We start from the raw sequence: 57,671 nt of genomic DNA, 5'->3' as shown, positions 1-57,671 counted from the left end.
GCCCGGCTGCAGGGCTTCCAACTCAATTTCTCCCAGACCTGCCAAGGGGCCGGAGTTCATCCAGCGCAGGTCGTTGGCAATCTTCATAATGGTGACAGCCAGTGCTTTCAGCTGGCCGGACAAGGCCACGGCGGTGTCTTGAGAGCCAATCATGGCGAAGAAATTATCAGCGGGTTTGAAATCGAGGCCAGTGAGGATAGAGAGCTTTTCGTTGAACAGGCGGGCAAAATCAGGGTGGGCGTTAATGCCTGTTCCAACTGCTGTGCCACCCTGTCCCAGCTGAAGAACCTGATTCCTCATCGCCAGAAGCAGTTTCCGGCCTTGCTGTAGCTGGGCAACCCAGCCATCCAGAGACTGGCTCATTTTTACCGGCATGGCATCCATCAAGTGGGTTCGACCGGTTTTGACATAGGCATCAAGGTTTCCAGCCTTGGCGCTGGTCACTTTTATAAGGCGCTCCAGGGCTGGCAGCAGGTTTTCTGAAAGCTCAATTGCTGCACTGGTATGAATGGAGGAAGGAATCACATCATTGCTGCTCTGGCCGCAGTTGACGTGATCATTGGGGTTCACAGGTGCGCCAAGCTCCCTGCTTGCCAGCGTTGCAATAACTTCATTGGCATTCATATTAGAGCTGGTACCAGAACCCGTCTGGAAAATATCGACCGGAAAGTGCTGGATCAGGTTGTCTTGATTAAGGAGAATCTGACAGGCTTTGATAATTGCCAGAGCCATATCTTCAGGAATCTGTCCCAGCTCCGCATTGGCTTCAGCGGCAGCTGCCTTTATCTGGATCAGTGCCCGAATAAAACTGGCAGGAAGCCTCTTGCCGCTGACTGGGAAATTATTAACAGCCCGTTGTGTTTGTGCGCCATAAAGCGCATTTTGTGGGACTTCCAACTGTCCCATGCTGTCTGATTCGATACGGAATGCTTTCATGATCAGCTTTCCCTTATAAGCTCCACTATGCCATTTAGAATGACACAGCTTTTGCGTGATGGAAAAAAGATGATTTATAGATATGAATATTTGATCTATAAAAACCCAAGTATTTTAGTCAACAACTGACAAGAAATAGTGTCCAATGGAGTTGGCGCAGAAGCTGGTTCGGCCTGATAGCAAAACTGATAACAAAACAGCTAAAGATGCAGGGTGGGTTAATGAGTTCTTTAAGGACAGAAACTGTCACCAGTGTTCACCACTGGAACGATACTCTTTTCAGTTTTACCACAACCAGGGATCGCGGGTTTCGCTTCAAAAATGGCCATTTTGTCATGATTGGGCTGGAAGTGGATGGGCGACCTTTAATGAGAGCCTACAGTATTGTCAGTGCCAACTATGAAGAAGAGCTGGAGTTTTTCAGTATCAAGGTTTCCGATGGGCCTCTGACTTCACGCCTGCAGAATATCAAGGTGGGGGATTCGATTTATGTCAGCAGCAAGCCGACGGGTACCTTGGTTCTGGATAACCTTTTGCCTGGGCGAAATTTATGGCTGATCAGCACGGGTACAGGTTTGGCACCATTTCTGAGTATTATTAAAGACCCGGAAACCTATGAGCGGTTTGATAAGGTTATTCTGACCCATGGCGTTCGCTTTGTATCTGAGCTGGCTTATCAGGGAGTGATAGAAAATGAACTGCCAACCAATGAGTATTTTGGTGGTCTGATTCGCGATAAGCTGGTTTATTACCCCACGGTAACCCGTGAGTATTTCCCAACCCAGGGACGTCTGACGGATTTAATGGACAGTGGTAAGCTGGTGATGGATCTGGAACTGCCAAAGTTCAGCCTGGAACATGATCGCTTTATGGTCTGCGGCAGCCCGGCCATGCTCAAAGATACCTGCGATATTCTAAATGCTCAGGGCTTTGAGGAAGCACGACACGGAAATGCGGGACACTATGTGATTGAGAGAGCGTTTGTTGAAAAGTGACAAATGTAAGATGCTGCTTATAGAACCCTCGAAAAGGCTGAGTGCAATAATAAAACCTCAACAGGCCTTGGCAGGGCCAAAAATTGTCTGGCAGTCAAACTTGGGAATGTGAGATTGTAGTCACTTGTGTTAACTGGCAGAACATAAGAAAAATAAAATGAATGCAGCGACAGAGCACTTTGATGTACTGATTATTGGTGCAGGTTTATCCGGTATTGGTTTGGCCTGTCATCTTGTGCAAAAAAGCCCGGGAAAGAGCTTTGCAATATTGGAGGGCAGGGACAGTATCGGTGGAACCTGGGATTTATTTCGCTATCCCGGTATACGATCCGACTCCGATATGTTCACCCTCGGGTACAACTTCAAGCCTTGGGAAAACGCTGAGCCCATTGCTCAGGGTGGTGATATTCGTCGTTATATTGAGGATGCAGCCACTGAGCATGGAATAGATAAAAAAATCAGGTTTGGCCATCGGGTTATTTCTGCTGAGTGGTCTTCGGAACAAGTTGTCTGGCTTGTGAAAACGGAAGATGCCCAGGGACAGACGAAAGAGTTTTCCTGTCGTTATCTCGCAGGTTGCACAGGCTATTACAGTTATGAGTCCGGCTATGATCCAGCCTTCCCGGGACGGGAAGAATTCCAGGGGGATATTTTCCACCCTCAGAAATGGCCTGAGGGTTATGACTATTCAGGAAAAAAAGTTGTTGTAATCGGCAGTGGTGCAACGGCTGTCACCCTCGTGCCTGCAATGGCTGATGTGGCAGGGCATGTTACGATGTTGCAACGGTCCCCTTCCTATATTCTCACGCTCCCTATGGCCGATCCAATTGTTGATGGTCTGCGTCGTATTTTTCCTGAGGCGTGGGTCTATCGTTTGACTCGTTTCAGAAATATATCCGTGTCCTGGTTGATCTATAACTTCTGCAGGTTATTTCCTGGAACCTCCCGAAACCTGCTTCTACGTTCCGTCAGGAAGCAGTTGCCCGATGATTTTGATATGAAACACTTCTCGTCAGCCTATGCTCCATGGGATGAGCGGTTGTGTATTGTTCCGGATGGAGATCTGTTTAAAGCCATTTCGGCTGGTAAGGCATCAGTCGCGACTGATCATATTGAACGGTTTACCGAGAAGGGTATTCTGTTGAAATCCGGGGAAGAGCTTGAGGCCGATGTCATCATCACAGCGACAGGTTTGAATGTTCAGGCCTTTGGCAAAATGAAGCTGGCGGTTGATGGAAAGCCTTATGAACATACTCAAAAGATGTGTTACCGAGGTGTGCTTTATGAAGATCTGCCTAACTTTGCCATGATTTTTGGATATACCAATGCTTCCTGGACGCTTAAAGCTGATTTGGCAGCAAACTATATATGCCGACTTTTGAACTATATGGATCAAAAAGGATATACGGCGTGTATGCCCAGAAATGCTGAAAGCTTTTCCAAGGCTCCTTTTATGGATATGCAGTCGGGCTATATCCAAAGAGCGAAATCCCAAATGCCTTTGCAGGGCACGAAGAAACCCTGGAAGGTCTATCAGAATTACCTGTTGGATATTTTGAGCCTTCGCCTAACGGGTATTGAAGATAGGGCTCTGAAATTTACCCGGCTAATACCCTCTACCAAGTCGAGGGAAAAACAAAGGGAACGGCAGGCCAGCACGGTTTCTGAGTAGTTCTTATTGAAAATTATCTGGAGTTTTTGGTTTGCTAATATAGAAGGGTTGGGTTGCTATCAGGGATTGAGAAATGGAAAAATCTAAATATATCAAAGGCTTCACGCTAATAGAGTTGATGATAGTTGTCGCTATCATCAGCATACTTGCCGCTGTGGCCATTCCTGCTTATCAGGATTACACCTATCGCTCCAGAGTGGCTGAAGGGCTTCAGCTGGCCTCTGCGGCCAAGGGGGAAGTGACTGAGTACTACTCAACTCATGGGGAGTTTCCCACATCAGATGTTGAGTATATGTCTGACTATAGCCATGCCGGTTCATTCAGAGCAACAAGAGTTACCTGGTCAGCAGGTCGTGGCTTAGTAGAGATTTGGTTTGGATCCAGCAATTCAGATGCAAATACTGCTGAAGGAATTCTCTGGCTGACTCCGACTGTTTCAGGAGGGTCAATCGAGTGGACTTGTCACAATCATACGGATTCAAGATTTATGATCAATTCCCCGAATTATTTGCCTGCCAATTGTCGGTAGCTTGCTCTAGTTAACGTAACCTAATGAAAGAAGCCCTGATAGTTTTATCAGGGCTTCTTTCATCTAAGAGTTACTTTCCTTCAACGGGGAAACCAGCTCCCTGCCGGGCATAAATGCTACAGGGGTGACGGCGACACTCCACAGATGGTTTTGAACAGGCGGGGATTGCGGCTCGCTCGCTGCTTTATATTGCTGGCCCTTATTGCCCACTCCACCTCCGCATCAGTACAAGCTTTAAGCACGACACGGCAGGCTTACAGGTCTTGAAACATGTAATGCTGCTCTTTGCTATTGGGGCGCATTTTGATGACAGTAGAAAAAGTTTTGATAGCAGAAGCTGATCTGGCTGGGGCAGTCAAACAAAAGAAGGGAGTATTAGATTGAGCAAATCCCGGACACAAAAAAGCCCAGAAAAGTCGATTCTTCTCCAGGCCTTGATATATCTGGTACCGGTGGTCGGACTCGAACCGACACGCCCGTGAAGGCAACGGATTTTGAATCCGTCATGTCTACCAATTCCATCACACCGGCGCTTTTAAGCGAGGCGCAGTATAACATTTGCGAATAAGCATGCAAGAACCTTGAAGTGCTGCCGATAAAATAGCCACACGAACTACAGGGTATGGATACCAATTATGGATTCTGGAACACCAGGGGGAACCAATTCCACAACGAGAGGGAAGTATTCAGTTCCACCGCCACCGCCACCGCCACCGCTTCCACAAGCTCAAAGGGGTACCCGGAACACATACCCTGTCAACCCCAAGGCTCAGCTACAGCGCTTAAACACAAATGATTCTGGAGTAGGAGATGAAGTAGACACCCCCGATACCTCGCCTCCTTCAACAAGCTTGAGAGAGCGTAAATCTGAGGCTTTTGATCCTTCGTTAGAGTTTGTAGAGCCTAAACAGCCCCTTAATAACGAACAGATCGAGCAGTGTAATGAAATGCTGGCCACTCGAAATAAGACAATCACTATGTTGCGTGACCTTATGGCTCAGGAGTGGGTGAAAGTGAATGCACCTGAAATCATTCGTGCTCTTCAGGATGCTGATTATGCGATGGGAAATAATATTCGCATAGTCTTGGTCGTTGATGGTGTACCTGTTCATCTTGCACCTCCCAACCCAAATGATCCAGTTACAGCGGACGATCTGAAGATGTACCAGGAGTACGTCCAGCAGTCGCTGGCTCACTACTACAGCGCTCCTCCACCTCTGGACAGAATGAAGCGGGAGATAGAAGCGAACAATCGAAAACTCAAGCAGCTCGATGGGCAATTGAAGCCGCTTGGGGTGAATGCTCTTAAAGATGTCGAAGATGACATGCTGAAGAATAATACGGTCATTGTTGTTGATCTGTCCCGGAGGGATAGCCCAGATATATGGGGTGAAAATGGAGGTATCCCTGACAGTGCGATAGGTCGGTATAAAAGCTCAATTAATGGCGGGAATGTTCATTTCATCCATAACTCTGAAGAATATGACGATGAAGGGATTGATGAATTTACCAGGCAACAGCTGAAACAGGCAGACTCTTGGGAGCAGTTTGATGATGAGGATGATGAGCCGTTCAACCCAGATCCAGTGAGTATTCCTCTACCCCGTAGAGAGCCGCCACCATACCGATTTCCTCCAAGTTATGATCAGCATGCACAGCATCTTGGCGGTCCTTTTCCGCCTCCAAAGCCATCAGAGGGCACAGATGTTTGAAGTGAGTGGGTTATCAAGCCGGGATTTCAATCCCGGCTATCTGCTCTCCTGACCTGACATTTCCCACTGATTTCGGTATTCTTCCCGCCTTTTTCGTGCTGTAAGGTTGTGGCGGCAAATGCGCGTCAGTGATTTCCATTTCGAACTTCCCGATGAGCTGATTGCTCGTTATCCGATGCCGGAACGCAGTGCCAGCCGACTGTTGGTGCTGGACAGTGAAACGGGCAAGCCTGTTCACCGGACTTTCCGGGATATTATCGATTACCTGAAACCCGGAGACCTGCTGGTTCTGAACAATACCCGGGTTATTCCTGCACGCCTGTTCGGCCAGAAAGAGACTGGCGGCAAGATTGAAGTGCTGGTGGAGCGGGTTCTGGATGAACGCCGGGTTCTGGCCCATGTGCGTTCCAGCAAATCTCCCAAGCCGGGCACCCGCCTGCTGCTGGAGGGTGGGCTGGAAGCCATGATGGTTGAGCGTCAGGATGCCCTTTTCCTGCTGGAGTTTGCCGGAGAAGAGCCTGTTGTTCATCAATTGGAACAACATGGCCATATGCCATTGCCACCTTATATTACCCGTGAAGATGAGCTGGCAGACCGGGAGCGTTATCAAACTGTTTATGGTACAGAGAAAGGTGCAGTAGCGGCTCCAACAGCCGGTCTGCACTTTGATGATGAACTGTTCGCCCTGCTGAAAGAAAAGGGCGTTGAAACAGCCTTTGTCACCCTTCATGTGGGAGCAGGTACTTTCCAGCCTGTGCGTGTGGATAAGATTGAAGATCACCATATGCACAGCGAGTATCTGGAGGTTTCCGAAGAGGTTGTTGAGCGGGTTAAGCAGACCAAAGCGAATGGTGGTCGGATTATCGCTGTTGGTACTACCTCTGTGCGCAGTCTCGAAACCGCTGCCCAGTCCGGCAAGCTGAAGCCTTTTGCCGGTGAAACAGAAATCTTTATTTATCCTGGCTATGAGTACCAGGTGGTGGATTGTCTGATTACCAACTTCCATCTGCCGGAATCTACCCTGTTGATGCTGGTATCAGCTTTTGCCGGGTATAACGAAATTATGAATGCCTATCGGGAAGCGATTGACGAGCGCTATCGCTTCTTCAGTTACGGGGATGCCATGCTGCTGACCCGCAAGCAGACAGTTTAAAAAAGTTTAAGAGTTACAGGAGTCGGTGCGATGCGCCAGGAATGCTTTATGTCCTTCGAGAAGCTGGGTGAAGACGGGCTGGCCCGTCGCGGCCGGCTGACTTTCCCCCGTGGTACGGTGGAAACCCCCTGCTTTATGCCTGTGGGCACCTACGGCACCGTAAAAGGCATGCTGCCCCGTGATATTGAAGAGATTGGCGCGGAGATTATCCTCGGCAATACCTTCCATCTGATGTTGCGTCCTGGTACCGAGGTGATCAAGGAGCATGGCACCCTTCATGACTTCAATAACTGGAACAAGCCCATCCTGACAGATTCCGGTGGCTTCCAGGTGTTCAGCCTGGGTGATCTGCGCAAAATTACTGAAGAGGGCGTTTCCTTCCGCTCGCCAGTGGATGGTTCCAAGGTCTTTATGAGCCCGGAAATCTCCATGCAGGTTCAGAAGGATCTGGGTTCCGATATCGTGATGATCTTTGACGAGTGCACCCCTGGTGATGCCGACGAAGAACGCGCCCGCACTTCCATGGAGCTTTCCCTGCGCTGGGCCAAGCGCTGCCGTGAAGCTCATGCTGACAGCCCATCTGCCCTGTTCGGTATTATCCAGGGCGGTATGTTTGAAGATCAGCGTGCCCGCTCTTTGGATGGTCTGCTGGAAATTGGCTTTGATGGCTATGCCATTGGTGGTCTTTCCGTGGGTGAATCCAAGGAAGATATGCACCGTATTCTGTCCCACACACCTCGCCGGATTCCTGAAGAATATCCCCGTTATCTGATGGGTGTAGGCACGCCGGAAGATATTGTTGAGGCAGTACGCCGTGGCGTTGATATGTTCGACTGTGTTATGCCTACACGTAATGCACGAAATGGCCATCTGTTCACATCTGCCGGGACTGTGAAGATCCGTAATGCTGTCCACCGTCATGCTGACGAGCCGCTGGAACCGGGCTGTGACTGCTACACTTGCCGGAATTTCACACGAGCGTACCTGCATCATCTGGACAAATGTAACGAGATGCTGGGTTCCATGCTGAATACCATTCATAACCTGCGTTATTACCAGCGTTTGATGGCCGGTTTGCGACAGAGTATCGAACAGGGTAAATTGAGCCACTTTGTGGATGACTTCTACGCTGCCAGGGGCCAGGTTGCTCCGGCGCTGGAGATTTAAGACGGATTAGCCGGTGAACGGGAAGCTTCCTGAGCTGGCGTTCAATTAGGAGTATTGATATGAGCTTGATCAGTCAGGCTTTCGCAGCCGACGCGACAGCTGCAGCAGCTGGTCCCAGCATGATGGGGCAGTTGGTAATGCTGGGTGGCTTTGTTCTGATTTTCTGGCTGCTGATCTGGCGCCCCCAGAGTAAGCGTGCCAAAGAACATAAGAAACTGCTGGAAGGTATCGGCAAAGGCGATGAGGTGGTAACCACCGGTGGCATCGTGGGCAAAGTTGTTGGTGTTGCTGACGACTTTGTTACCCTGCAGGTTAGCGACAAGATTGATATGAATTTCCAGAAGTCTTCTGTTGCTGCCACTCTGCCCAAGGGTACGATCAAGGCAATTCATAATTGAACATGATCGCGAATGGCCTGTCTGTTTAGACAGGCCATTTTTGTCTTTTAATGGAACCCGAGGGCCCCATGAACCGATATCCCTTGTGGAAATACCTCTCAATTCTGCTTTTTGTGGCAGTGGGCGTGTTTTATGCTCTGCCTAACCTGTATCCCGATGACCCGGCGGTGCAGATCTCCGGAGCCAGCTCCTCTCTGACCCTGAACGAGTCTGAGGCAGCTATCGCGGTGAAAGTGCTTGAAAAGGCTGGTATTGCCGTCAAATCTACAGAAGTCAGCCCCAGAGGTGACTCTGTTCTGATTCGTCTGACTGATTCTGAAGATCAACTTCCAGCCAAGGCTGCTATTTCCGAGCGCCTGGGCCATGACTACGTTGTTGCTCTGAACCTTGCTCCTACTACACCTGAATGGCTGACTTCCATGGGCGCTTATCCCATGAAGCTTGGTCTTGACCTCTCCGGTGGTGTGCACTTCCTGCTGGAGGTTGATACCCCCAGGGCTGTTCAGACACGTATGGACGTTTACGCTGGTGAGATTCGTACTGCTCTGCGTAAAGAACGTCTGCGTTATCGCACTGTACCTGAGAAGAAAGGCAGCCTGGCCCGTGAGCTGGCCTTCAACGATGCTGCAACACGCGACAGTGCCCGCAAGGTTATTTCCAAAGAATTCCCGGATCTGCAGACCGATACCTCTGAGTCCAATGGTCGCTTCCTGGTCAAGTACAACCTGACCGAGCAGCAAATTCGTGATCTGGAAGATTATGCCGTTAAGCAGAACCTGACCACTGTTCGTAACCGTGTGAACGAACTGGGTGTGTCCGAGCCTCTGGTTCAGCGTCAGGGTCGCAAGAACATCGTGGTGGAACTGCCTGGTGTTCAGGACACCGCAGAAGCCAAGCGTATTCTGGGTAAGACGGCCAACCTCGAGTTCCGTCTGGCGGCTAACTATGATGCAGCTGCCGGTACCTACGAGACTTTCGAGTTCCGCAGCGATACCCGTCGTACAGCGAATCTGGAGCGGGATATCATCCTGACTGGTGACCAGGTATCCAACGCGCGATCCAATGTTGATACCCAGACTGGCGGCCCTCAGGTAAATATTGATCTGGATAACCGAGGCGGTCAGCTGATCAACCGTGCAACCCGTAACAATGTCGGCCGTTCCATGGCGGTGCTGTTTATTGAGCAGCGTTTCATGGGTAACCGTACAGAAAAACGTGTTGTAGATGGTGAGGAAATCGAAGTTCAGGTTCCGATTTATAAGCAGGAAAAGGGCATTATCAGCCTGGCAACCATTCAGAGCGTTCTGGGTAACAGCTTCCGGATTACCGGTCTGGATTCCCGTGCTGAAGCGTCTGAACTGGCCCTGCTGCTGCGTGCCGGATCCCTGGCGGCTCCCATGCACTTTGTTGAGGAACGGACTGTAGGTCCAAGCCTTGGTAAGGAAAATATCCGTATGGGTATTAACTCCACCATGGTTGGTCTGGCTCTGATCATTCTGTTTATGCTGGTTGTTTACCGGTTCTTCGGTCTGGTGGCGAATGTGGCCCTGGCTCTGAACCTGGTGCTGCTGGTGGGCATGATGTCCATTCTCGGTGCGACACTGACCATGCCGGGTATTGCCGGTATCGTGTTGACATTGGGCATGGCGGTTGATGCCAACGTGCTGGTCTTCTCCCGTATTCGGGAAGAGCTGAAGCGCGGTCTGACACCGCACAAGGCGATTGCTGAAGGCTTCGACCGGGCATTTGTTTCTATCTTCGACGCCAACATTACAACGCTGATCGTGGGTGTGATCCTGTACGCAATTGGTACTGGTCCGGTGAAAGGATTTGCGGTGACTCTGTCCCTCGGTATCCTGACCTCCATGTTCACAGCGATTCTGGTGAGCCGCGCAATAGTCAACATGACTTACGGCCGTCGTCGTCAGCTTAAGAAGATCTCTATCTGAGGGCCGTAACGTATGTCTGAGAAAAAAATGCACGGCCATGTCAGGGTGTTCAACTTTATGAAGCTGCGCTCAGCGGCCACAGTTCTGTCTGTGCTGCTGATGCTGGGCTCCGTAGCGACCCTGTTTGTAAATGGCATTAACTTTGGTCTGGATTTTACCGGCGGTACGCTGGTAGAGCTTTCCTACGATAAGCCGATCAATGTTGCTGATGTTCGCTCCGAGCTGGACAAGCTTGGTTTTGAAGATGCTTCTGCCCAGGAATATGGTGCAGCTACCGATGTGCTGATTCGTTTGCCGGGTAAAGAGACCGATGCTCATATGGGGGATAGGGTTGCCCGTGAGCTGAATGCAGCTTACCCCGGTGAAATCAAAGTCAAACGGGTTGAGTTCGTTGGTCCGCAGGTGGGTGAGCAGCTTCGTGACCAGGGTGGCCTGGGTATGATGCTGGCACTGGCGCTGGTTATGATGTACATCGCCTTCCGGTTCCAGTACAAATTCTCCTTTGGCGCTGTTATCGCACTGGCGCACGACAGCTTGATTGTGCTGGGTGTCTTCTCCCTTCTGAGTCTGCCGTTTGACCTGACGGTTCTGGCGGCGATTCTGGCGGTTGTAGGTTACTCCCTGAACGATACCATCATCGTGTACGACCGCGTGCGTGAGAATTTCCGCAAGGTGCGCCGTGGTACTCCGGAAGAGATTGTTAATATCTCCCTGAGTCAGACCCTTGGTCGTACTCTGGCAACATCGGGTACCACCATTATGGTGCTGCTGTCCCTGTTCTTTCTGGGCGGCGATACCATTAACGGTTTTGCTACAGCGCTGCTGGTTGGTGTCGGTGTGGGTACTTATTCCTCCATCTACATCGCATCCAATATGCTGCTGTATATGAATGTGAATCGTGAAGACCTGATTGTTCCTGTAAAGGAAGATGAGATCAATGAAATGCCTTGATTCATGCTGAATGCTTGGAGGGCTTAATCTGTAGATGACAAAGCGCCGGACTGTAAGTCCGGCGCTTTGTCATCTAAGCTGAACCGTTTTCTAAAATAGTGATTCCAATAATATGAGGATAAGGTTTAGCATTGGCTTTTTGCTGTCAATAACTCTGTTTGTTTCAGTTTATTCATATTCAGCTACGATAATTCATGTCAATCTTTATGATGCTTCGTTATACAGTGTTGAAGTGTCCACAGATGAGCAGGATAAAAAGCTTCTTATCAAGGGAAGTGGAGAGAAGAAGATTGGCTCTTCTATATATGCTGATGCTGATTCTATTGAGGCTGAGCTATATGGACACAGAGATGACAATAAAATAGTCGTTATTTATCCGAAAGATAATTTTTCTGTTGTTATCGAAGCAGTGGGAGGGGAATCATTCGGCTTTGATTTTGTGGTTGATATTCTTGAAAGAGACACGATTGAAAAAATTCCAAAAAGTGCTGAGTTGTTATTAAGTTTTCTTGTTTCTGGGTATGCGCTTCATGATTTTTCCAAGACTGAAAGAGTGGGAGGTGTTCTGAAAATTTTACCATTAGAATTGAAAAGTAGAGTGGACCGGTCCACATTGGTGGATTTGGAATTTCACCCAAAAAAAATTATAGCGAACGCAATTTATATAAGAGACAATTCATGCTGGTCGCATGGATTAGTGTCTTTGTTATTGGTTTCAAGGTTTTGCAATGATAGAAAGAACCAGGAAACTTTTACGGATAAATTTGTAGGTACTATGGCAAGTCTATTCGGCTTTGGTGGATTTGTTAGTAGCTGCCCTGACGAGGAAGAAGATAAAGATGAGTTGAAGAAGGCTGTTTCCTGTCGTGAGTTCGAGCGTAAACGATTGCCGCCAAGTGTTCCTGTCAAATCCAAAAAAATCAAAGAGGTTAAAGAGGATTTAGAACCACGAGGTTTCAATATTAGGAAGAGAAAGGGGGAGGGTATTTTTAATGAAACAGCTATAACTAAAATAAGAAAGTATTCAATAAGTCCAAATTATGGTTTTTGTAGATTGGGTGGTGTTAATGATATTGCTTTGGTTTTGAATGAGAAATTTCGCACTATCGAGATATCCGAAGATGATCGCGCGAAGCTGGAGCAAGATTTGCCGCCAATCATGACGGAGGATGAGATCAGGCAAAAGTATGATTTCTCATTTGGCTCTGGAGAAGAGGTTTTGGTGGGTGGTAAACAGCAAAAAAAGTGACTAATGAATTAATGATTTTTTTGGAGCCTTTCTGATGTTTAATATCAGCTTATCAAGCTTCTCTGCTATGCCTGCTGGCTTTATGATGGTGGTTTCTGGAGAACGCTTTTACCCCTGGAGTCTGTCTTGATGGTGAACTGATCGAAAATTCTGCCTGTGGCTGTGATTGATTTGAAAACAAGCTGATTGTTACCAAAGGAAATATGTTGATAAAGCTGAAGGAATTCCCCTTGTCTATCTGCCCAGTTTGAAGAGGAGTGACGAAATTTGGTCCCGCTACTGGAAGAGATATAGACCGGTAAGAGTCTTTGGTTTTCCTTTGTTTTTCTCTGCCCGCGGCTGTATACGTGAGAATCCCCCTGTAAGATAAGGTCTACATTGTACTGTTCGTAGAGGGGGGCAAAGAGAAGCTTTAGGTGGTGTTTATCGCTTTTTCCAAGTGCAGATGACCAAGCCTCCTCGTGCTGAAAAACAACAGTCCAGTTATTGGGGTTGTTCTCCAGTAGTTGCTTAATCCATTGGTATTGCTGCAGGGTTTCCTTGAGTTTTAAGCCGCGCATTGCGTAGGTGTTTAATGCAATAAACCTGATACCCTGATAATCAAAGTAGTAGGCGGTATTATTTAATGGGCAGCTTGTATCAGGCTCGTAAGCAGGAAACTGAAAATGCTTATTCCAGAATGGGCTAAGAATCTTGTCGTTATATTCATGGTCACCGGGAATGGCAACCATTGGTTTTATGCTGGCTAACCACCCGAGGCTTTGAAAAAAATCATGCCATTCGGTGCCACTGTCAGGTTTGTTAACCAGATCGCCTACAAAGAGCATAAAGCTGGCATCAGGGTGTGTCAGCCAAGCGTTTCGAAATATTCGTGGCCACTGTTCTTTAATGCCTTCCTGAATATCACCAAAGAAAAGAATGTTGAATGGTTTGTTGTGATCGGCTGCTGTCATTAACTGGAACCATTCTGACCAGTGATCCTGATTCCCTACACGGTAGCTGTATGAGGTTTCCGGGGTGAGAGAGGTCAGGGTTGTCTGCCAGTGTTCAAAGCTATTATCGGTGCTTTTCTTTTTTTGGGCTAAGACACTCTTGGCGGTTTGCGGGTCAATTTCGCTTTCAGGTGTTGGCAGGTACTGAACTAACTGAGGGTTCTTGAGTGTTTTATTGCTGCGCCACTGTATTCCGATGCTGGTAGCAGGGTGGTTGGTGAGCGTGAGGATAATACGGTCGATTAATGAGACAGTTTCTTCAGGGGGGGGGACTTTAAGGTCAGATTCTGGAGATGATTGAAGTCTTGCAGGTGAGCTTGCAGAGAGCAGGCTGGGAGTCGTAACGACGTAAACCGCTGCAACATAGATAAGCAGGCATAGGGCGATAATCGTATATTTAGCTGTTCTCATCCTGTTAATGCTGGTAGCTGCAGGGCGAGAAAATTATAGAGAACTTTAAAGCTGGTGATGAAAGGAGTGAGGTGGTATCAGAGAGGGGGAAATGTCCGACCTGATCAGGCCGGACCAATAGAAGCAATGTTTTACTTCATACCTTCAGTCAGAAAAGGCTGGATGCGGGTCAGGATCTCACGGAAGACCTTGTTACCACCACAGACAACCTGACCTTTTTCAAGGTGCTTGTTGCCGCCGCGGAAATCACCGATCAGGCCGCCAGCTTCCAGAACCAGCAGAGAACCTGCGGCCATATCCCATTCGTGCAGACCGAATTCCCAGAAACCATCAAAGCGGCCAGCAGCAACATAAGCCAGATCCAGAGCAGCAGCGCCAGGACGACGGATGCCGGCAGTGTCGCCGATCATGCTGCGGAACATGCTCATGTAGTTATCCAGGCCAGCCATCTGGTCGCCACGGAATGGGAAGCCAGTGCCCAGCAGGGCACCGTTCAGGCCAGGGCGGCTGGTTACACGGATGCGCTTACCATTAGCGGAAGCACCGTGACCACGGCTGGCAATAAACTCTTCCTGGCGCATAACGTCGAGAACAACGGCGTGTTCAATGCGACCGCGGTACTGGCAGGCAATAGAGACTGCGAAGTGAGGGATTCCGTGGATAAAGTTGGTGGTGCCATCCAGTGGGTCAATAATCCACAGGTAGTCCTTGCCGTCGCCTTCGCCAGGCTGATGACCGGTCTCTTCACCGAAGAAGCCGTGATTAGGGTAGGCCTTTTTAAGGTCTGAAATAATGGCGCGTTCCGAGGCCTTGTCGACTTCCGTGACGTAATCGTTGGCTTCTTTTTTCTGGACCTTGATAACGTCCAGTTGTTCATACGCCTGGGCGATAATATCGCCTGCCTTGCGCGCAGCGCGCAAAGCGATAGTGACCATCGGTTGCATAATTGAAAAAGATCTGTGAGGAAAGTTAATACTCAGCGAATCGACGGAGTATATCACCAGTCTGTGGGATGCGCAGTCGTCTGTGTGTGAAAATAGGGGTATTGCTCATGCCTTGTTGCCTTCGGTAGGGAGTGGCACGCATCTTTTGCTGAGGAACCGATAGGGACTTCCGGTTTTTTCTGCTTCTATTGAACCCGTTTCTGGTAGAATCCGGCTATTTGCCGGTAACCGGCTGGTGTTTTTCGATGTCTGTAGAAAATATCCGGATTGTACTTGTTAACACGACCCACCCGGGAAATATCGGGTCAGCGGCCCGTGCCATGAAAACCATGGGGCTTTCGTCACTCTATCTGGTGAGTCCGATGGACTTTCCTTCCTGTGAAGCCCGGGCGCTTTCATCCGGTGCCACCGATCTGCTGGAAAATGCCGTTGTGACAGAAACACTGGCAGAAGCTATTGCGGATTGTGATCTGGTGGTTGGCGCCAGTGCTCGTGTTCGTGGTATCTCCCTTGAACTGACGGACCCCCGTGAGACCGCTACAGATGTTGTTGCTGAAGCTGCAGCAGGTGGCAAAATTGCCCTGGTCTTTGGTCGTGAAGATCGTGGTCTGACCAATGAAGAGCTGCGTATGTGTCACCGTCAGGTTCATATTCCTTCTGTTGCGGAGTTCAGCTCTCTGAATCTGGCGGCCTCTGTTCAGGTGCTTTGTTACGAGCTGCGTATGGCGCACCTATCTGCTGAAGGCACTGACAAGGTTCCCGGTGTGCGTGAACATCGTCCGGCAAGCTCTGAGGAGATGGAAGGTTTCTACGGTCATCTTCGTGAAACCCTGGAAGAGGTAGAGTTCTTCAAAAGCTGTAACCCTGAAAAAATTATGACCAAGTTGCGTCGTTTATATAGCCGCAGTCGTCCTGATAGAATCGAGTACAACATCCTGCGCGGGATTTTGTCTGAAACTCAGGTTGCGGTCAGAAAGAAGCGCCAGTGAGTAAGAATAAATAAATTAGTTTGAGTGACGGGAAGGCATCTGTATGTTTGAGCGTGTACGAGAGGATATTCGCAGTGTTCTTGATCGAGACCCTGCGGCACGGAATACCTTTGAGGTTTTGACGACTTATCCTGGCCTGCACGCAATACTGCTGCATCGCCTGGCCCACCCCTTGTGGCGCAATGACTGGAAATGGCTTGCGCGGGTCATCTCAACATTCTCCCGCTGGCTGACAGGTATCGAGATTCATCCGGGTGCCCAGATTGGTCGTCGCTTCTTTATTGACCATGGTACTGGTGTGGTGATCGGGGAAACCTCCGAAATTGGTGATGATGTTACCCTCTACCAGGGAGTGACTTTGGGTGGTACCAGTCTGGATGGCGGCAAGCGTCACCCGACCCTGGAAGATGGTGTGATTGTTGGTGCGGGTGCTAAAGTTCTTGGCCCCTTCACTGTGGGTAAGAACGCGAAGATTGGTTCCAACGCTGTCGCGGTAAAAGAAGTACCTGCTGGCGCTACGGTTGTTGGTGTGCCTGGCCGGGTTGTTAGAAGGCGTGAGCATGTTGAAGAGGCCCATGAAGCGATTGCCAAGAAAATTGGCTTCGATGCTTACGCTGTCAGCAAAGAGATGCCTGACCCGACCGTTCATGCTATTAATGCCATGCTGGAGCATATGCAGGCGGTCGATAAGAAGTTTCAGAGCCTCTGCCAGCTGTTAGAGGAAAAAGGCGTGGATTGCGGGGATGTTTCTCTGCCAGAGCTGCGTGAAGAGGACTTTGCGGTGGTTTCTGAAGCTGAAGCTGACGAGGCCAAGGCCAGTTAGTAAGTTAGCTTTAGTTCTTTTATGTTTGTTTGTTATAATCTGGCACCCTCTTATTAGGAGGGTGGCAAATCACCACTTCCTATTCCTTCTGGTATAGTTGACTAAAATACTCGGTTATTAGATAATTCGCTTAGTACACCTGATTTTATAGGTTGGAGGGCGCTGATCATGTGCGCTTCAGCTATGGATTTCTGAAGAATGTTTCTGAGGTAGGTTAAGCGGATTATGCGTCTGACTACCAAAGGCCGTTACGCGGTCACCGCAATGTTGGATCTGGCGCTGCATGCTGGCAGCGGGCCGGTTGCACTTGCGGACATTTCTGAACGCCAGGGAATATCCCTGTCCTATCTTGAGCAGCTGTTCGCCAAGCTGCGCAGAAGTAATCTTGTGAAAAGCGTTCGTGGCCCTGGCGGCGGTTATTGCCTGAGCCGTCCGGAGTCAGAGGTTGGTGTGGCAGAGGTTATTGATGCAGTTGACGAATCTGTGGATGCGACCCGCTGCCATAAGTCTGATGAGGGTTGTCAGCAGGGCAGTGTCTGCCTGACCCACCATCTCTGGTGTGATCTGAGTGAGCAGATTCACCAGTTTTTGAGTGGCATCACCCTGGCAGATCTGGTCAACCGCAAAGAGGTTCGTCAGGTGGCTGAGCGTCAGGACCTGAGTCAGGTCGAAACCCGGACCCGTGAAGCGGAAGAGAAAGGGCGACGCATCGCCGCCGAGTCGCTTTGAAAAAGCCAGCAAGAATACTCTGATTTGTAGTAGCCGCTGTAAAGCCGTGATGTGACCTGAAGGCACATGAGTACAGCGGGTAAGAAATACCTGGGAGAGAATATAAAATGAAGCTGCCGATTTATCTCGATTATGCCGCAACAGCGCCTGTCGATCCGCGTGTGGCAGAAAAGATGATGCAGTGTCTGACGACCGAGGGTAATTTCGGCAACCCTGCTTCGCGTTCCCATCTGTTCGGCTGGAAAGCTGAAGAGGCTGTGGAGAACGCCCGTTCCCAGGTGGCGGAACTGATCAACGCAGATCCCCGCGAGATTGTCTGGACTTCCGGAGCCACCGAGTCTGACAACCTGGCCATCAAAGGAGTTGCTCACTTCTATAAGAAGAACGGCAATCACATTATTACCTCCAAGCTGGAACACAAGGCTGTTCTGGACACTTGTCGTCAACTGGAGCGTGAAGGTTACGAGGTGACTTACCTTGAGCCAGGCGCTGACGGCATTATCACTCCTGAGCTGGTTGAATCTGCCATTCGTGAAGAGACCATCCTCGTTTCCATCATGCATGTGAACAACGAGATCGGTACTGTTAACGATATCGCTGCGATTGGTGAACTGACCCGCTCCCGCAAGATTATTTTCCACGTGGATGCCGCCCAGAGTCTGGCCCGCGTTCCTCTGGATATGAAGGAAATGAAAGTGGATCTGATGTCCATGTCCGGACACAAGATCTACGGCCCTAAAGGTATCGGTGCCCTGTACGTGCAGCGCAAGCCCCGTATCCGTCTGGAAGCCCAGATGCACGGCGGTGGTCATGAACGCGGTATGCGTTCCGGTACTCTGCCAACTCACCAGATTGTTGGTATGGGTGAGGCCTGCGCCATTCTCAAGGCAGACATGCAGAAGAACACTGATCATGCAGAAGCCTTGAAAGCCCGTTTCCTGGGCCATATCTCCGATATGGAAGAAGTTCATATGAATGGTTCCGAGATCCAGCGTGTTCCCGGAATCCTGAATATCAGTTTTGCTTTCGTGGAGGGTGAATCCCTGATCATGTCCCTCCGCGATATCGCAGTGTCTTCAGGCTCTGCCTGTACTTCAGCCAGTCTGGAACCGTCTTATGTGTTGCGGGCTCTGGGGCTGAATGATGAGCTGGCACACAGCTCAATCCGTTTCAGCTTCGGTCGTTTCACGACTGAAGAGGAAGTTGATCATGCCGCAAACCTGGTGCGCGGCGCAGTGGAGAAACTCCGCGAGCTGTCCCCTCTCTGGGATATGTACAAAGATGGTGTCGACCTGAGCAAGGTCGAGTGGGTAGCGCACTGAGGAATACTATGCCCGTGTCCGGCTTTCACAGAAGCGCGGTGCGGGCAGGAGGAATGAACAATGGCTTACAGTGAAAAAGTAATCGACCACTACGAGAACCCCCGCAACGTCGGCAAGATGGATGATAAAGATCCTACTGTCGGCACCGGCATGGTTGGTGCTCCTGCCTGTGGCGACGTTATGCGTCTGCAGATCAAGGTGGACGATGAGGGTGTAATCGAAGACGCCAAGTTTAAAACCTACGGTTGCGGTTCTGCGATTGCTTCCAGCTCTCTGGCTACCGAGTGGATGAAAGGGCGCACCCTGGATGAAGCCGCAGAGATTCGTAACACCGAGATTGCTGAAGAACTGGCGCTGCCACCAGTGAAGATTCACTGCTCCGTGCTGGCCGAAGATGCAATCAAAGCCGCTATTGATGACTACCGTCAAAAGCAGGACTGAGAAGCTGTACCCACGATTTGATGCGTGGGTCAGTCTGAAGTTGTAATAAAGGGTTGGAAAACCAAGCAGAGGCGGGCGTCGGACTCCCGCCATCGGGATGATTCATGGCAGTAACAATGACTGAAGCCGCTGCGGCACATATTCGCCGTCAGCTGAATGGACGAGGCAAGGGCCTTGGTATCCGACTGGGTGTGAAAACCAGCGGATGTTCCGGCATGGCCTACGTACTGGAATTTGTCGATGAGGCAAATCCGGAAGATGAAATGTTTGAGCATCATGGCGAGAAGGTTTTCATCGATCCAAAGAGCCTTGTTTATCTCGATGGCACTGAACTGGACTTCGTCAAGGAAGGCCTGAACGAAGGTTTCCAGTTTAATAACCCCAATATCTCCAGCGAATGCGGTTGCGGCGAAAGTTTCAATGTCTGATATCCCGGCCGGAATCGATCTGACTGCCAGCTACTTTGAGCTGTTCGGCATGGAAGCTGGCTACGATATCAATCGCGATGCTATTCAGGATCGCTATCTCGACCTGCAGCGCATCGTCCATCCCGACCGTTTTGCCGGTCTCGGTGAAAGAGGGCAGCGTCTGGCCGTGCAGTATGCTGCTTTTGTTAACGAGGCCTATCAAACTCTCTGCTCTCCTCTGAAGCGTGCACTCTATCTGCTTGAACACTCCGGCCATCCTGTGGATATCGAAAAAAACACAGTGATGGATACAGGTTTTTTGATGCAGCAATTGGAGCTGCGTGAAGAGCTTGGAGAAGTTCGCGAGAGCTGTGATCCGGAATCAGCTATAGAAGCAGTGCTTGAACACGCAGAAGAGTTGATGACCAGTCTTCAGTTGGGTTTCGTCACCTGCTGGAAGAGTGGTACGGCCGATGATCTTGAAAAGGCTGCCGACTTTGCTCGTAAAATGCACTTTGCTGAAAAGCTGATTTCTGAAGCAGAAGAGCTCGAAGAGCAGCTTTTTGATAGCTAGACCTTGATTGCCCAATTGTGTCTTGATGAGAGCCTGAGCTTTCAGGCTCAGATGTTTGGAAAAATACATGTTATTGCAGATTTCTGAGCCTGGGTTAAGTCCGGCTCCTCACCAGCGCAAGCTGGCGATAGGAATTGATCTGGGAACCACCAACTCTCTGGTGGCTTCTGTTCGAAGTGGTACTGCAGAAACGCTGCCGGATGCTTCTGGCGAGCATATCCTACCCTCTGTCGTTCATTATGGAACCCAGTGCACCCTGACCGGTACCGATGCCCGTCGTCTGGCGGCTGAAGATCCCCTGAATACCATTATTTCCGTTAAGCGTTTTATGGGGCGCGGCGTAGAGGATATTCGGGCTCTGGGTGATGTTCTGCCTTATCGCTTTACCCGCACAGATGGCGGTATGCCATTTATTGAAACCGTGCAGGGTGAGAAAAGCCCGGTTCAGGTGTCTGCAGAAATTCTGCGCGCTCTGCGTGGCCGTGCAGAGGAAACTCTCGGTGGCGATCTTCTCGGTGCTGTGATTACTGTTCCAGCCTACTTTGATGATGCTCAGCGTCAGGCAACCAAGGATGCAGCCCGTCTGGCTGGTCTGGAAGTTCTCCGCCTGCTGAATGAGCCAACTGCGGCAGCTGTCGCCTATGGTCTGGATCAGGGTGGTGAAGGCACTATTGCAGTTTATGACCTGGGTGGTGGTACTTTCGATATTTCCATTCTGCGCCTTCGCCGTGGTGTGTTTGAAGTGCTGGCCACCGGTGGTAATACAGCGCTGGGTGGTGATGACTTCGATCAAATGGTTGCCGGCTGGATTCTGGAACAGGCTGGTCTGGATATTAAAGCTCTGGACCCTGAGCAATATCGTAAGTTGCTGGATGCTGCCTGTGCAGCTAAAGAAGCCCTGACCGATTCTGATACCGTTTCTATTAATTTCGATGGTTGGAGTGGTGAGATCACCAAGACAATTTTTGATTCTCTGGTTGATCCTCTGATTGATCGTACTATCAAGAGTGTTAAGAAATCCCTTCGTGATGCCAAGCTGAAAGCGGCTGATATCAACGAAGTGGTTATGGTCGGCGGTTCAACCCGCGTACCTCGGGTACGCGAGCGTGTGGCTGACTTGATCGGTAAACAGCCACTGACAGATATTGACCCAGATCGTGTAGTTGCAATTGGCGCTGCACTGCAGGCTGATATTCTGGCTGGCAACAAGCCAGCTGATGAAATGCTGCTGCTGGATGTGATTCCTCTCTCCCTTGGTCTGGAAACCATGGGTGGTCTGATGGAAAAAGTTATCCACAGAAACACTACTATTCCAGTAGCGCGTGCGCAGGAGTTCACTACTTTCAAGGATGGTCAGACTGCTATGGCTATCCACGTCCTGCAGGGTGAGCGTGAGCTTGTTGATGTCAACCGCTCGCTTGCACGTTTTGTTCTGCGCGGCATTCCGCCCATGCCTGCCGGAATGGCACGAATCCGGGTCACTTTCCAGGTGGATGCTGATGGTCTGTTGAGCGTAAGTGCCCGCGAAGAATCGTCCGGTGTGGCAGCCAGTATTGAAATCAAGCCTTCCTACGGTCTGGAAGAGAGCGAGATTACCGAAATGCTGCAGGCTTCCTACACTTTCGCCAAGGAAGATAAGGAAGCGCGTAACCTGCTGGAGCGCCGTGTAGAAGCGGAGCGTATTATTGAAGCAGTTCAGAATGCTCTGGCAATAGATGGTGACATTCTGCTGTCACCGGAAGAACGTGCTGAGCTGGCAGAACAGGCGCGACATCTGGCTGAAACGACCAAGAGTCATGATGCGGACTTGATTGCCAAAACCACGGAAGAGGTTGCCAAGGCTTCCGAGGTTTTTGCTGCCAGACGTATGAATGCTGGTATCAGGGCCGCACTGTCCGGTCAGGCTGTTGATGCTTTCGAAGCCCTCGGGGCGGATAAAACAGAGAAGTAAAGGGGAGATAAAAAAGTGGCCAAGGTTGTTTTTCTGCCCAACGATGAAATTTGTCCGGAAGGCGCTGTTGTCGAGGTTGAGCCCGGCACAACCGTTCTGGATGCGGCACTTGCTGAAGGCATTGAAATTGAACATGCCTGCGAGAAGTCCTGTGCCTGTACTACCTGTCATGTGATTGTCCGTGAAGGCTTCGATTCTCTGGAAGAGTCCGATGAGCTGGAGGATGATATGCTGGATAAGGCCTGGGGTCTGGAGCCAGAATCCCGTCTGGGCTGTCAGGCAGTGGTAGCGGATGAAGATCTGGTTGTTGAAATTCCCCGCTATACCCTTAATCAGGTGTCGGAGAAGCACTGATGAAGTGGACAGATGTTCAGGATATTGCCATTGAGCTTGCCGAGAGCAGGCCTGATGTTGATCCTCGTTATGTGAACTTTGTTGATCTGCGCAACTGGGTCATGGAGCTGGAAGGCTTTGATGATGCCCCGTCCCGCTGTGGTGAGCGTATTCTGGAAGGTATCCAGGGTGCGTGGATTGAGGAAATGGATTAGAAAAAGTCCGGTTTCTGTGAGTTGAAAGCCAACATCAGTTGGCTTTTGCTTTAGTGGGTTTGATAATTTTCCAGTACATAATGTGGGGTGAAGCAGTTTGCTCTTGTCCCCAAAATTAAAAGTGAACCCAAGGGGGGGCAAAATGTGATGTTTATGGCAACTCTTTGAGTTTAAACATGTTTTTTTTGTAAATCTCCGCATGGCCTCTATGCTCTAGCAAGCGTAGAATCCGCGCCCAATTATTGTCTGCTGTTCTATCTTGTTTGCACTGTTGTTGTGTGCGCGAAAAACAGCAGTTCCCCAACCTTCCCCAAGTTGTAGCCCCCAAGCGGCAGGTGGTCCATGAAGTTTCCCGGCAAACGGAAAATCAAGCATTATTTTCCGGTGAATGCTGACAATCGTTTCGATAGAGAAAGCATTGCATTTGGGCATGTAAATACCTATGTCACAGGTATCGATCAGAATATTGTTGATATCACCGCTCACGTTGACGACAGTGTTCTGGCAGATTTCGGTCTGCGTAAAGGGGCTTCCCAGCTGCTTCCGGATAATGAAACAGCGAACCGTCTCTATGAGTTCCTGCTTGAGAACAATCTGATTGAAGAAGAGTTTGCCGGCGGCACTATTGGTAATACCCTGCACAACTACTCAGTTTTGGCTGATGATCGTTCCGTACAGTTTGGTGTAATGAGTGAAAATATTGTCATTGGCACCTCCTCCTACCGTTACCTGTGTAATACCAGTAGCAAGGTTGATCTGACCTATCTGCAGCCGGTAACGGGTGCCATTGGCCGTGGTTTTGCTCTGGTTACCCCTGATGGTGACCGTACCTTCGGCATCAGCCCTGGCCTGATGAATGAGCTCAAGCCGGATTACATTTCCGAAAAGATGGTGGCAGGCAGCTCTGCTCTTGTTCTCTGTGCTTATACTTTGGCTGATGAATCTCAGCCAATTTACCACGCAACTATCAAGGCGGCCGAAGTAGCGCTGGAAAATAATGTTCCAGTTGTACTGACTCTGGGTTCCTATGTGCTGGTAGAGAATATTCGTGAGCGACTACAGGCGTTTATTGATAGATATGTCACTATCGTTGCCATGAATGAAGATGAAGCGGAAGCTTTGACTGGTATGACCGACAGGGTTCTGGCATGCGAGAAGGTTCTCGACAGCGTCGATCTGGTGCTTTTAACTGCAGGTCCGGAAGGTCTTTACCTGAGTGGCTACTGTGATCGTGACGCTCTGCGTCAAACGTCCAACCCGATTCGCTCTTCCTCAGTGACTGATTTCAACCGCTATGAGTTCAGTCGCCCCATGTCCCGCAGGGATTGCAGCGACCCGGTGAAGGTTTACGCACATATTGACCCTTACATGGGCGGCCCAGAGCGTATCAGCAACACCAATGGTGCCGGTGATGGTGCTCTGGCGGCTGTCGTTCATGATATGACTGCTAACGCCTTCCACAGACTGGTTCTGCCAACATCCGGCAAGCATAACCACGCTTACCTGACCTACTCTTCTTTCGCACAGGTGTGTAAGTACGCCAATCGTGTGAGCTATCAGGTGCTGGCTCAGAGTTCCCCACGTCTTTCGCGTGGTCTGCCGGAGCGTGAGGACAGTCTGGAAGAGGCTTACTGGAGTCGCTAACGGAAATCCCGCATAGAGTGTGGGAGGCTGACTCTCTAGAATGCCAAAAATTTTCACCCGCCTGATTGTTTTTGTGTAAAAAACGATCAGGCTAGCTCCTGCCACCTCTGGCTTTGGGGCTTTTTTTATACGTTTCGAAACAATATTCAGGGATCCTGGCTATGGCCGAAGGTGTATACCATCAGGAAATGCATATTTCCTGGCAAGAATTTCATGATGACACCCGCAAACTTGCGGACAAGCTGAAGTATCGTGAGTGGAAAGGCCTGCTGGCTATCACTCGTGGTGGTCTGGGTCCTGCTACTGTCCTGTCCCGTGAACTGGATATTGTCCACGTTGATACTGTCTGTATCGCCAGCTATGACGACGAAAAAAGTCAGGGCGAACTGAACCTGTTGAAGAGCATCAGCCTGGAAGACCAGGGTGAAGGCTGGCTGGTCATTGATGATCTGGTGGATACCGGTAAAACCATCCGTCTGGTACGTGAACTGCTGCCCAAGGCGCATGTAGCGACTATTTATGCCAAGCCTGCCGGTATGGATCTGGCTGATACGTATTTGACGGAAGTGGCTCAGGATTGCTGGGTATTCTTCCCCTGGGAAGAGTAATTAATATTACGAATTGAATTCGTAATCATACTCTCTTGACGTATGCTCGCTAATGGTTCGGGGTTCGGTTAGAATCCCGGCCACGGTTACTTGGGGCTTTCTTTGGCTCCAGGGCTGTTGAAATCTCCCTTTCTTGCGGAAATGGTGTGTTTCCGGGAGGGGAAAGCGAACATAACAATGTAGCTTGCTTCAAACAGCTATAAGCGGGCAAATGCTACATAAAAAATGTAACCGAGGTATCGGTTTTACAAGCATAAGTCAGGAGAGTTTCAGATGGCCGTAGAGCGTACACTGTCCATTATTAAACCAGACGCTGTTGCCAAGAATGTTATTGGCAAAATTTACAGCCGTTTCGAAAAAGCCGGCCTGAATATTCTGGGTGCCAAAATGTTGCACCTGTCTCAGGAAAAGGCTGAAGGCTTTTACGCTGAACACAAAGGCAGGCCATTTTTTGAAGATCTGGTGGCATTTATGACATCAGGTCCTGTCGTGGTGTCGGTTCTGGAAGGGGAAAATGCCGTTGCCGCTCATCGTGAACTGATGGGTGCAACCAACCCGAAAGAAGCCGCCCCTGGCACTATCCGTGCCGATTTTGCCCAAACTATTGATGAAAATGCCGTGCATGGTTCTGACTCTCCTGCATCGGCGGCCCGGGAAGTGGCCTATTTCTTCCAGGATGGAGAGATCTGTCCCCGCACTCGCTGATTACAGTTGAAGCGAGCGCGGATTTGATTCCGAGGTGATGTGATCAATGGCTGTAGAGAAAACCAATCTGCTTGGACTGACGAAGGAACAGCTTGCCGAGTTCTTTAAGGAAATTGGCGAGAAACCTTTTCGTGCCCAGCAGATTATGAAGTGGATCCATCACTTCGGCGTCGATAATTTCGACGAGATGACCAATGTCAGCAAGGTGTTGCGCGCCAAGTTGAAAGAGGTTGCCGAGATTCGCGGGCCGGAAATTGTATCCTGTGATATTTCCGAAGATGGTACCCGTAAGTGGGTTGTGCGAGTGGCCAGCGGCAGCTGTGTAGAAACCGTTTATATTCCAGATGGTGGTCGTGGCACTCTGTGTGTTTCCTCCCAGGCTGGTTGTGCACTTGACTGCAGCTTTTGCTCCACCGGTAAGCAGGGCTTTAACTCCGATCTGACCGCTGCCGAGATTATCGGGCAGGTCTGGATCGCGGCCAAATCTTTCGGCAGTGTTCCTGCCAAGAAAGACCGTGCTATCACCAATGTGGTGATGATGGGTATGGGCGAGCCGCTGCTGAACTTTGAAAATGTCATGAATTCCATGGCCCTGATGATGGACGACTTTGGTTACGGCCTGTCCAAGCGTCGGGTGACCCTGAGCACATCAGGTGTGGTGCCAGCCATGCATCAGATGATTGGTCGCACAGATGTCTCTCTGGCTGTTTCCCTTCATGCACCTAACAATGAGCTGCGTAACGAGCTGGTGCCGATTAACAAGCGTTACAATCTGAAAGATCTGCTGGAGGCTATTGATGCCTACATGATCAGCCTGCCGGATAACCACCGTGTGGTGACCATTGAATACACCATGCTGGCCGGAATTAATGAACAGCCTGAGCATGCAAAGCAGCTTATCAAGCTCTTGAAGGATGTACCCTGCAAGATTAACCTGATACCCTTCAACCCATTCCCTCATTCGGGGTATGAGCGTCCGAGCAATAATGCAATTCGGAGGTTCCAGACTGCTTTGATGGAAGCCGGCTTTAATACGGTTGTACGAAAGACCCGCGGTGATGATATTGATGCTGCCTGTGGTCAGCTGGTGGGAGCTATCAAAGATAAGACTCGCCGCAGTGCCCGTTACGAAGCTTTACGCGAAGAGCAGCGTAAAGAGCAGCGCAAAGAACAGGTAGAAGCTGTTAGAATTGTTGAAAAGGCTTCATAAAAAACGGATTAAATGAAAACCTGTAAACGCAATGCGCTTTTACTGGCCGTGATTCTGACTCTGTTGTCTGGTTGTGTCAGCACTTTGCCGGATAAGAAAAAGATCAAGGACCCAGTGGTGTATGAGCAGAAGAACCTTGAGATCGCTCATGGTTTTTTACAGAAGGGGTATCCCGCTAGGGCTATCAGCCGACTGGAAGAAATCCTGAAGGTCAATAAAAATTCTGCACGCGCTTACGGGATGCTTGGAGTTGTTTATCAGGCACAGGGGGAATACACCCTGGCAGAGAAAAACTTCAAGCGTTCATTACGGATTGATTCCGATGCTTCGGATGTTCGTAATAATTACGGTGTGCTTCTCTACGAACTGGATCGGCATAAAGAAGCCCGTATTCAGTTTGAGAAGGTGACAGAGGATATTTATTACGAACAACGCAGCCGGACTTTTGAAAACCTCGGCTTTGTTGCTCTAAAGGTCAAGGATGTAAAAGAGGCGGAGAAGAACTTTCAGCGAGCTCTTCGTCTCGATAACAATTTGCCTCGCGCCAGTCTGGAAATGGCCCAGCTATCTCTGGACAAGCGTAATTATGTCGATGCCGAGAGGTATTATAAAAACTATCAGAATCTTGCTCGATCCGGCCGTCCAACGGCTCGCAGTCTCTGGCTGGGTATTCAAATTGCCCAGGCTCTCAGGGACCGGGAGGCTCTCGATGAAAACGCTGATAAGTTGACCAGGCTGTATCCTGGTTCCCAGGAATATCGGAAATATCAGGCTTCATTGCGGAATGAGTGAAGAAGAAATACCTGCCGAAGGCGGTTCTGCTAAAGACAGCGCTGCCGACGAGCACTTTCAACGAGCCGGAGAAACTCTGGCCGCCGCCCGCCTTGAAAAGGGGATGACCCTTGAACAGGTTTCTGACCGGCTGAAGATCTCTATCAAATACCTGCAGGCTCTTGAAGCTTGTCACTATGATCAGTTGCCGGGTACAGCATTTACCCGGGGCTATCTGCGCAGCTATGCCCGCCTGATGGAGCTGGACGAGAATGATATTCTCGACCTGTTTGGTGAAACAGTTCAGGCTGATGAACAGGTTGCCCGCCTCCTTCAGGAAAAGCCACTGGAAACCCATGGTCCATCCGGCAGTAAGTGGCTGATCATTATCTCCATTATTTTAATCCTTGGTTTTGTGGGTGGCAGTGTTTACTGGTGGCTGGGTAACAGTGATCAGGACGATATGCCTCCAGCACCTGTTGCTGAAACTGTTGCTCCGGATGAAGAGCCGGAAGCCGCTCCAACCCCTGAACTGTCAAATACAGCAGATGTGATTCCTGCCCCAGAGGTTGATGAAGCAGAAATTGAGGAAGAAGAACTGCCTGTTCCTGTTGAACCTGCTGTAGCTATAGAGCCAGAAGCTCCCGCTGAGATTGTTGTTCTAGAGCTAGAAACCCCTGTTGAGATTGTTTCAGCGACTGAAGAACCTGCTGTTCAGGAAGATCAATTGCTGGTTCAGTTTACTGGTGATTGCTGGGTCGAAGTGAGAGATGTTAATGAACGGATCCTGTTCTCAGGCATCAAAACCGGCGCGAGTGAATTAAGCCTGACTGGTGCTGCTCCCCTCAAAATCAAATTCGGAAATGTCGGTGCAGTGGCAGGTGTTCGCTTTAATGGTGAGCCTGTAAAGGTGAATTTTTCCGCATCCGGCAGTAAGATTGGTCGTTTGACGCTGGGCTAGCCCGGCGTCTGCCTGTTGCTTTTGCCCGTTATTGGGGCATCACAAAGTTATCGTTTAGAAGGACAGTAAGTTGGCGAAACAGCTGCAAGCCATTCGCGGCATGAATGACATTCTCCCAGAGCAGACACCGGTATGGTCCTGGCTGGAAGACAATGTCCGCCATATCCTCTCCCGGTACGGTTACCGGGAAATTCGTGTACCCATCGTTGAATACACCAACCTGTTTGCACGTGGCATTGGTGAGCATACCGATATCGTGGAAAAGGAAATGTACACCTTTTCCGATCGTAATGACGACAGCCTGACCCTGCGCCCTGAAGCGACAGCATGCTGTGTGCGCGCTGGACTTCAGCATGGTCTGTTCCATAACCAGACTCATCGTCTGTGGACGGCCGGACCAATGTTCCGCTATGAGCGCCCCCAGAAAGGCCGCTATCGCCAGTTCCATCAGGTCAGCGTAGAAACCTTTGGCATGTCTGGTCCGGACATTGATGCGGAACTGATCCTGATGACCTGGGCCCTGTGGAAAAAGCTGGGTCTGGACAAGCATGTGACCCTGCAGCTGAACTCCCTTGGTCAGCCAGAGTCTCGTAAAAAATATCGCGAAGCCCTGGTGGCTTATCTGGAGCAGCATAAGGATGCTCTGGACGCTGACAGCCAGAAGCGTATGTATACTAATCCGCTGCGTGTTCTGGACAGTAAGAGCGAGAGCACCCAGAAGGTATTGGAAAATGCACCCCTGCTGCATGAGTACCTTGATGATGAGTCCAGAGATCACTTTGAGCGCATCTGCGCCATTCTGGACAAGGCGGGTGTGGCTTACGAAGTAAACCAGCGTCTGGTTCGCGGACTGGATTACTATAATCGAACCGTGTTTGAATGGGTGACTTCAGCACTTGGGGCTCAGGGTACGGTTTGTGCCGGCGGCCGCTATGATGGCCTGATTGAGCAGCTGGGCGGTAAGCCTAACGTAGCCTGTGGTTTTGCCATGGGTATGGAGCGTCTGGTTCTGCTGCTGGAAGCCTGTGATCTGGTGCCGGAATCTGTGCGAACTCATGTCGATGTGGCACTTGTTACCTTTGGTGATGTCGAAGCATATTCCATGGTGCTGGCTGAGCGAATCAGGGAACAGTGTCCTGAAATTCGCCTGCTGGTGAACTGTGGTGGTGGCAGCTTCAAGGGGCAGATGAAACGTGCGGATCGCTCTGGTGCTGAAATTGCGCTGATTATCGGTGAAGATGAGATGCGTGATGATAAGGTGACCGTGAAATCCCTGCGCAGTGACGAGCCTCAGGTGACCTGCTCCTTCGAGGAGCTGGTGGCAGAAGATGGCCGTGTTGGCAGGCTGATCAAGTAGCCCTGAGCTGGATAAATCAGCCTTGAGCTAAAAAAATGCAGCCGTAAAAGGTTTGGGAAGATGCCGTCCTGTGGGGACATAAAGACGGTATCTTCGCTGTATAAGAGAACTCAGGAGTTCAGAGTGGATAGTTTGCGTACCGAAGAGGAACAGGTCGCGGCCCTCAAACAGTTCTGGAAGGATTATGGCTCTGCCATTCTGCTGGGGGTGGTCCTTTCACTGGGGTCGGTTTATGGCTGGAAAGCCTGGAAAAACTACAAGCTGGAGCAGGCACAGGTTTCTTCAGGCCTTTACCAGGAGCTGATGGATCTTACCCTGGCTCAGCCCGGTCAGCCATTTACTGCTGATCAGCAGGCATCTTTTGATAACCTTCTGAACACTCTGAAGGAAGATCATCAGGATACCGTTTACACTCAATTCGGTGCGCTTCTGAAAGCCAGCAAAGCTGTAGAAGCCGGTAATCTGGATGTTGCCCGCGAGCAGCTGGAGTGGGTGCTGCGGCAGAAGCCCAACCGTGAAATCGGCATTGTTACCCGTATGCGCCTGGCTCGAGTCCTTCTGGCCCAGCCTGGCGATACCGAAAAGGAAGCTCTGGATGTGCTCAATCAGATTGACCAGCCAGGGGCTTTCAAAGCATCCTATGAGGAAGTGAAAGGCGATGTTCTTCTGGCACTGGGACGCCGTGATGAGGCCCGTCAGGCCTATCAGCTGTCTGCCGACATTGCCACGGAGAATGGTGAACCCCGGCCTCTGGTCACCCTGAAGCTGGATGATCTGGCCCAAGCTAAGGAAGAATAACAAGTGATGCACAGTCCCGTCGCTCGAAAAACGAGATTCCTTTTCTCCGCTGTGCTCGGCCTGGCTCTGGTGGGCCTTGCTGGCTGTAGCCGTGATGGGGAAGAAGCCGTAAAACCCAACCCGCTTCCTGAGTTCAAGGAAGAGGTGAAGGTTTCGGAGGTATGGAGCCGTGGAGTTGGTGATGGTCAAGGAGAATCCTGGCTGCGTCTTGCTCCTGTGGTAGATAACGATCAGGTTTATATTGCGGGAGCGTCAGGACAGGTTGCAGCACTTGATCGCAATACCGGTAAAGAGATCTGGAAAATCGACCTTGATCGCCGCATCGGTGGTGGAACAGGCTTCGGTGAAGGTCTGGTTCTGGTTGGTACCCGTGACGGCTACGTTGTTGCTCTGAATGCAACTGATGGAACCCAGGTCTGGGAAGCTCCTGTGACCAGTGAAGTGCTGGCTGCGCCACAGGCTGCTGATGGTATTGTTGTTGTTCAGACTATCGACTCCAAAGTTGCAGGTCTGGATGCGAAAACCGGTGAGCCTGTCTGGCTGCAGGAAATCCTCCAGCCGGTACTGACTTTGCGTGGTACCTCCACACCTGCAGTTGAGAAAGGGGTCGTGTTTGCCGGTTTCGCCAGTGGTGAAGCACGGGCCTATAACGTTCGTACCGGCTCCATGCTGTGGGACAGCCGCGTTGCTGTACCGAAAGGCACCTCCGAGCTTGAGCGTATGGTGGATGTCGACAGCACGCCAATGGTTGCAGAAGACGCAGTTTACATGGTGAGCTATCAGGGCAATGTGGTTGCACTTGATCCTGCCAGTGGGCGCCTGCAGTGGGTGCGTGAAGCTTCAAGCTACCAGGGTTTGACAGAAGGTTTCGGTAATATTTATATGAGCGACGCTGACAGTGTCCTGTCTGCAGTCGATCAGCGTACCGGCTCTGTTGTATGGAGTCAGAAGGAACTGGAACATCGAAGTCTTTCTGGTCCCGCAGCTGTTAACAACTATGTTGTGGCAGGTGATTTTGAAGGCTACCTGCACGTTGTTTCGCAGGTGGATGGTCGTATTGTTGGCCGCGGTAAGGTTGATTCCTCCGGTGTGCGCTCCAGTCCTCTGGTTGTTGGTGACACGATTTATGTCTACACCAACAAGGGCAATCTGGCAGCGCTTAAGCTGAAATAACAGACCCGAAATAGTATTGTGTCATGGACGGCTGCCGTAAGGTGGCCGTTTGCTGTTTTTCAGACGGGCTTTATGGCAAAGAAAACCGATAAGGTTCGTCTCTTAGAAGTGATTTTTGGATAGATAACGAATGCTTCCTGTTATCGCCCTGGTAGGGCGTCCCAACGTGGGCAAGTCCACGCTGTTTAACCGACTCACCCGCTCCCGGGATGCCCTTGTGGCGGATTACTCCGGCCTGACCCGTGACCGCAAATACGGTGAGGGGCGTCTGGGTGATCGCAACTACATCGTGATTGATACCGGCGGTATCAGCGGTGATGAAGAGGGAATTGATACGCATATGGCCGATCAGTCCCTGGCGGCGATTGATGAGGCTGATGTCGTACTGTTTCTGGTTGATGCGCGTGCCGGTCTGACTGCGGCCGATGAGATGATTGCTCATCACCTGCGCCGCAACCATAAAAAATCCTGGCTGGTTATGAACAAAACCGATGCCATTGATGCAGACAGTGCGGCTGCTGAGTTTTATGGCATGGGTCTGGGTGATCCTCTGCATATTGCAGCAGCTCATGGCAAAGGTGTACGCCAGCTGGTTGATCTGGTTCTGGAAGATTTTCCAGAGCAGGAAGAAGAAACAGAGCAGGAAAAAGAAGAAGCCGGTATCAAGATGGCCATTGTCGGTCGTCCAAATGTTGGTAAGTCGACACTGGTTAACCGGATGCTGGGTGAAGAACGGGTGGTTGTATACGACCAGGCCGGTACAACCCGTGACAGTATCTATATTCCTTACGAGCGCTTTGAGCAGCGTTACACCCTGATTGATACCGCCGGTGTTCGTCGTCGTGGCAAGGTACATGAAACTGTAGAGAAATTCTCGGTTATCAAAACCCTGCAGGCCATGGAAGACTCCAATGTTGTGATTCTGGTTCTGGATGCCCGCGAAGGTATTGTGGAACAGGATCTGCACCTGCTTGGTTTTGTTCTGGAAAGTGGTCGTTCTCTCGTTATTGCTGTTAACAAATGGGACGGCATGACGGCTGATGACAAGGCAGATGTGAAAAGCGAGCTGGATCGTCGTCTGGGCTTTGTTGATTTCGCCCGTATCCACTTTATCTCAGCTATGCATGGTACCAATGTTGGTCACCTGTATGAGTCTGTTGAAGAAGCTTATGAATCTGCAACCGCACGATGGACCTCTAACCAGCTGACCCGCATTCTGGAAGATGCTGTGGCTTCCCACCAGCCACCTATGGCACGTGGCCGCAGAATCAAGCTGCGTTACTGTCACCTGGGTGGACATAATCCGCCGCTGCTGGTTGTTCATGGTAATCAGATCGATGCTGTGCCTGGGTCGTACAAGCGATACCTTGAGAACACCTATCGCAAGGTGCTTAAGTTGATGGGTACACCGCTTCGCATTGAGTTCAAGGGAAGCGAGAACCCCTTTGCCGAACGCAAGAACCCCCGCAAGGAACAGAACTCAAAGAAAAAACAGAAAATCATGCGTGATGTTAAGGTTCAGAAGCGCGGAGGCAAGGTTGATAAAGGTAAGAAAGCTTCTAAGCCAAATATGAAGAAGCTGAAGAATAAGGCTCGTACTATCTAGGGCTTCCCATTTCAGGACTGGGTTTTCAGCTCAGTCCTGAATATGTTCTTCCGTGTTTTCAGTTTTGTTACTTCCCTGCAAACGATCTCTTGCCATTCTCAAGCTGAGTTTTAAGTCATTCAGTTCTGCCTGATGCTGGAAGCGGGTGGCAATATTCCAGAATGTCATCATTGAAATAATTGTTGTCTGCAATATTGTTTTTGCATAATCCAGCTCAACCGCTGCCATAAAATAGTTTCGACCCTTATCGTGTTCAGGTGTATCCCTGAGGAGCAGAGCTTCTCGGGTAGACAGAAGCCTGAGAAATGATTTCTTCCACGAATCTTTTGTCTCCCCCATGGTAATAGTCCGTTTGCCCAGCAGAAAGTATCCTGCTGCGGTAAGGCCTGCCATGACCCCCAGGCGGTGATAGAAATCATTACCGGAAATATTTGGCAGATTGCCTCCGTACATTCCCGCCCAGCTAAGCAGTCCGCTCAGTGCAACAGGAACATGGTGATCCTTGACTGTTGACAGAAATAGCCTGGTATAACGTGAGAGCGATTCAGGCAGGTCGGGTGGGGCGCTATCCCGGTAGTAATACTCAGGGCTATAGCTTTGCAGTGACCACTGGTGGACGACTTCAAAGAGTAGGTCCAGCAACATGACAGACAATGTTGAGACGGCTTTTTCCCTGGTCGAAGGTTCATGCTCAAGCTCACGGATTTTTGCATCAAGTGAGAAATACGCTGCTTCCAGGGGAGGTGGAATTTGCGCATCCAGAAGGTGAGCAAGAGGCTGGTCATCCTGAGGGAGTTCTGAAAAGGGTATTTGTTCTAAATCTGCCGAATCAGGTACCTGCTCAGCTCCGGAAGCAGCCGCCCAGATACCCCAAAAAATAATGGTTAAAAATGCTGAGTGTATTATTCGACTCACAGCTGAGCTTTGATCCCTGTCATAGGTCGCAAAAGCCTAGTGGATCAGAACAAAAGTGCCAGCTCAGCTATGAGATTCTTCCACAGTGCACAGTAGCTCGCCTTTGGCCAGGCGGGCACGAACCCTGTCGCCGGGGGCAACCTGCTGACTTTCGGTGACAACTTTACCCTCTTCATCCTGAACAATGGCATAGCCCCTTTGGAGAGTTGCCAGGGGACTGATGGCGTTTAGCTTTCCTGCGCTGTTAGCCAGCTTCTGACGCAGACGAGAGATGTTGGTGTTAATTGATTGTTTTAATCTCTGCTCCAGCTGCTGTTGCAGTGTTTCCAGACGTTTTAAGGTACTGGAAGGGGAGTGCTGGAAAAGCTGTTCCCTGTTTTGGGTCAAGCTGGCCCTATCCCTGTGGAGTTTGTTCTGGATAGCCTGCCGTAACCGGATATCAAGATCATCCAGGCGCTGGCTCTGCTCTCGCAGGCGTTCGCCTGGATGACGCAGACGGTTGCGCAAATGAGTCAGTTGCTGCTGATGCTGGTTCAGTCGATTCTGAATATGCCGTTCCAGCAGGCTTTGGTATCCAGTCACAATATTGCTCAGTTCCTGCTGGTCAGGGCTGAGGACTTCGGCAGCTGCTGAAGGTGTGGGAGCGCGGTAATCAGCGACAAAATCGGCGATGGTGAAATCCACTTCATGGCCAACAGCGCTGACAATAGGAATCGGGCAGGCTGCGATTGCCCTGGCAACGACTTCTTCGTTGAAGGGCCATAGGTCTTCCATTGAGCCGCCACCCCTGCCGGTGATGATGGCATCAAGATCGGGCAACTGTGCCGCAAGTGAGAGGGCGTGAACGATCTGGGCGGCCGCTTCCTGCCCCTGCACAGCGGTTGGAATAACCGTAATACGAAGTGCTGGATAGCGCCTCTTAAAAACGGTCAGAATATCTTGGATGGCCGCACCAGTAGGGGAAGTGATGACTGCTATATGAGAAGGCATGCTGGGCAGAGGCTTCTTTAGTTCACTGTCGAACAAGCCTTCCCGTGCCAGTTTGTTTTTAAGCTCTTCGAAGGCTCTTTGCAGGGCACCGGCTCCAGCTTCCTCCATATGCTCGGCAATCAGCTGGTAGTCACCCCGGCCCTCGTAAAGGCTGACTTTGGCCCGAATCAGTACCTGCTGTCCCTCTGAAGGCTGAAACCTGATCCGCATATTGGCGTTACGGAACATGGCGCATCGTACCTGGGCATTGGCATCCTTCAGGGTGAAATACCAGTGTCCGGATCTCGGGCGGGCAATATTGGACAGCTCTCCCTCAACCCATATTGATGGAAAAGAGACTTCCAGCAGACGTTTGGCCTGGCGGTTCAGATCGCTGACAGAAAGAATCCGGCGTTCACCAGGTTTGGCTGGCGCTGTGTTGTTGTAGCCAAGGGGGTCGAAATCGTAGGGCATGAGCGGGTCTGATGGCTCCTGTAGAGAAGGGTCTACTTTTTACAGAGTCAAACCCTGTTATTATCCCTGAAATTTAATAAAAATATAAGAATTGTGGCCTGATTATTGCGGTTCTATAATTGAACGAATTTACCTCGCTCAGCTAACGGGGAAAATGGATTCTCGATTTAGCCTGTTAGCTATGATGTGTGTTTTACCAGAATGAAATGAAGATGCATTCCGTTTTAGCATGCATCTTTTTTTATACCTAGCTTTTCCTTAACCGGACGGCAAATAAAATGTTACGTATCGCTCAAGAAGCCCTCACATTTGATGATGTACTTCTCGTACCCGGCTATTCCGAAGTTTTGCCCAAGTCGGTCTCGCTGAAAACCCGCCTCACCCGCGGAATTGAATTAAATGCGCCCCTGCTGTCTGCTGCCATGGATACCGTGACTGAGGCCCGCCTGGCAATTGCCATGGCCCAGGAAGGTGGAATTGGCATTATTCACAAGAATATGACCCCTGAGCAGCAGGCTGCCGAAGTCCGCAAGGTCAAGAAGCATGAAAGCGGTGTGGTTCGTGATCCCATCACGATTGAATCCTCTGCCTCTATTCGTGAACTGATGGTACTGCGCAGCCGTCATAATATCTCCGGTGTTCCGGTTATGGACAACGGTGAACTGGTTGGAATTATTACCAGCCGTGATGTGCGCTTTGAAAGTAACCTTGATAAGCGTGTTACCGAATTGATGACCCCACGTGAAAGCCTGGTCACCGTCAAGGAAGGCACCGGCAAGGATGAAGTGCAGCGTCTTTTGCAGCAGAATCGCATCGAAAAAGTTCTTGTGGTTGATGCTGCCGGCACCCTGAAAGGGATGATGACGGTTAAAGATATTCAGAAGGCCCAGGATTACCCTAACGCCTGTAAAGATGAGTCTGGCAGTCTGCTGGTGGGCGCTGCTGTTGGTACAGGCCCTGAGACTCCTGACCGTGTTGCTGCTCTGGTGGATGCTGGGGTTGATGTCATTATTGTTGATACCGCCCATGGCCACTCCCGCGGTGTTATTGAGCGCGTGAAGTGGGTGAAAGAGCATTACCCACAGCTTCAGGTGATTGGCGGTAATATCGCCACAGCTGCAGCGGCCAAGGCCTTGGCTGAAGCTGGAGCAGATGGCGTGAAAGTGGGTATTGGCCCAGGCTCCATCTGTACAACCCGGATTGTGACCGGCATTGGTGTTCCCCAGATTTCTGCAGTTTCCAATGTTGTTGAAGGCCTGAAAGGTACAGATATCCCGGTTATCGCAGATGGTGGTATCCGTTACTCCGGTGATGTTGCCAAGGCTATCGTAGCCGGTGCCAGTACTGTTATGGTTGGCAGTATGCTGGCAGGTACCGATGAAGCTCCTGGCGAAATTATTCTGTACCAGGGTCGTAGCTATAAGAGCTACCGTGGCATGGGTTCTCTTGGTGCAATGGATCAGGCCCAGGGCTCCAGTGACCGTTATTTCCAGGATGCCAAGGCTGGTGCTGATAAACTGGTTCCGGAAGGCATTGAAGGTCGGGTACCCTATAAGGGGCCGCTGAACGCCATTGTTCATCAGTTGATGGGTGGTCTGCGGGCCTCCATGGGTTATACCGGTTCTCCGGATATTGACACCATGCGTACCCAGCCCGAGTTTGTGCGGGTGACCAACGCTGGTATGCGTGAGTCGCATGTTCACGATGTGACTATCACCAAAGAAGCTCCCAACTACCGGGTTGGCTAAATAATTAAAACTTCCATGGTAAAAACGACCCGCTCCCTTCGCCCAGGTGGCGGGCATATCAGGACTTATCAGGTATTAATACGCTTATGAGCCAGGATATTCATTCCCAGCGCATTCTGATTCTCGATTTCGGTTCCCAGTACACTCAGCTGATTGCCCGCCGTGTGCGTGAGATCGGTGTTTACTGTGAAATCCATGCTTTCGATATGGATGAACAGGCGATTCGGGATTTTGCCCCTAAGGCCATTATTCTTTCCGGTGGTCCTGAATCAGTAACTGGATCAGACACCCCAAGAGCACCCGAAGTTGTGTTTGGTCTGCAGGTTCCGGTACTGGGTATCTGCTACGGCATGCAAACCATGGCTGAGCAGTTGGGAGGCAAGGTATCGACGTCCAACCTGCGTGAATTTGGTTACGCCCGGGTTGACATTGATCAGGCTGGCAGCCTTTTGACCGGCATCGATGATCATGTTGCTGAAAATGGCAGCATGAGTCTGGATGTTTGGATGAGCCATGGCGACAAGGTGACCGAACTGCCTGAGGGCTTTTCCCGCCTTGCGTATACAGACAGCTGCCCGCTGGCGGCAATGGCTGATGAAACCCGCCACTACTACGGTCTGCAGTTCCATCCGGAAGTGACTCATACCAAGCAGGGTGGACGCATTCTTGAGCGCTTTATCTGCGGTATTGCCGGTTGTGAGAAGCTGTGGACAGCTGAGGGCATCATCGAGGATGCTGTTGCGAAAGTTCGCAAACAGGTCGGAAATGAAACTGTTCTTCTGGCCCTTTCCGGTGGTGTGGACTCCAGTGTTGTAGCGGCACTGTTGCATAAGGCTATTGGCGATCAGCTGGTCTGTGTTTTTGTCGATAATGGCCTGCTGCGCAAGAACGAAGGCGATCAGGTTATGGCCATGTTCGCCAACAATATGGGTGTACGGGTGATTCGGGTTGATGCCCAGGATCGTTTCCTGTCTCGCCTGCACGGGGTCGAAGATCCAGAGAAGAAACGCAAGATTATTGGCAACACCTTTATCGAAGTCTTTGATGAAGAGTCTGCCAAACTCAAGGGCGTTAAGTTCCTGGCTCAGGGGACTATCTACCCAGACGTGATTGAATCTGCAGCCAGCAAAACCGGTAAGGCTCATGTCATCAAGTCCCACCACAATGTTGGTGGCCTGCCTGAAGATATGACCATGGAGCTGGTGGAGCCCCTGCGCGAACTGTTCAAGGATGAGGTACGCAAGGTTGGTCTGGAGCTGGGTCTGCCTTACTCAATGGTTTATCGCCATCCTTTCCCTGGGCCTGGTCTTGGAGTTCGAATTCTTGGTGAAGTGAAGCGCGAGTATGCGGATATCTTGCGCGAAGCTGATGCGATCTTCATTGAAGAGTTAAGAAAGGCTGATCTCTATGACAAGACCAGCCAGGCATTTACTGTTTTCCTGCCAGTGAAGTCTGTTGGTGTGGTTGGTGATGGTCGTCGCTATGAGTATGTGATTGCTCTGCGGGCTGTTGAAACTATCGACTTTATGACTGCGCGCTGGGCGCACCTGCCTTACGAATTTTTGGAGCAGGTTTCCGGTCGAATCATTAATGAAATCAGCCAGGTTTCCAGGGTGACTTACGATATTTCCAGTAAGCCTCCTGCCACCATTGAGTGGGAATAATTTTCGCTAAATTAACGATTTTTGCTCAAAAACAAAAGGCGCTGATGATTTTATTGTCAGCGCCTTTTTTATCTTTTAGAACAATAAGTTATATGTCTCTTGGTCTGTTAAATATCTTCAGTTTGCATGCAGAATTTATGGGCTATGCTTTTGAATCGTAAAGACGGGCATACTGACACTTTTGTTATTGTGGTAATGACTTATTAGTGTGTGGAATATGCGTGTTTTGTTGTTGGGGTGGTTATGCTCGTGCATAATAGCTCTGGGTTTCCGAATGGTAGAGGTGCGGAGATCATGAGTACTCAGCTTTAGAGTGACGTCTGTGAGAGCTGAAGAAAGGGGTTTGCGCCGAAGCCTGCAGAGAGTCATATCTGCAGGTTGGTGTGTCATCGAACAGGTGCCACACTGTCACGGTGTTGCAGCAGCGCTAATATTAAATGTGTTGTTTGTAGTACATGCGCCATCTGGGCTTGTCTGACAGGAGATTATCTCCGTCAGGACAACCGTGGAGTGCTACCGAATATTTGGAAGAAGCCCTGTTGCGCAACTGTCTGTGAATCCTTTCTTTCGACAGTGTGTTCCGGTCTTTTTTCATGTTCGCGCTCCTGATCGTCTAAAACCAGGTCGTGGCTGAGTCTTAGTTGAACCAGTCAAGGCTGTATTGAATAAATAGAGATCAGCAGTATGGAATTAATCAGCTACTCATATTCTCCTCTGTCGCTTCTTGCGCCGGCCGTCGCTATTGGTCTGGCCGTTTTGACGCGTCAAACTCTTCTTTCCCTCGGGGCTGGTATTCTGGTTGGCGCTCTTTTGCTGACCGGCTTCGATGTTATGCACATGGTGCAGTACCTCCTGGAATCTTTTACCAAAGTTTTCTGGGATGACGGCATCAACTCCTGGAGTGTTTATATTCTCCTGTTCCTGGTTTGCCTTGGTATCATGACCAGCTTTATTGCGCTGGCAGGTGGTACCCGTGCATTTGGTGAGTGGGCCCGTAAGCGGGTGAAAACTGCGCGTGGTTCCCAGGTTCTGACAGTAGCCCTGGGCGTTATTATCTTCATTGATGACTACTTCAACGCTCTGGCCGTCGGTAATATCTGTCGTCCTCTGACTGATCGTAACCGGGTTTCCCGTGCCAAGCTTGCTTACCTGATTGACTCAACCGCAGCGCCTGTCTGTGTGCTGATGCCAATTTCCAGCTGGGGTGCTTACATTATCGCCCTGATTGGAACCATTCTGGCTACACACGAGATTACTGATTACAGTTCGTTCTCCGCATTTATTTCCATTATTCCCATGAACCTGTATGCATTCTTTGCACTGGCCATGGTGATCGCTGCTGCGAGCATGGATTTGAATGTAGGCCCTATGCATAAACATGCGATGCGTGCTGACCAGGGTGAGCTGTATGACGAGAGCCGTGGCAAGCCAATGGGTGCGACCGAAATCGAAGATACCGGTCAGGGCACTGTTGCCGACCTGGTTGCTCCGGTTCTGGTTCTGGTTCTCTCCACTGTGACTGCCCTGATTTACACTGGTGCCAGCGCTCTTGCTGAAGCTGGTCAGGCATTCTCCGTGCTGGGCGCATTTGAGAACACTGATGTTTCCACCTCCCTGCTGATTGGTGGCTGCATTGGTCTGATCGTAAGCTTCGCCATGCTGTCACGTCAGAAGGTATCCGGTGATCGTGTGATGAATGCCTTTGCTGAAGGTGTGAAGTCCATGATGGGTGCTATCTATATCCTGGTTCTGGCCTGGGTTCTGGTCGAGATTATCGGTTCTCTGGAAACTGGTAAGTACCTGGCGGGTCTGGTGAGTGATTCCATCAGCATCTCCTGGCTGCCTGCTCTGGTTTTCCTGATCTCAGGTGCCATGGCATTTGCGACCGGCACCAGCTGGGGTACATTCGGCATCATGCTGCCAATCGCTGGTGATATGGCTGCTGCCACTGAGATTGCACTGATTCTGCCAATGATGGGTGCGGTGCTGGCTGGCGCGGTATTTGGTGACCACTGTTCACCTATTTCCGATACCACCATCCTGTCCTCTACAGGTGCATCCTGTCACCACCTTGATCACGTTATGACCCAGCTGCCTTACTGTGTGACTGTGGCTGTACTGTGTATTGTTGGTTACCTGGTCATTGGTGCTACTGGTTCTGCCATGATGGGCTTTGCAGTGACTGCTGCCCTGTTTGCCGGTGTGCTGTTGGTGTTTCGCAAGCTGTCGCTCATGAATCGTGCTGAGCGTGATTCACGCAGCTTTGCCTGATAATAAAGAACTCTGGCTCTTTAGCCGGACTTAGGTCCGGCTTTTTTGTGCCTTTATACAGGGTTTATCGTTGCTGCCGACATATTCAGGGAATAATTCAGGATTATTTCCATGGATCTGGATGAACTGATGACTCGCTTTGCCAGTAATAATGGCATTGACAAACCCGACTCCACCGATGGCAAGTATCTGATTGCAATGGAAGGTGTCGGTATCAACTGCTTTAGTGAGGCAGGGAAACTCTGCCTGATGGCAGATATAGCTCCGGTCTCCAAGTCAGGTGGCCAAAGAGGGGCTGACAGCAGACTGTTGCTGGATAAGAGTCTTGGAGTGATTCGAAACCAGAGAAGCAGTATCACTCTTGATGAGGAAACCGGCCAATACAAACTCTACCAGAGGGTAGCCATGGACCAGGTTTCCCCTGAAAGTTTTCAGGAGATGATTGAAGCTTTTGGCGGATGCTCTCTCTATTACAAAGGGTTGTTTGGCAAATCCCCTTCCGGCCCGGCTCCAGCCGGGGGAATTATGATGCCTTAAGGCTGACTTCTGATGGCCACATTCGGAACTGTATTGCCATCGGATTCAGATGTTCTTGATGGATATATCAATGGGTTGAGAGAGGCCAACAGCGGCTTTTTGGAGGCGCTGGTCAGATACTCAACCATTTTTGACCATTTTATTTTCTTCTGCGGTGATGGGGACTGCCAGTCCCGACAGGAAGCCTGGAACTCATGGCTTAAAGACAAAGCTATCAAAGAAAAAACGGTTTCTGTTTTTCCTCTGCAGCATTTACCGGCAGCTGTTGCCAGTCACTTATTTGATCTTTTTTATTCCGGCGACCCCTATATCAGCTATCTCCTTGAACTGAGGGATGCTTTTGCCGAAAAGGCTTTTCCTGTTGTTGGGCGCGCTCATGCTTTAAGCCAGGATATAACGCTAGGAGCCTGGCGAAGTTTAATTCACTCACCAAGCCTTGAATGTGATGCGCTACTTGCCAGTAGCCAGGCATCAGTCGGGGTGGTTGAAAGGTTGCTTGAAGAGGCGGGTAGGCGAATCGACGGTGCTTTTTCAGGGCAACTGATTCAGATTCCTTTGGGTATAGATATTCCAGAAGAAATGTCTGACAAGAAATCAGCTAGAGAGTCTCTTGGTTTGCCAGCAGATGGAATAATTCTTTTCTGCATTGGGCGTCTGTCGCCTGTGGATAAAGCAGATCTTCATCCATTGTTGTTGGCACTGGCGGATCTTTATGATCATGAATGTGTGCATGACACATATCTTTATATATGTGGCCAGTCTGATAGTGATGATGATTATGTGCTTTCCCTTGTTAATTTGGCAGGGCAGCTCGGTATAGATGATCGGGTGCTGTTTAATTTTGATCTGTTTTCTGAACAAAAACCTCTGGCTTACAGAGCTTCCGATATTTTTGTTTCTCTGGCTGACTCTGTTCAGGAGAGTTTCGGTATTGCTCCGGTAGAAGCTATGGCGGCAGAGTTGCCCGTAGTTCTTTCTGATTGGGATGGTTACAGAGAGCTTATTGAGTCAGGTGAACATGGATACCTGATTCCAACCCAGTGGGGCAGGGTAGATGGTTTATCGGCACCGGGAGCGTTCTTTGAATCGCAAAAAGCTCATTTAGTGCAGGCTCAAGCTGTTGCTATAGATATTCAGGATCTGACAGGTCGTTTAAATGAATTGATAAAAAAGTCAACAGTTCGGCAAAGAATGGGAAGCAAGGCTGCTGAACGAGCTAAACGAAAATACTGTTGGTCCAAGGTTGTCTCCCAATTTGATACTTGCGCAGAAGGGCTGATTGAAAGATCAGAGCATTTGGTAATTTGTCCTTCCAAGAAGCTGCATTCATTGCACTTTGGCAGAATCTTTTCCGGCTACTCAACCACGCTTCTTTCAGAGCAAGATAACTTTCATACAACACTTTATGGGCGACAGGCTTTGGCTGGTATGGTGTTACCAGCCCGGTTTGAGGCGTTGGAGTCTGCAGTACCTGAGGAGCTTTTAAATGAGTTACTTCGACAATGCTGTCAGCCTTGTACCATAGAAGAACTGAGAGAAAGTCTAAATGTGGCAAGAGTTCAGGTTGATAGCACTGTTCTTTGGGCTTCAAAGCATGGACTGATAGTAAAGAAAGAGGGAGTGGTTCGGCCGTCTGTTGCCGAACGTTTCAGATCTACTGTAAGTCCAGAAAAGCTGATCAAAAGTGCCGTTCCAAACTCGGAAGTAGTTGAAGATGTCACTGAACTTGAGGAACAGCTGAAAGAGGTTTTGCTTGCAGAGGAGCGCAGGGTTTTGAGTCTGGCTCAAATAAACTCTGAACCTTTGGTGCTGCGTTACATATCCAGACGGATGATAGCTAATACACGGGCATTTCGTCTGATACTGCAGCGACTGTCGGAGCACCATGCCAGTATTCGTGAAGAGTTGTTTCTCGAAAAAAATAAAGTTGCCGCAGTTTGTCCAATAACTGATCAGGGTTATCTGGGTACATGCCAGATAACCTTGGGGAATGGTGATCATCTTGTATATAAACCAACCTCGGGCGTAGCAGCCCGTACGATGAATTCAGCTGGTGGCTTATTTGACAGGTTTAACTGCTGGATTGGCCGCTCTCATATTTCATTTAACCAGAATATCTATTGTGGTTCAGATTGTAAGGGAGACTTCAGCCTCAGGTTGTTTAATGAGGAAATGGGGTTGTCGTCAGACAGGCATCTTCATGATTTGGGGCTGTTTAGTGCTTTTGTATTATTTGCAGGGATGTCAGATATCCACCTTAAGAACCTGAAGGTTGGAGAGGACGGTATTTTTCCGGTGGATCTCGATATGGTTTGTCATCCGGAAATCTTGAATCAGCTCCATAATGAACTCTGCCAGAGCGAGCTGCCTGCAAGGTGGCAAGATTCTAGTCTTGCCTTGACTGGAATTGAAACCCTCTGGGATAAGCTGTTTGATCAGGGCTGGATGCTGGATGAGGACGGTATTGAAGCCGTAATAAGTGGTTTCGAGCATGGATTGTTGAAAATGGCTGAAAATAGCACTGAGTGGAAAGCCCTGATGCTTCCTCTGACAAGTGAACTATGTCGTGATGATCTTGTGCCGTTCAACTCGGCTGCACCAATATTAAGCCAGTTAGAGAGGTTCGACCTTTCAGCCATGCCAGATATTAACGGCCTTAAGTCAGTGTTGGCTGCTCAGGCCAGGAGAGTAGTGAGGCAGCTTGGTGTGGATGGTGGGGACGAGTCATTGGTTGTCCAGTTGGTAAAAAACTGGATAAAAGGGCAGCATTTTTCAGACTGGATTAAACCTGGAAAAGATACCGAACGGGTTATTCGGGAAATTAGTAACCACTTGATGGAACACGATGGTGTCTCTATCTCATGGCTTTCAACTCTGTATAGGGGATGGTTGCTGGAAAGGAATGGCCTTCCTGAATGATATCATATCAGTGAAGGCCTGGAGATGATTTCTTGTTAGCGTGCTGCTGAAGCTCTGTAAGCAGGTTTGCGGCAAGTGTGGCAGCAAGAATGTCATCGCTGGTGGTAATCTGATTCAGTGTTCTCTCACTTTCGCTGTTTCTGCCCAGCATCATCAGAGCCATTCCAATAAATGCCTTAACGGTGGCATTATCCGGCTCCAGCTTCAGGGCCTTCTTCTCAAGAATTTCCAGGGCTTCCTGATGCCTGTTCATATTCATATGATTCAGGGCAAAGCCAATATGAGGCAAGACACTGTCTGGTCTGGCAAGCTCAACGGCTTTGAAAAGACTGCTGGCCTGAGCAGAAAAGCCCCCGCTGGTAGCCATGAAGCCGATGTCGGCGAGAAGTCTAAGAGTTTCGGCACTTACCATATCAGGAATACCCGGTCAGATAGTCTGTGAATCAGTTGATTTTCTGGATGATGCTCATCACCGTATCTTTGACCGACTTGGTCACACCGCTTTGCACACTGTAGAGCATGGTTAATTTGTTAATTTCCTGCTGGAACTGGATCATCTCTGCCATGTTACTGGGGTCGAGATTCTCCATCCGGTTCTTTACCAGGTCTTCGTACTTAGAAACCTTCTCACTAAGGCGGTCGGTTGTGTTCTCGAAATTAAGTGAACCCGAAACCTGTGCCATAACCCGCTCCCTGGATATTCCAATTTATTACAGTCTAGCTCCTGTACTGGCAGGTACTACTCAATGCTGTTTATCTGACATATTGTGCTTGTGCCAGGTCAGTTCTATGACCTTAACAGCATCATCTATGGCGTTAATCAGGGCGTCTGTACAGGCGAACTGCTCAGGTGCCAACCCTGTATTTTTCTTCTGCTTAAGCTCAGAAAGGTCACTGTTGAGCTGCTCAAGCAGCTGCTTCTTAACTGCGCCATCTTTGTCTGTTGCCAGGCGGTCTTCCGTGACTGACAGGGAGACAAATTCATTGTCCGCCATGGGGTCCTCCAATAAAGTACTTGATGCGTTCCTGGCCTAACCTGAGCGTCAGATATTCCAGATTGATATTTTCAAGTATATATCCGTTTTTCAGCTTCGCTCCGCGCAGGTACTTTTCACCGTTATCCAGAACCACATAGGGGATACGGCCCAGGCTGACACTCTTGATCTTCAGCATTGGCTGCATGGTGGCCAGGTCAGTGGCTGGCAGGGTGACATCAATAATCAGCTCCGGGCGGTTTTTGTACTTCTCACGGAAATCCTGAACGATCTCTTTCAGATAGTATCCCTGGGATGCATCTCCAAGGCGCCCTTTAAGAACGATTTTTCCTGGAGTGTCTAATAAGCGGATTTTCTGGGCGAGATTTCTCTCTTTTAGCATGGTGCGCAGAGCTTTCAGGCGCGTAGTCTGGTACTCAACCTGGTCAACGATGGAAACCAGTCCATGAACTTCCTGCTTCAGAATATCTCTGATGCGGCTGACTTCTTTGGGATTGGCAGCATAGCCATTCAGTACCAGTGAGCCGGGTGTGGTATCCAGCTCAATGCTCATCAGGTCGAAATTGTATTGCGCGAGAACTTCGGCCGCTGTTGCCCGCATTTCATTCATTACAACGGCCTGAAAGTTGTAGGGCACCATTGCGTCCTTCAGGGCTTTCTGCAAACCCATCTTGACATTGTTATCCTGCACATAGCCCGAAATAACCACAGATCCATCAGGTAGCTTCTTGAGCCGTATGTCCTGAAGATTCATACGGGTAATAATTTTTTCTGCTTTCTGGGCAGGTGTTATGTTGGCCAGGGCGGTTTTCTCCGGATCTGTCTGAAGCCATAACCAGATAAAACCGCCAGCTAGCAGAGAGACAAATGTCGCTGAGCCAGCCCCTATAAGCAGGAAAGGGTGTCTCTTGATCCAGTCAGTGAGACTTGTTCTTTCTTTCGTCGGAGATGAGCTGAACAGTCGGGCCAGCCTGGCAAAAAATTGAGAAAAACTATTTTCCACCGGTGAATCAGATTCTAATTGCGCCAGTTCACTTTCATCCACCTTGTCGTTAACAACAGGAATATCTTCGTCTGAAAGCTCAATGTCTGAGGCAGACTCCAGCAAATCAGCATTATCTGACTGGGTGTCTGGCGCGGAAGCGTTTGTTTGAGAAGGCGCTGCTAGTGAGCTTACTGGAGCAGATGGCGGCCCTGAAAGGTTAAGCTCTGGCCAGGGTTTACCGGCAGGGCCAACGGCAAAGTAGAGACTTCCTGCCATTGCAACATGATAAGCGGCAAGTGAAAAAGTGTTGGGCTGGGGTTTTCCATTGAGAAAGATGCTCTGGCCTTCTGCCAGGTTATTGATCTGGACTCCTTCCGGACTGACGTTGATCTCAAAATGGCGTTCGGCAAGAGTTTCATCAGTCAAAACCAGGTCGCACTCTTCATGCCGCCCGAGAACCCAGCTTCCAGGGTCAAGCGTGATCTCGGCTCCAATATGAGGGCCGGAAAGAATTTTTAGAGCCCAGGCTTCAGCCATTTGCGTTATCCGTAACGTCAGCAGGTGGCATGTTTTCTAGTAGCAATCGGCACTGAAAAGCCGTCGATAGAACTATCGCCAACTAACAAAAGGTTATGTGAGGGCTTCTGATATTTCCAATTGACAATAAAAAGTAGCTGATCATTTCAGGTTTGAACGCTTTGGAAGGGCTTTGGGAGATATAGATGGAAGATAGTTAAATAAATGAGAGCGGACTAAAAGAAGTTGCATGTTTTGACTGCTCAAACTTGTACTGCTGCGACTAATTCGTAAGCGTCATTAAAAAAGTGTCAAGATGTTTAGGAAAAAGAAGTATTTGTCGCTATTATGTGCGGGCTGACCGCTGCTTCGGGTGTCGCTATGCACTCCGAATGGTTGTCTGAAGAGGGGGCAGCCATATGCTGTATAGAGCATTGTTGTCAGCCCAGCCTGTGGGACGGGCCGGTCAAGGGGGGATCTGGGATAAGTCGCTCCAAGAGTACTTTGAGCCAGGTTAGGATTGCCGCAAAAATTACAGTGATAACAAAAAAAAGTGGTTCGCTTATGGATGCTAAGTTCTGGAATGGCAAACGTGCTCCTGGTGTTGCGGATACAATAAATCCGGACGCATATAACTCCATTCTTGAGGTGTTTGAAGAATCCGCAAAGAAAAATGCAGACAGACCTGCTTTTACCGGAATCGGATACACTCTGACTTATGCAGATATCGACAAGTACAGTACTGATCTGGCTGTCTACCTGCAAACCTATACGGATCTTCAGCCCGGGGATCGTATTGCAATTCAAATGCCTAACCTGCTTCAATTCCCGATTGCTGTCTTTGGTGCTCTAAAAGCTGGTTTGGTGATTGTTAATACCAATCCACTTTACACCGTGCGGGAAATGCATCACCAGTTCAATGACTCCGGAGCGCGTGCACTGATCTTCATGGATGTTTTCGGGCATATGGTTGAGGAGATTGTTGATGATACGCCCATCGAACATCTCATCGTGACCAGCATTGCAGATATGCTGCCCAACCCCAAACGGACATTGATCAATCTTGCCGCCAAGCACATTAAAAAACTGGTTCAGCCTTATGATTTGCCCCAGGCAGTTAGAATTCGCAAGGCTCTAAGTTTGGGTGAGAAAGGGAAGTATCAGCGTCCCGAGTCAGCCAAACCTGAAGATATTGCTGTACTGCAATACACCGGAGGTACTACTGGTGTTGCCAAAGGAGCCATGCTGACCCATCGAAATATCATTGCCAATATGCAACAGGCCAAAGCCCACCTGTCTCAGCTGGACAAGGATGGCAATCGCATGCATGAACCTGGCTCTGAGATCATCGTTGCTCCCCTGCCTCTTTACCATATTTATGCATTTACGGTGCATTTGATGGCGATGGTTGATCAGGGAAACCACAATATTCTGATTGCCAATCCCCGTGATACCAGCATGTTTATCAGGTTCATCAAGCCATGGCAGTTTACTGCCTTTATTGGTTTGAATACCTTGTTCGTTAGTTTGATGAATCACCCGGATTTCAAGAACTGTGATTTCAGCAAGCTTAAGTTGACACTTTCTGGTGGCACGGCTTTGCAGGGTGATACTGGTGATAAGTGGAAGGAAGCCACAGGTGTCAGTATCTCCGAGGCTTATGGCCTGACAGAGTGTTCGCCTGCTGTATGCATTAACCCTGTCGGTGACCTGACTCAGCCTGGTAGTGTAGGGGTGCCGGTACCCAGTACTGCAGTTAAGTGTATTGACGATGAGGGCAATGAAGTTCCTATTGGAGAGCGCGGTGAACTTTGCGTGAAGGGACCTCAGGTTATGAAGGGGTACTGGAAACGCCCAGAAGCTACCGATGAAATCTTTGATGATGAGCGCTGGCTGAAGACAGGTGATGTGGCCGTTATTCAGGAAGATGGTTTTGTGCGCATTGTCGATCGAATCAAGGATATGGTTCTGGTTTCCGGCTTCAACGTATACCCCAATGAGATTGAAGATATCGTTAGCCAGCATGATGGTGTGGAAAACTGCGCAGTTATTGGTGTGCCTGACGAGAAAACAGGAGAGGCTGTTAAGCTCTACATCGTACCGGTAGACAAGAGTTTGACGCCCGAAGATGTCAAACAGTACTGCAAGATGAATCTGACAGCTTATAAGGTACCAAAGCAGATTGAATTCCGTGAAGAGCTACCAATGACACCTGTAGGCAAAATTCTTCGTAAAGATCTGCGGGCAGAAGAGATCCAGAAACGGCAAAGTGTCTAGTACGGATTAAGTCCCCAATGATAGCGGGTTGGTCGTAAAGCCAGCCCGTTACTTTCATGGCCTTTTGGCTACCCTGTGAATATATGTTTTGTTTGCGGGAAGCTAGGGATGAGGTTACGAGTAAGCCAATTTTTGCTTCAGGTTCTTGCAGGTCTATGTTTCAGTGCGCTCTCTTATGCGCTTCCTGTCCTTGATAATGGCATTATCAAGCCAGTGCCACCCAAGAAGAATGCACTTCTTACAATCGAATGGATAAAAGTCCCCAATTTCGGTGAGAGCCCATTCATTATTGTGAAGTTCTCAGGCCCTATTTCCAAAGAGATTCATTGTGGCAACCCTCGCTTTGGTTCGTTTAAGAACACGCCGTCAGCATTGAATATGCTTCAGACTGTCAATGAAAATGGCACTCCCGTTGATGTCGAGCTAGCTCCACAGCCTTGTATTCCAATTGAAGAATACAATTATTTCTCCATTCAGTATCTGAAAATATATGGAAAGAAATATCTGCCTGAAGGTTCCGGCACTAACGTAAAACCCATCAAAAAAGGATCAAAGAAAAAGCTTCGTATCAATCCTTCATGGTGATGTTGCAAATTGAAACAGTGATATCTCCAGAACCGTCTATTTTTCTCTCCAGCTAGTGGCTGTTACCGGCCACTACCTTCCAAAAACAACAGAGAAAACACCACGCATACCAAGGTAGTCCGTCAGCAATATCACTCTGTGAATTTTCTGTAACAGGAGTTATTGATGAAATCCCTGCAAAAAGTTCTGGCCTTGGTTGCATTTCTTGTTCCGATGACCGCCCTGGCGAGCCTGCCTTATCCTGAATATGATGTAATGCCCCGTCCTCAAGTACCTGACTATGGTTGGAACGCGAATGTGATGCCCGGGCTTCCCCGGTATGATCATGAGCGCCTCTCCCCTGATTGTCAGGTGCCTCCCGGTATGTATCGCTACGTTCTGATCAAGGGACAGGACTACTATACCGATCAGGAGATTAGAAAGGTTGTTCTGAAGATTCATGTCAATGAAGGAGGGATGGCCGTAGCAACCCTCGAAGTTCAGCCTGATCGATCTGCAGTTAATCTTCAGCGCCTGCTTGGTGATGAGCCACGCAGAGAAATGTATGTAATAAACAGCTACCGGACTGTCGCTGATCTGCGCCGTTGTTCTGGTTATGGAATTCAGTTGGATGCAGATCGGGTTCGCCTGTTTGATAAATCTTTGAGCGGAACGATGAACGGATACTATGAGCCAGGTCGTGGCAGTATTCGGGTGAACGGGGAGCTATTCAGAAAGAAAGTTTCCGGGATATTGTTTGGTGACTCTGAGATGAGAATCCGGCTGGACAGTGTCCGCCTGAAAAGAACAGGAGATCACTGATCAGACTTCAGGGTGCAGTTCCCAAAAAAATTTTGGGCTGTACCCTGAAACCTATTGTAATAACTAATGTCAGTACTCAGTTCCTGTTGATGGAAGTGGCTCTATATCATTGATGACAACGATCTGGGTTCGGGGTATGTGATTGAACTCAGTTGCGTGAGCCCAGCTATATGCACCCATGCCGCCAGCAATAATCAAATCTCCTTCACGCAATTGTGGAAGCTCAATTCCATCACGGATGATATCAATGCTGTCGCAGGTTGGACCGGCAAGCACAGATGGCTCTTTTGGCTGGAGCAATCGTTTGGCTGGTATGGCCAAGGGGTACTCAGCTTTGTCAAAAAGCTGGCCACTGAAGCATCCATAAAGCCCTTCATCCAGGTAATACCATGGGCGACCCTCTCTTTGGGCAATGCCAACTACAGTACTGATGGAGTGCATAGCTGAGGCGACCAGAAAGCGCCCGGGTTCTGAGATAAATTGTGCTTGAGGAAAGCTGTGAAGAGCGGCACGAATCTGGGCACAGAAGTCATTTATTCCTGCAACTGGAGCCGTGTAGTCAACGGGAAAACCGCCTCCAATATCAAGAATCTCCAGTGGTGCAAGCTTCAATGTTTTGGCTTGCTCCCAAATTTTCTTACAGGTCTTTATGGCAGAAACGTAACGTTCAGGATCTGTAATTTGTGACCCGACATGGAAGCTTAAGCCATTCACATTCAGCCCCAAAGCTTTTGCCTGTTCCATTAATGGAAGGGCTTCCTCAACTGTGCAACCGAATTTGTAGGAGAGGTTTACTCTGGCATAGGGGTTAGGAAAACTGATCCTTAAAAGTAACTTCACTGAGTTTTTATAATGAGCTAGCTTGGTTAGTTCGTGACTGTTATCGAAAACGAATTGCCGGCAACCCCAGGCGAGGGCCTTCTCCACTTCTTCTGTTTTTTTGACCGGGTGGGTGTGGATGCATTGCTTTGCTGAGATTCCCAGCCGTTCAGCCATTGATATTTCACCGGATGAAGCAATATCAAATGATGCTCCTTCTCCATGTAAAATTTTGAGTGCAGGCGAGAATGGCAGAGCTTTGACTGCATAGTGTGGAGTGACTTCTGGAAGAGCGTTTATTAGGGCGCAATACTGTTGTCTGACAACATCTGCATCGAAAATCAGTAAGGGAGTACCATGGCGTTTAACAAGCCTTTCGAGGCTGTCCGGAATGGTTGTCTTCGTCCCTTGTTCTGCATTGATGTACTGGTAATGAACAGACATATGCTTTTACCCCTTAATAGCATCCAGAATGTATCTGGGCAGGGCAAAGCTGGCCCTGTGGATATCAGGGGTGTAGTAACGTGTTGATAACTGACTTTGTTCGAACCTCTGGCTAATTGTCTCGGTTTTTATTGTTGCATGTGCCGGGTTATCGCTTGCCCACGCAAAACACATGATTCCTCCCACATATGTGGGAACAGCTGCACTGTAAAATGCTGTGTGAGTAAAAAGTGAACCCAATCGTCTGGCTGTTGTAATGACTTCTTGCCGCTGCAGGTATGCTACTCCGTTTTGAGTGACCAGAATTCCATCTGGATTCAGACAACGTTTACAGTTTTCATAAAAGGTGTTTGTAAACAGTACTTCTCCGGGCCCGACGGGGTCAGTGGAGTCAGAAATAATGATGTCGAATGTCTGTGATGTTTGTTCTACAAACTGGCATCCATCTGCAATAACAATATTGGCTCTTGGATCATCAAAGGCACCGTTCGAGTGGCCGGGCAGAAACTCCCGACACATATCAATAACCTTGTGGTCGATTTCAACCTGGGTGATTTCCTCAATACACTGATGACGGCAAACTTCCCGCAGGATTCCACCGTCACCTCCCCCGATAATAAGTACACTTTTTACATTTCCATGGGCCAGTATTGGGACATGGGTCAGCATTTCGTGGTAAATGAACTCGTCACACTCTGTTGTCTGGATGATTCCATCCAGAGCCATAACTGTCCCAAACGTCTTGTTCTTGAAAATAACCAGCTGTTGCTGCCCGGTGGTCTGCTCAAAAAGAATCTCTTCCATATCAAATTGCTGGGCATAACCAGGGTGCAGCTTTTCTGAGTAGATTTTCATATCCGATCCCTCACCACACCGCGGAGCTGTTTATTGACTTCTATCTGTTGTGGAGAAAATGCTCTGTCCAGAATGTGAATAACTTTGGCTGGCTCAGCTGATCCACACATAAACACATCGAAGGCTGCAAAATCCCTTTCCGGCCATGTGTGTACGCTGATATGGGATTCTGCCAAAACCGCAACTCCAGAGATTCCGCCATTTGGAGTGAAGTGGTGCAGATGGATGTGCAGTAAAGTTGCCTGAGCTTCACTGATTGCCCGCTTTAATACCTCTTCCATAAAAGGCATTTCATCCAGGTGCTTTGCACCCCACAGGTCAATCGTGAGGTGAGTTCCGGCAAAGACTACTCCGTCTCGAATAACAAAGTGATCCGGCGCTTCGCCATGGGATGGGGAGTGGTGTGTAGCAGTCGGAACATGATCCCCTGTTACCTCATGTTCCGGAGCTGCCTTTAATGCGAGTTCGACCATAAGCGTATTCCTTTGTTATTTACAACGGTACCGGCCCGGTAAGGGCTGATACCGTGCATCATACGGAATGTCTTCGAAATTGGGCGAAGAGCGCGGTTTTATAACTGAATATGGCTAAAAAATAAACAAAAAATATAAATATTTGTTGTTTTTGTGGTCGTTACTGTGTGGCGATATGGGGGGGCTTTGAAGAACATGCTTTTCAAGAGAAGGAGGGCATGTTCTTCTGTAGAAAAGAGAGGGAATCAAGCGCTTTTTTTGTGTTCCATGGCTTCGTGATCGTTATTTCCATCTGGAAAGAAACGGACACAAATATCTGGCTCATCTCTCAAGGCCTCGTAAGCCTCCTCTGTTGATAAGGGAGCAATTTTCGTTTCTTCAAGCTTCAGCATGCGAACTTTCGCGTTAAACCAGAACCAGTGGTCACAGTCGGTTTTGCAGAGAACTTTTAAATCATGGTGGATTGAAGGAAACAGCGGAACACTGACATGGCTGACATGAATCTTGTGAATCGGGCGGGCAGACTGCCCAAAGTAGCTGACGCCTCCAATAACTTCGTGCAGCTTATCGAAGGCTTCTCCTGCTATTTGATCTGCAAAGAAATCGACATAATTACCAGCCGCGTAGAGAACCATGCCGCAAGCCGCTAATAGTAAGAGTTCCATTTTGACCTCTATTTGTTTTTATCTATGGCTGCTAGCACTGCTTTGAACCTTGTGTCAGATACCTCTCTCAGATCTATGTGATTGATCTGCGGATAAGTATCGACAATGCCCATTTTACAGCCAGAATTCCTTTTCTCCTGGACAGGGGCAACATCCTGAAGTTGCCCCTGTAATAGAGTGTAAGCATAAACCGAAGTTCCGGAAGTGCATTTACAAAAAACAATTCTTGACATGCTCTGCCTTTAGCGGAGTATCCTAAAAAACTGTAGCAGAGTTGTATGACTATTCGGCGCGCTCTGAAGTCCATGAAAATGACATGAACAGAATGGCCAGTAGGCACGAAGCTGCCAGCATCATGAATCCTCCGTCCCAGCCATAGTTATCCACAATAAAGCCCATGGCAATATTAGCCATTAAGGCTCCACCGAGATATCCAAATAAGCCGGTAAGGCCTGCAGCTGTTCCTGCAGCTTTTTTGGGAACAAGATCCAGAGCCTGTACACCAATCAGCATGACAGGGCCATAAATCAAAAAACCAATAGTGATCAGTGCAAGATTATCTACCAGAGGGTTACCGGCAGGATTAAGCCAGTAAATAAAGACAACGCCCATAACCAAAATCATAAAGAGAATATTGGCTGGAGCCCTGCGCCCCTGAAATACCCTGTCACTGAGCCAGCCACAGAAAAGAGTGCCTGGTATGGCTGCAACCTCATAAGCAAACCAGGCCCATCCTGACTGCTGTACCTGGAAGCCTTTTACCTCTGACAAGAAGGTCGGAGCCCAGTCAAGAACGCCATATCTGACCAGATAAACAAACGCATTGGCCAGTGCAATACACCAGAGTGTTTTGTTGGGCAGAACGTGCTGGAACAGGATTTCTTTCAGGGTAAATTCCTGTTCATGGCTGGCATTGTAATCGGGGTGATAATCGTCGCGGTAGTTCTCAATGGGAGGGAGTCCGCAGGACTGTGGTGTATCCCTTACCAGGAGGTAAGTGACAAAAGCCAGAAAAAAGGCGCAGAGGCCGGGAACGTAGAAAGCGCTTTGCCAGGCTCCAGTCAGGGTAATGCCCAGAATTGCCAAGGGGCCCATAAGCCCACCTCCAACATTATGGGCCAGATTCCATATGGCCATACGGGAGCCACGCTCTGAGGGTGAGAACCAGTGCACCATAACTCGGCCACTGGCCGGCCATCCCATACCCTGAAACCATCCATTTAAAAACAGCAGCGTAAACATAATGGGAATGCTGGATAGAGCCCAGGGGGAAAGACCCATAAAAATGGTCAATCCTGCTGTTACGATAAGACCGAGAGTCAGAAATCGTCGTGCATCGCTGCGGTCAGAAACTGTGCCCATCAAGAATTTGCTGAGGCCGTAGGAAATAGCAGCGCCAGACAGGGCAAAACCCAGCTCCGTTTTAGTGAAGCCCTGGGCGATCAGGTCAGGCATGGCCATGCTGAAGTTTTTTCTTACCAGATAATAAGCGGCATATCCGATAAAAATTCCCAAAAATACCTGAAGTCGCAGATGCCTGTAGGTTGAGTCGACTTGGTCACTGGAGACCGGCTGACGGGCGGCAGGAGGGGCAAGAAAGCTGAAAAGGCGCTTTTTAGAGAGAGAAGAGCCCTGTGCCATATGTCACCTGCCAATCATTCGGGAGAATAAAATTAGACGTACGTACAGAAAGTGGCCAGTTACTTTCTGTTAAGTCATGCCATCAAAGGAAAACAGGTGAGCTGGATAAGAAAAGGGCTGGTGAAACCAGCCCTGGGAGTGTCAAAAGGGGGCTAAGGGCTCGGATTCGGGTGACGGGAGTGGATTTTTTCAATTTCAGAAAGCACGTCCGGTGCAAGATTGAGTTCAAACGAATCAATATCAGCAGTGAGTTGTTCCAGAGACGTCGCACCAATGATATTGCTGGTTAGAAAACTCCTGCTATTTATATAAGCCAGTGCCATCTGGGCAGGATCCAGATCATGATCCTGGGCCAGTTTGACGTACGCCTGAATGGCAGACTCTGCTTCCTGATTGTTATAGCGCTGGAAGCGGGTAAACAAAGCCATTCGGGAGCCTTCGGGGCGTGCACCATTCAGGTATTTGCCGGACAGGGTACCCATGGCCAGAGGGGAGTAGGCCAGCAGTCCCAGATCTTCACGGTGGGCAATCTCAGCCAGCCCGATTTCAAAAAGCCGGTTCAACAGGTTATAGGGGTTCTGGATTGATACAACTCTTGGCCAGCCCTTCTTCTCCGCATGATAGAGAAACTGCATGGCCCCCCAGGGAGATTCATTGGAGAGGCCTATATGGCGAATCTTGCCTGCTTTCACCAGAGAGTCGAGAACTTCAAGTGTCTCTTCTATGGGCGTGGACTGCTCATTGTCCTGATAAACAAAACCGCGCTGACCAAAATTATTGGTGTTACGGTCAGGCCAGTGCAGTTGATAGAGATCGATATAGTCTGTTCCCAACCTTTTCAGGCTGCCTTCGAGAGCTCTTTCAATATGATGGCGGTTAAAATGACGGCCTCCGTCCATATAACTGAATCCTGGGCCGCAGACCTTGGTCGCAATAACAATATCATCTCGCTGGCCACGCTGTTTTAACCAGTTGCCGATAATAGATTCTGTTCTTGTATAGGTTTCCTCTTTGGGAGGAACCGGGTACATTTCGGCAGTATCCAGAAAGTTGATTCCACGCTCAGTGGCATAATCGAGCTGAGCAAAAGCTTCTTCCTCTGTGTTCTGTTCTCCCCACGTCATTGTGCCCAGGCAGATCAGGCTTACGCGCGTGTCAGTACGACCCAGATTTCGGTATTCCATTGTCATTATTCCGGCTGGAGAAGTTAGACAGCTATATTATTACCAATTTCCGCATTCTGACAGTTGCGAAAGGTTTGAAAAACCTGAGATATTAGAGTACTCAGGGCTTCCCATCTGAGTTTGACTCGCTATAATATCGCGCTCGTTTCCCGCGATTGAGTGCCCAATGTTTGAACGCCGAACTTTTGAAGGCCGAACTTAGCCTGGTTCAGGATCGACAAAGGGAGGCGGAAATGAAACCATCTCGCATGGCGAGCAT

General features: G+C 49.5%; 53 protein-coding genes, 1 tRNA gene and 1 riboswitch (1 of these 55 cut by a window edge). Of the genes, 38 read left to right on the top strand and 16 right to left on the bottom strand.

What is annotated here, in order from left to right; genetic code table 11:
• A protein-coding gene (locus M3P05_RS03700; protein ID WP_249697873.1) for a class II fumarate hydratase crosses the window boundary here: on the bottom strand, positions 1-936 show its 5' portion. The gene continues 444 nt to the left of window position 1, outside the view; 936 of the gene's 1,380 nt are visible here — the first part of the coding sequence; it begins with the start codon at positions 934-936; the stop codon falls past the left edge of the window.
• A gap of 221 nt (positions 937-1,157) precedes the next feature.
• On the opposite strand from M3P05_RS03700, the gene M3P05_RS03695 reads away from it, so the two are divergent.
• The 3 genes from M3P05_RS03695 (at position 1,158) to M3P05_RS03680 (ending at position 4,132) form a co-directional block, all read left to right on the top strand.
• Complete coding sequence (locus M3P05_RS03695) at positions 1,158-1,931, top strand: ferredoxin--NADP reductase (RefSeq protein ID WP_249697872.1); 774 nt, start codon at positions 1,158-1,160, stop codon at positions 1,929-1,931.
• Positions 1,932-2,088: 157 nt separating this feature from the next.
• The gene (locus M3P05_RS03690; protein ID WP_249697871.1) at positions 2,089-3,603 is read left to right on the top strand and encodes a flavin-containing monooxygenase; all 1,515 of its coding nucleotides are present in this window, start codon (positions 2,089-2,091) and stop codon (positions 3,601-3,603) included.
• Between the two features lie 73 nt (positions 3,604-3,676).
• A complete protein-coding gene (locus M3P05_RS03680) occupies positions 3,677-4,132 on the top strand; it encodes a pilin (RefSeq protein ID WP_283777658.1) in 456 nt (151 codons plus the stop codon).
• A 444-nt stretch (positions 4,133-4,576) separates the two neighbouring features.
• Here M3P05_RS03680 and M3P05_RS03675 read toward each other — a convergent pair.
• Positions 4,577-4,663 (bottom strand) — tRNA-Leu (locus tag M3P05_RS03675).
• A 416-nt stretch (positions 4,664-5,079) separates the two neighbouring features.
• Between M3P05_RS03675 and M3P05_RS03670 the strand changes: the two genes are divergently transcribed.
• From M3P05_RS03670 to M3P05_RS03640, 7 genes are all read left to right on the top strand, one after another.
• Complete coding sequence (locus M3P05_RS03670) at positions 5,080-5,844, top strand: hypothetical protein (protein ID WP_249697870.1); 765 nt, start codon at positions 5,080-5,082, stop codon at positions 5,842-5,844.
• A gap of 118 nt (positions 5,845-5,962) precedes the next feature.
• Positions 5,963-6,997: a tRNA preQ1(34) S-adenosylmethionine ribosyltransferase-isomerase QueA gene (gene queA, locus M3P05_RS03665; RefSeq protein WP_249697869.1), complete on the top strand. Its 1,035-nt coding sequence runs from the start codon at positions 5,963-5,965 to the stop codon at positions 6,995-6,997.
• Between the two features lie 48 nt (positions 6,998-7,045).
• The gene (gene tgt / locus M3P05_RS03660) at positions 7,046-8,164 is read left to right on the top strand and encodes a tRNA guanosine(34) transglycosylase Tgt (protein ID WP_456299640.1); all 1,119 of its coding nucleotides are present in this window, start codon (positions 7,046-7,048) and stop codon (positions 8,162-8,164) included.
• A gap of 59 nt (positions 8,165-8,223) precedes the next feature.
• Positions 8,224-8,562, top strand: a complete 339-nt coding sequence (gene yajC / locus M3P05_RS03655; protein WP_249697867.1) for a preprotein translocase subunit YajC — start codon at positions 8,224-8,226, stop codon at positions 8,560-8,562.
• A gap of 68 nt (positions 8,563-8,630) precedes the next feature.
• On the top strand, positions 8,631-10,511 hold the full coding sequence (gene secD / locus M3P05_RS03650) for a protein translocase subunit SecD (protein ID WP_249697866.1): 1,881 nt from the start codon (positions 8,631-8,633) through the stop codon (positions 10,509-10,511).
• Positions 10,512-10,523: 12 nt separating this feature from the next.
• Positions 10,524-11,462 (top strand): protein translocase subunit SecF, encoded by a 939-nt coding sequence (secF, locus tag M3P05_RS03645; RefSeq protein ID WP_249697865.1) that lies wholly within the window; start codon positions 10,524-10,526, stop codon positions 11,460-11,462.
• Positions 11,463-11,694: 232 nt separating this feature from the next.
• Positions 11,695-12,711 carry a hypothetical protein gene (locus M3P05_RS03640; RefSeq protein WP_249697864.1) on the top strand — a complete coding sequence of 339 codons (1,017 nt, stop codon included), beginning with the start codon at positions 11,695-11,697 and terminating at the stop codon, positions 12,709-12,711.
• An 80-nt stretch (positions 12,712-12,791) separates the two neighbouring features.
• Here the strand turns inward: M3P05_RS03640 and M3P05_RS03635 are convergent, their stop codons facing one another.
• Positions 12,792-14,114 carry a purple acid phosphatase family protein gene (locus M3P05_RS03635; RefSeq protein WP_249697863.1) on the bottom strand — a complete coding sequence of 441 codons (1,323 nt, stop codon included), beginning with the start codon at positions 14,112-14,114 and terminating at the stop codon, positions 12,792-12,794.
• A 131-nt stretch (positions 14,115-14,245) separates the two neighbouring features.
• Entirely contained in the window at positions 14,246-15,058 is an 813-nt protein-coding gene (locus M3P05_RS03630; protein WP_249697862.1) for an inositol monophosphatase family protein, read from the bottom strand.
• 245 nt (positions 15,059-15,303) lie between these two features.
• Between M3P05_RS03630 and M3P05_RS03625 the strand changes: the two genes are divergently transcribed.
• The 20 genes from M3P05_RS03625 (at position 15,304) to der (ending at position 33,675) form a co-directional block, all read left to right on the top strand.
• Entirely contained in the window at positions 15,304-16,047 is a 744-nt protein-coding gene (locus M3P05_RS03625) for an RNA methyltransferase (protein ID WP_249697861.1), read from the top strand.
• A 43-nt stretch (positions 16,048-16,090) separates the two neighbouring features.
• Complete coding sequence (cysE, locus tag M3P05_RS03620) at positions 16,091-16,870, top strand: serine O-acetyltransferase (RefSeq protein ID WP_249697860.1); 780 nt, start codon at positions 16,091-16,093, stop codon at positions 16,868-16,870.
• Between the two features lie 225 nt (positions 16,871-17,095).
• Positions 17,096-17,599, top strand: a complete 504-nt coding sequence (iscR, locus tag M3P05_RS03615; protein ID WP_249697859.1) for a Fe-S cluster assembly transcriptional regulator IscR — start codon at positions 17,096-17,098, stop codon at positions 17,597-17,599.
• 107 nt (positions 17,600-17,706) lie between these two features.
• Positions 17,707-18,921, top strand: a complete 1,215-nt coding sequence (locus M3P05_RS03610; protein WP_249697858.1) for an IscS subfamily cysteine desulfurase — start codon at positions 17,707-17,709, stop codon at positions 18,919-18,921.
• A gap of 60 nt (positions 18,922-18,981) precedes the next feature.
• On the top strand, positions 18,982-19,362 hold the full coding sequence (gene iscU, locus M3P05_RS03605) for a Fe-S cluster assembly scaffold IscU (protein ID WP_249697857.1): 381 nt from the start codon (positions 18,982-18,984) through the stop codon (positions 19,360-19,362).
• Between the two features lie 104 nt (positions 19,363-19,466).
• A complete protein-coding gene (iscA, locus tag M3P05_RS03600; protein ID WP_249697856.1) occupies positions 19,467-19,790 on the top strand; it encodes an iron-sulfur cluster assembly protein IscA in 324 nt (107 codons plus the stop codon).
• A complete protein-coding gene (hscB, locus tag M3P05_RS03595; protein ID WP_249697855.1) occupies positions 19,783-20,343 on the top strand; it encodes a Fe-S protein assembly co-chaperone HscB in 561 nt (186 codons plus the stop codon). The genes iscA and hscB overlap by 8 nt, the downstream gene beginning before the upstream one ends.
• Before the next feature lie 67 nt (positions 20,344-20,410).
• On the top strand, positions 20,411-22,294 hold the full coding sequence (hscA, locus tag M3P05_RS03590; RefSeq protein ID WP_249697854.1) for a Fe-S protein assembly chaperone HscA: 1,884 nt from the start codon (positions 20,411-20,413) through the stop codon (positions 22,292-22,294).
• Positions 22,295-22,309: 15 nt separating this feature from the next.
• The gene (fdx, locus tag M3P05_RS03585) at positions 22,310-22,648 is read left to right on the top strand and encodes an ISC system 2Fe-2S type ferredoxin (RefSeq protein WP_249697853.1); all 339 of its coding nucleotides are present in this window, start codon (positions 22,310-22,312) and stop codon (positions 22,646-22,648) included.
• Complete coding sequence (gene iscX / locus M3P05_RS03580) at positions 22,648-22,842, top strand: Fe-S cluster assembly protein IscX (protein WP_249697852.1); 195 nt, start codon at positions 22,648-22,650, stop codon at positions 22,840-22,842. The genes fdx and iscX overlap by 1 nt, the downstream gene beginning before the upstream one ends.
• A gap of 342 nt (positions 22,843-23,184) precedes the next feature.
• On the top strand, positions 23,185-24,486 hold the full coding sequence (locus tag M3P05_RS03575; RefSeq protein WP_249697851.1) for an inosine/guanosine kinase: 1,302 nt from the start codon (positions 23,185-23,187) through the stop codon (positions 24,484-24,486).
• A 161-nt stretch (positions 24,487-24,647) separates the two neighbouring features.
• Positions 24,648-25,094, top strand: a complete 447-nt coding sequence (gene gpt, locus M3P05_RS03570; protein WP_249697850.1) for a xanthine phosphoribosyltransferase — start codon at positions 24,648-24,650, stop codon at positions 25,092-25,094.
• A 273-nt stretch (positions 25,095-25,367) separates the two neighbouring features.
• Positions 25,368-25,799 carry a nucleoside-diphosphate kinase gene (ndk, locus tag M3P05_RS03565; protein WP_249697849.1) on the top strand — a complete coding sequence of 144 codons (432 nt, stop codon included), beginning with the start codon at positions 25,368-25,370 and terminating at the stop codon, positions 25,797-25,799.
• Positions 25,800-25,845: 46 nt separating this feature from the next.
• Complete coding sequence (rlmN, locus tag M3P05_RS03560; protein WP_249697848.1) at positions 25,846-27,009, top strand: 23S rRNA (adenine(2503)-C(2))-methyltransferase RlmN; 1,164 nt, start codon at positions 25,846-25,848, stop codon at positions 27,007-27,009.
• A 12-nt stretch (positions 27,010-27,021) separates the two neighbouring features.
• Complete coding sequence (gene pilW / locus M3P05_RS03555) at positions 27,022-27,801, top strand: type IV pilus biogenesis/stability protein PilW (protein WP_249697847.1); 780 nt, start codon at positions 27,022-27,024, stop codon at positions 27,799-27,801.
• On the top strand, positions 27,794-28,741 hold the full coding sequence (locus tag M3P05_RS03550; protein ID WP_249697846.1) for a RodZ domain-containing protein: 948 nt from the start codon (positions 27,794-27,796) through the stop codon (positions 28,739-28,741). Before pilW ends, M3P05_RS03550 begins: the two co-directional genes overlap by 8 nt.
• A 70-nt stretch (positions 28,742-28,811) precedes the next feature.
• Positions 28,812-30,098, top strand: a complete 1,287-nt coding sequence (gene hisS, locus M3P05_RS03545; RefSeq protein ID WP_249697845.1) for a histidine--tRNA ligase — start codon at positions 28,812-28,814, stop codon at positions 30,096-30,098.
• Positions 30,099-30,221: 123 nt separating this feature from the next.
• On the top strand, positions 30,222-30,896 hold the full coding sequence (locus M3P05_RS03540) for a YfgM family protein (protein ID WP_249697844.1): 675 nt from the start codon (positions 30,222-30,224) through the stop codon (positions 30,894-30,896).
• A gap of 6 nt (positions 30,897-30,902) precedes the next feature.
• Entirely contained in the window at positions 30,903-32,069 is a 1,167-nt protein-coding gene (gene bamB, locus M3P05_RS03535) for an outer membrane protein assembly factor BamB (RefSeq protein ID WP_249697843.1), read from the top strand.
• 130 nt (positions 32,070-32,199) lie between these two features.
• The gene (der, locus tag M3P05_RS03530; RefSeq protein ID WP_249697842.1) at positions 32,200-33,675 is read left to right on the top strand and encodes a ribosome biogenesis GTPase Der; all 1,476 of its coding nucleotides are present in this window, start codon (positions 32,200-32,202) and stop codon (positions 33,673-33,675) included.
• Positions 33,676-33,705: 30 nt separating this feature from the next.
• On the opposite strand, the gene M3P05_RS03525 is transcribed toward der, so the two are convergent.
• Positions 33,706-34,590: a hypothetical protein gene (locus M3P05_RS03525; RefSeq protein ID WP_249697841.1), complete on the bottom strand. Its 885-nt coding sequence runs from the start codon at positions 34,588-34,590 to the stop codon at positions 33,706-33,708.
• A gap of 63 nt (positions 34,591-34,653) precedes the next feature.
• Entirely contained in the window at positions 34,654-36,033 is a 1,380-nt protein-coding gene (xseA, locus tag M3P05_RS03520) for an exodeoxyribonuclease VII large subunit (RefSeq protein ID WP_249697840.1), read from the bottom strand.
• A gap of 278 nt (positions 36,034-36,311) precedes the next feature.
• Here xseA and guaB point away from each other — a divergent pair, with 278 nt between their 5' ends.
• From guaB to M3P05_RS03495, 5 genes are all read left to right on the top strand, one after another.
• Positions 36,312-37,781: an IMP dehydrogenase gene (gene guaB, locus M3P05_RS03515; RefSeq protein WP_249697839.1), complete on the top strand. Its 1,470-nt coding sequence runs from the start codon at positions 36,312-36,314 to the stop codon at positions 37,779-37,781.
• A gap of 86 nt (positions 37,782-37,867) precedes the next feature.
• The gene (gene guaA, locus M3P05_RS03510) at positions 37,868-39,445 is read left to right on the top strand and encodes a glutamine-hydrolyzing GMP synthase (protein WP_249697838.1); all 1,578 of its coding nucleotides are present in this window, start codon (positions 37,868-37,870) and stop codon (positions 39,443-39,445) included.
• Between the two features lie 270 nt (positions 39,446-39,715).
• Positions 39,716-39,969: riboswitch (Lysine riboswitch) on the top strand.
• Positions 39,970-40,129: 160 nt separating this feature from the next.
• Complete coding sequence (locus M3P05_RS03505; RefSeq protein ID WP_249697837.1) at positions 40,130-41,716, top strand: Na+/H+ antiporter NhaC family protein; 1,587 nt, start codon at positions 40,130-40,132, stop codon at positions 41,714-41,716.
• A 111-nt stretch (positions 41,717-41,827) separates the two neighbouring features.
• The gene (locus M3P05_RS03500) at positions 41,828-42,253 is read left to right on the top strand and encodes a CesT family type III secretion system chaperone (RefSeq protein ID WP_249697836.1); all 426 of its coding nucleotides are present in this window, start codon (positions 41,828-41,830) and stop codon (positions 42,251-42,253) included.
• Positions 42,254-42,265: 12 nt separating this feature from the next.
• Positions 42,266-45,172 (top strand): glycosyltransferase family 4 protein, encoded by a 2,907-nt coding sequence (locus tag M3P05_RS03495; protein ID WP_249697835.1) that lies wholly within the window; start codon positions 42,266-42,268, stop codon positions 45,170-45,172.
• 7 nt (positions 45,173-45,179) lie between these two features.
• Here the strand turns inward: M3P05_RS03495 and M3P05_RS03490 are convergent, their stop codons facing one another.
• Genes M3P05_RS03490 through sctD form a run of 4 tightly spaced genes read right to left on the bottom strand, consistent with a single transcriptional unit; the run spans position 45,180 to position 47,689 of the window.
• The gene (locus M3P05_RS03490) at positions 45,180-45,584 is read right to left on the bottom strand and encodes a tetratricopeptide repeat protein (protein ID WP_249697834.1); all 405 of its coding nucleotides are present in this window, start codon (positions 45,582-45,584) and stop codon (positions 45,180-45,182) included.
• A 31-nt stretch (positions 45,585-45,615) separates the two neighbouring features.
• Complete coding sequence (locus tag M3P05_RS03485; protein WP_249697833.1) at positions 45,616-45,855, bottom strand: EscF/YscF/HrpA family type III secretion system needle major subunit; 240 nt, start codon at positions 45,853-45,855, stop codon at positions 45,616-45,618.
• Positions 45,856-45,915: 60 nt separating this feature from the next.
• Entirely contained in the window at positions 45,916-46,167 is a 252-nt protein-coding gene (locus M3P05_RS03480; RefSeq protein ID WP_249697832.1) for an EscE/YscE/SsaE family type III secretion system needle protein co-chaperone, read from the bottom strand.
• Positions 46,154-47,689 (bottom strand): type III secretion system inner membrane ring subunit SctD, encoded by a 1,536-nt coding sequence (sctD, locus tag M3P05_RS03475; protein WP_249697831.1) that lies wholly within the window; start codon positions 47,687-47,689, stop codon positions 46,154-46,156. The genes M3P05_RS03480 and sctD overlap by 14 nt, the downstream gene beginning before the upstream one ends.
• Before the next feature lie 543 nt (positions 47,690-48,232).
• On the opposite strand from sctD, the gene M3P05_RS03470 reads away from it, so the two are divergent.
• The 3 genes from M3P05_RS03470 (at position 48,233) to M3P05_RS03460 (ending at position 51,331) form a co-directional block, all read left to right on the top strand.
• Entirely contained in the window at positions 48,233-49,945 is a 1,713-nt protein-coding gene (locus M3P05_RS03470) for an AMP-binding protein (protein WP_249697830.1), read from the top strand.
• A gap of 108 nt (positions 49,946-50,053) precedes the next feature.
• The gene (locus tag M3P05_RS03465) at positions 50,054-50,530 is read left to right on the top strand and encodes a hypothetical protein (RefSeq protein WP_249697829.1); all 477 of its coding nucleotides are present in this window, start codon (positions 50,054-50,056) and stop codon (positions 50,528-50,530) included.
• Positions 50,531-50,695: 165 nt separating this feature from the next.
• A complete protein-coding gene (locus M3P05_RS03460; RefSeq protein WP_249697828.1) occupies positions 50,696-51,331 on the top strand; it encodes a hypothetical protein in 636 nt (211 codons plus the stop codon).
• A 69-nt stretch (positions 51,332-51,400) separates the two neighbouring features.
• Here the strand turns inward: M3P05_RS03460 and M3P05_RS03455 are convergent, their stop codons facing one another.
• The 6 genes from M3P05_RS03455 to M3P05_RS03430 form a co-directional block, all read right to left on the bottom strand.
• Complete coding sequence (locus tag M3P05_RS03455; RefSeq protein WP_249697827.1) at positions 51,401-52,594, bottom strand: type III PLP-dependent enzyme; 1,194 nt, start codon at positions 52,592-52,594, stop codon at positions 51,401-51,403.
• A gap of 6 nt (positions 52,595-52,600) precedes the next feature.
• A complete protein-coding gene (gene speE / locus M3P05_RS03450; protein ID WP_249697826.1) occupies positions 52,601-53,449 on the bottom strand; it encodes a polyamine aminopropyltransferase in 849 nt (282 codons plus the stop codon).
• A complete protein-coding gene (gene speD / locus M3P05_RS03445; RefSeq protein ID WP_249697825.1) occupies positions 53,446-53,922 on the bottom strand; it encodes an adenosylmethionine decarboxylase in 477 nt (158 codons plus the stop codon). Before speD ends, speE begins: the two co-directional genes overlap by 4 nt.
• 245 nt (positions 53,923-54,167) lie before the next feature.
• Positions 54,168-54,587: a hypothetical protein gene (locus tag M3P05_RS03440; protein ID WP_249697824.1), complete on the bottom strand. Its 420-nt coding sequence runs from the start codon at positions 54,585-54,587 to the stop codon at positions 54,168-54,170.
• Positions 54,588-54,869: 282 nt separating this feature from the next.
• Positions 54,870-56,228 carry a glycerol-3-phosphate transporter gene (gene glpT / locus M3P05_RS03435; RefSeq protein ID WP_249697823.1) on the bottom strand — a complete coding sequence of 453 codons (1,359 nt, stop codon included), beginning with the start codon at positions 56,226-56,228 and terminating at the stop codon, positions 54,870-54,872.
• A gap of 152 nt (positions 56,229-56,380) precedes the next feature.
• On the bottom strand, positions 56,381-57,412 hold the full coding sequence (locus tag M3P05_RS03430) for an NADP(H)-dependent aldo-keto reductase (RefSeq protein WP_249697822.1): 1,032 nt from the start codon (positions 57,410-57,412) through the stop codon (positions 56,381-56,383).
• Positions 57,413-57,671: the final 259 nt, after the last annotated feature.

Source organism: Parendozoicomonas callyspongiae (assembly GCF_023502345.1).
GTDB lineage: Bacteria > Pseudomonadota > Gammaproteobacteria > Pseudomonadales > Endozoicomonadaceae > Sansalvadorimonas > Sansalvadorimonas callyspongiae.
The sequence above is the reverse complement of the archived record's forward strand: the minus strand, read 5'-3'. Positions and strand labels throughout refer to the sequence as shown.

Excerpts from the sequence above, each read along its gene's own strand:
- queA (WP_249697869.1), top strand. The coding sequence starts at position 5,963 with ATGCGCGTCAGTGATTTCCATTTCGAACTTCCCGATGAGCTGATTGCT.
- M3P05_RS03480 (WP_249697832.1), bottom strand. The coding sequence starts at position 46,167 with ATGGCGGACAATGAATTTGTCTCCCTGTCAGTCACGGAAGACCGCCTG.
- secD (WP_249697866.1), top strand. The coding sequence starts at position 8,631 with ATGAACCGATATCCCTTGTGGAAATACCTCTCAATTCTGCTTTTTGTG.
- ndk (WP_249697849.1), top strand. The coding sequence starts at position 25,368 with ATGGCCGTAGAGCGTACACTGTCCATTATTAAACCAGACGCTGTTGCC.
- iscX (WP_249697852.1), top strand. The coding sequence starts at position 22,648 with ATGAAGTGGACAGATGTTCAGGATATTGCCATTGAGCTTGCCGAGAGC.
- xseA (WP_249697840.1), bottom strand. The coding sequence starts at position 36,033 with ATGCCCTACGATTTCGACCCCCTTGGCTACAACAACACAGCGCCAGCC.
- yajC (WP_249697867.1), top strand. The coding sequence starts at position 8,224 with ATGAGCTTGATCAGTCAGGCTTTCGCAGCCGACGCGACAGCTGCAGCA.
- M3P05_RS03500 (WP_249697836.1), top strand. The coding sequence starts at position 41,828 with ATGGATCTGGATGAACTGATGACTCGCTTTGCCAGTAATAATGGCATT.
- M3P05_RS03695 (WP_249697872.1), top strand. The coding sequence starts at position 1,158 with ATGAGTTCTTTAAGGACAGAAACTGTCACCAGTGTTCACCACTGGAAC.
- M3P05_RS03505 (WP_249697837.1), top strand. The coding sequence starts at position 40,130 with ATGGAATTAATCAGCTACTCATATTCTCCTCTGTCGCTTCTTGCGCCG.
- sctD (WP_249697831.1), bottom strand. The coding sequence starts at position 47,689 with ATGGCTGAAGCCTGGGCTCTAAAAATTCTTTCCGGCCCTCATATTGGA.
- hscB (WP_249697855.1), top strand. The coding sequence starts at position 19,783 with ATGTCTGATATCCCGGCCGGAATCGATCTGACTGCCAGCTACTTTGAG.
- cysE (WP_249697860.1), top strand. The coding sequence starts at position 16,091 with ATGTTTGAGCGTGTACGAGAGGATATTCGCAGTGTTCTTGATCGAGAC.
- iscU (WP_249697857.1), top strand. The coding sequence starts at position 18,982 with ATGGCTTACAGTGAAAAAGTAATCGACCACTACGAGAACCCCCGCAAC.
- M3P05_RS03670 (WP_249697870.1), top strand. The coding sequence starts at position 5,080 with ATGCTGGCCACTCGAAATAAGACAATCACTATGTTGCGTGACCTTATG.
- M3P05_RS03485 (WP_249697833.1), bottom strand. The coding sequence starts at position 45,855 with ATGGCACAGGTTTCGGGTTCACTTAATTTCGAGAACACAACCGACCGC.
- M3P05_RS03490 (WP_249697834.1), bottom strand. The coding sequence starts at position 45,584 with ATGGTAAGTGCCGAAACTCTTAGACTTCTCGCCGACATCGGCTTCATG.
- glpT (WP_249697823.1), bottom strand. The coding sequence starts at position 56,228 with ATGGCACAGGGCTCTTCTCTCTCTAAAAAGCGCCTTTTCAGCTTTCTT.
- M3P05_RS03470 (WP_249697830.1), top strand. The coding sequence starts at position 48,233 with ATGGATGCTAAGTTCTGGAATGGCAAACGTGCTCCTGGTGTTGCGGAT.
- M3P05_RS03495 (WP_249697835.1), top strand. The coding sequence starts at position 42,266 with ATGGCCACATTCGGAACTGTATTGCCATCGGATTCAGATGTTCTTGAT.
- M3P05_RS03625 (WP_249697861.1), top strand. The coding sequence starts at position 15,304 with ATGTCTGTAGAAAATATCCGGATTGTACTTGTTAACACGACCCACCCG.
- M3P05_RS03455 (WP_249697827.1), bottom strand. The coding sequence starts at position 52,594 with ATGTCTGTTCATTACCAGTACATCAATGCAGAACAAGGGACGAAGACA.
- tgt (WP_456299640.1), top strand. The coding sequence starts at position 7,046 with ATGTCCTTCGAGAAGCTGGGTGAAGACGGGCTGGCCCGTCGCGGCCGG.
- iscA (WP_249697856.1), top strand. The coding sequence starts at position 19,467 with ATGGCAGTAACAATGACTGAAGCCGCTGCGGCACATATTCGCCGTCAG.
- M3P05_RS03680 (WP_283777658.1), top strand. The coding sequence starts at position 3,677 with ATGGAAAAATCTAAATATATCAAAGGCTTCACGCTAATAGAGTTGATG.
- guaB (WP_249697839.1), top strand. The coding sequence starts at position 36,312 with ATGTTACGTATCGCTCAAGAAGCCCTCACATTTGATGATGTACTTCTC.
- speD (WP_249697825.1), bottom strand. The coding sequence starts at position 53,922 with ATGGTCGAACTCGCATTAAAGGCAGCTCCGGAACATGAGGTAACAGGG.
- M3P05_RS03550 (WP_249697846.1), top strand. The coding sequence starts at position 27,794 with ATGAGTGAAGAAGAAATACCTGCCGAAGGCGGTTCTGCTAAAGACAGC.
- M3P05_RS03575 (WP_249697851.1), top strand. The coding sequence starts at position 23,185 with ATGAAGTTTCCCGGCAAACGGAAAATCAAGCATTATTTTCCGGTGAAT.
- guaA (WP_249697838.1), top strand. The coding sequence starts at position 37,868 with ATGAGCCAGGATATTCATTCCCAGCGCATTCTGATTCTCGATTTCGGT.
- pilW (WP_249697847.1), top strand. The coding sequence starts at position 27,022 with ATGAAAACCTGTAAACGCAATGCGCTTTTACTGGCCGTGATTCTGACT.
- M3P05_RS03610 (WP_249697858.1), top strand. The coding sequence starts at position 17,707 with ATGAAGCTGCCGATTTATCTCGATTATGCCGCAACAGCGCCTGTCGAT.
- secF (WP_249697865.1), top strand. The coding sequence starts at position 10,524 with ATGTCTGAGAAAAAAATGCACGGCCATGTCAGGGTGTTCAACTTTATG.
- speE (WP_249697826.1), bottom strand. The coding sequence starts at position 53,449 with ATGAAAATCTACTCAGAAAAGCTGCACCCTGGTTATGCCCAGCAATTT.
- bamB (WP_249697843.1), top strand. The coding sequence starts at position 30,903 with ATGCACAGTCCCGTCGCTCGAAAAACGAGATTCCTTTTCTCCGCTGTG.
- gpt (WP_249697850.1), top strand. The coding sequence starts at position 24,648 with ATGGCCGAAGGTGTATACCATCAGGAAATGCATATTTCCTGGCAAGAA.
- M3P05_RS03430 (WP_249697822.1), bottom strand. The coding sequence starts at position 57,412 with ATGGAATACCGAAATCTGGGTCGTACTGACACGCGCGTAAGCCTGATC.
- M3P05_RS03465 (WP_249697829.1), top strand. The coding sequence starts at position 50,054 with ATGAGGTTACGAGTAAGCCAATTTTTGCTTCAGGTTCTTGCAGGTCTA.
- M3P05_RS03630 (WP_249697862.1), bottom strand. The coding sequence starts at position 15,058 with ATGCAACCGATGGTCACTATCGCTTTGCGCGCTGCGCGCAAGGCAGGC.
- rlmN (WP_249697848.1), top strand. The coding sequence starts at position 25,846 with ATGGCTGTAGAGAAAACCAATCTGCTTGGACTGACGAAGGAACAGCTT.
- M3P05_RS03440 (WP_249697824.1), bottom strand. The coding sequence starts at position 54,587 with ATGGAACTCTTACTATTAGCGGCTTGCGGCATGGTTCTCTACGCGGCT.
- iscR (WP_249697859.1), top strand. The coding sequence starts at position 17,096 with ATGCGTCTGACTACCAAAGGCCGTTACGCGGTCACCGCAATGTTGGAT.
- der (WP_249697842.1), top strand. The coding sequence starts at position 32,200 with ATGCTTCCTGTTATCGCCCTGGTAGGGCGTCCCAACGTGGGCAAGTCC.
- M3P05_RS03635 (WP_249697863.1), bottom strand. The coding sequence starts at position 14,114 with ATGAGAACAGCTAAATATACGATTATCGCCCTATGCCTGCTTATCTAT.
- M3P05_RS03690 (WP_249697871.1), top strand. The coding sequence starts at position 2,089 with ATGAATGCAGCGACAGAGCACTTTGATGTACTGATTATTGGTGCAGGT.
- hscA (WP_249697854.1), top strand. The coding sequence starts at position 20,411 with ATGTTATTGCAGATTTCTGAGCCTGGGTTAAGTCCGGCTCCTCACCAG.
- M3P05_RS03460 (WP_249697828.1), top strand. The coding sequence starts at position 50,696 with ATGAAATCCCTGCAAAAAGTTCTGGCCTTGGTTGCATTTCTTGTTCCG.